The organism is Marinobacter sp. CH_CUG1437-1 (genome assembly GCF_037029655.1).
Taxonomy (GTDB): Bacteria; Pseudomonadota; Gammaproteobacteria; order Pseudomonadales; family Oleiphilaceae; genus Marinobacter; species Marinobacter salsuginis.
In genome coordinates this window covers 1-57,671 of sequence record NZ_JAYMEW010000006.1, presented here as the reverse complement: position 1 = coordinate 57,671, position 57,671 = coordinate 1, and the positions used below count along the sequence as shown (strand labels likewise).

Genomic DNA, 57,671 nt, shown 5'->3' with positions numbered 1-57,671 from the left:
CAGCTTCCATTTGCTCAGCACTCACCGAGCGCCGCATGGTGTCGTAACGGTGTACCAGATCCTGCAGGCCATTGAACTGCTGGTTCTCGCTGATCAATGTGTCCAGTAACGGGTTGTTCACGCCGTAGGCCTGGTTCAACTTGAGCGCATTATCCATGAAATGCAGGGTCGGCTCGGTGACGCTCAGGCGATTGAACGCTTCCTTGAAGTTCTTGTTCACGTTCAGGTCTTTTTCAATCTGGGCACGGGTGTTGTCCGCAATTTTCCCCTCTACCGTAACGCTGCCGTTTTCGTTTTTGCTCACGTTCAATGCAGTTGCGGGGTGTAAATTGTATTCGGCAAGTTTGTGCCGCAGTGTCTCGCGAATGAAGGCAAGATCCTGCCCCACCGTTTGCTTGTAGTCTGCCATTGCCAGCCGCCGCGCTTTCAGGCGTGAGAGATCAGCCTCGCTGCTGTCAGAGGGCGTGAAACGGTCATCGCCAGATGTCGGTTCGGCTTCTACAGCTTTGGGCTGGGCCTTGCCAGTCGCGGCTTCCGGAGCTGTTGAGGGCGTCTGGCGCTTTTCCATGGCCTGCTGGAACTGGGTGCTTGCCCGGATCAGAGAGGTCAGTAGGGACATGGATGGGATTCCTCCTTCGGTGAACCGTAATGCGGTTTCCGAACAGTCTGCGTTGGACATAACGGATACTCGTTATCTAGCTCTGCAGCTTTCAGGCCAACTCCATCAAGTCCCTGCCTAAGGGCTCCCCTCTCTTGTTATGCAAATGACCTTTCCCGGATCTGATCTGGGTCAGGAAATAATTGACGCATATCTATAAAGTTTGGCGACAGTTAGTTGTCGCCATAAAACGTCAAAACAACTCTCAGGCCGCGCGGCCTTGGTGTCGGATTATCATGAAAAAACATTACTCCATCCGCTTCCTGCTACTTGCGGCCCTGGCGGCTGCCTTCTCGCTGATTCTCGTGTTTACCGTGCTCTACAGCGCCGACTCCCAGCGTGATCATCTCGAAGAGTTCAGCCACAAATATGTGGATGGGCTGGCGAAATCATACTTCGATGGGCTGAACACCATGATGGTCACCGGCACCATCGGTAATCGGGATGTACTACGGCAAAAGGTGATGGCATCCGAGGATGTGCTGGATGTGCGGGTGATTCGCAGTGATCATTTGAACCGCACCTTCGGGGCTGGCAATGCATCGGAGCAGATAAGAGAGCCTCTGGATGAGAAAGCGCTGGCAGGCGAGAGGGTGGAAGCCTATTCCAGCAATGAGGAGGGCCGCGTCTACACGCTGATTGAGCCGGTGATCGCTATGGAAAACTACCAGGGTGTGAACTGCCTGGGCTGTCACCAGGCCAAGGAGGGTGATGTTCTCGGTGCCATTCGGGTGGATTATTCCCTGGCTGACAGCGATGCCCGGTTGCAGCAACAGCTCCTGACTAGTGGCGGCATCCAGGTGGCCATTTTTGCTGCAGTGTTTTTCATGACCGCAGCCGCCTTGGGCCGTCTGGTGTTTTCCCGCCTTCGGCGACTCCACGACCGTATGGATGAGATTTCCAGCAATTCGGATCTGACCATTGAGCTTGAGGTTACCCGCAACGACGAAATCGGTTCCGTTTCCCGCGCCTTCAACCGGATGATGGCCAAGATCCGCGAGAGCATGAATACAGTAATGGACAACGCCGAACAGGTTGAGCAGGCGGCCAGAAGTATTGCTGGCAAGGCGGACACCACTGAGCGGGAAGTGCTCGCCCAACGTGACAACACCGATCAGGTGGCCAGCGCCACGACAGAGATGGCCGCGTCAGCGGTTCAGGTCCGGGAAAACGCCATCCACACGACTCGCAAATCCGCAGATACCGCGGAATCCGCCAGCAAGGGGGAAAGCCTTGCCCGCAATGCGGTTGAAGGAATTGAGGCATTGAACAGCGAGGTCCAGAGTGGCGCGCAGCGCATTGAGCAACTGGATCAACGGACAAGCCAGATGTCAGATATGCTGGAGGTGATTTCCAATATTGCCGACCAAACCAACCTGCTGGCGCTCAATGCCGCCATTGAGGCGGCGCGGGCCGGCGAGCAGGGGCGAGGTTTTTCGGTGGTGGCCGATGAGGTACGGGCGCTGGCCTCAAGAACCCAGGATTCAACGGAGGAAATCCGAAACACCATCAATGGACTCAAGGGCGAGGTCGTCGATTGTGTGGCCACCATGCGCCATGCCTCGGAAATGGCAGAGCTGCAGGTTTCAGCGATTCTGACCGTGGAGTCGGAGTTACAGACGATTGCCGCTGCCGTGCGCGAGATTACCGATCTCAATCAGGAAATGGAGAGCGCCGCCAACGAGCAGAGCGATGTCTCCGAGTCCATCAATCACAACGTGATTGAAATCAGCCGCTCAGCAGAGCAGACCTCCGGGGATGCCAAGGAGACGGCGAGGATCGCCGGTGACCTGCTGGCCATGGCGGAGAATTTGAGGAAGACCATCGAACAGTTCCGGCTGAATCAGGAGGGCCGTAAATAAAAAAGCGACCCGGGGCTGAAGAAAGGCTCAGCCCCTATGGTCGGAGACGAAAGGGTTGGTGGCTCGTTCCTGGCCAAATGTGGACATCGGACCGTGTCCGGGAATGAACGCAACCTCATCTCCGAGCGGGAACAGTTGTTCCTTGATCGAGCGGATCAGTGTTGCGTGATCCCCCTTGGGAAAATCCGTGCGCCCGATGGAGCCATTGAACAGCACGTCACCGACCAGCGCCAGACCGGATTCCTTGTGGTAAAAAACCACATGTCCCGGTGTGTGGCCGGGGCAGTGAAGGACTTCCAGGGTCTGGTTACCCACGGTGACCTGCTGCCCATCTTCCAGCCAACGATCCGGGCTGAAAACTTCCGGGGCCGGAAACCCGAACATCTGCGCCTGCTGGGGCAGGCCGACAATCCAGAAATTGTCTTCCTTCTGCGGCCCCTCAATGGGAATACCCAGCTCTTTGGACAGCTCCGCAGTTCCGCCGGCATGGTCAATGTGGGCATGGGTAAGCAGAATCTTTTCGACCGTTACACCTTCCTCGTCCACGGCGGCGCGGATCTTCTCAAGATCGCCGCCTGGGTCCACCACGGCTGCCTTGCGTGTCTTCTCGCACCAGATCAATGAGCAGTTCTGTTGGAAAGGTGTAACCGGGATGATTCTGTACTTCAGTGACATAGGTTTTCTCTAAAACAGGGGGGATAGCTTCTTCGAATAGCTTACCACGCCAGCCAGATAACGTGGCGGGCACCCTTGCCCGGCCGCAGAGCCCTCACTGTGACCGCTTCAACAGAAAATCCGGCCCGGCGTAGCCTCTCGGTGAAGGCATGCTCCTGGCCGGCTGACCAGTAGGCGAGTATGCCGTCAGGACGCAGGGCTTTCTGGGCGGCCGCAATGCCTTCCGGTGAATAGATCCAGTCGTTTTCTTTGCGGGTCAGTCCTTCCGGACCGTTGTCGACATCGAGAAGGATGGCGTCCCACTCGCTGTTTGAATTTCTCAGTAATTCCGCCACATCACCGATCTGTACCCGGGCTCTCGGATCATTCAGCGGGTTGCCCGCTGCAGAGCCTAGCGGCCCTCGATTCCAGGCTTCTACTTCGGGAACCAGCTCGGCAACCGTTACCTGCGCATCCTCTCCAAGGGCGGACAATGCTGCGGCCAGCGTGAACCCCATGCCCAGGCCGCCAATCAGCACTCGCGGAGTGGGTTGATCGGCAATGCGTTCGCACGCCAGGGTAGCCAGGGCATCTTCCGAGCCGTGTATTCGGCTGTTCATCAATTCGCCCGTTGTACCAGCGATCTTGATAGAGAACTCTTCATTACGCTGCAACAGACGCAATTGCGTCCCTTTGCCTGGGATGGTCGCAGTGCCGATTTCGGTGAAGCGTGCCATTTGCGGTACCGGGGTGAAATATTGGCGGGCAGTGTAACCCGCTTCATATCTGGTGAATACAATGGGCTGGGGCCGGAGTCGGAAACAAGCCTTTCGTCTGGCTTGTCTTTACCTCTATATTTGAAAAATTAACAAATGAAAGTCTCTGAGAAGGGCATCACGGGTGGAGTTTTCCAGTCACTACAAAGGCCTCGAACAGGACATCAAGGACCTCGTCATATCAACCTTTACTGACTCGGAAGGCTCTGACGAAGGAGAGCTTATCGGTGAACTCGTCCTTAACCTGCTCAGCGATACAGCACCTGATGACATCCAGGTTTTTCTTGCCAGAGCAGGGGATGAACTGGTTGGGGCGGCTGTTTTCACCCGGCTGACTTATCCAGATGATCCCAGAGTGGTCTTTTTGCTATCGCCGATGGCGGTGGCAACCCGGTGGCAAGGCAAGGGTGTCGGTCAGCGCCTATTGACCCATGCCCTGGATTCACTCCCTGAAGGGGGCGTTGATGTGGCGATCACCTACGGTGATCCGGCGTTTTACGGCAAGGTCGGATTCAAACCCCTCTCCCAATCAATCGCCCGGCCACCTCTGCCATTGAGTCAGCCCGAGGGTTGGATCGGGCAGTCGCTCACAAAAGAGCCCTTGGCGGCACTGAGCGGGACATCAATTTGCGTGGCAGCGTTGAACGATCCGTCTTTCTGGTAGTGAGCTATTCGGTTTTTGATTCAACAGGACGGGATGGCAGGTTCTGATTCAGGTGAGGTGGTACCCCCGGCAGGAGCCGAAACCTTGATTTAAGGCTATGTTTTATATGGCGTGGCTGTTGATTGAGGTTTCCGAGTACCCACAAAAGTACCCGCAAAATCACGCGCTGCATCCAAAAACCATGATGGAGACGTGACCATGAACAAGTTCTCAAACCGCCTTACTGATTGCCGCTCTCGCCTGCTCGATGCTGAAGCAATTCTGAACCACTTGCATCATCCGGAGAATCTACACCATCTTCTGGAGAACTGCTCTCCTGAAGTTACTATCGGCGCCATGATAGACAAAGCATGGGACCTGGTCGCCAATGCCAGCGGCGACTGTGAGGCCATGACAGAGGCCAGCGAGGAGGATCTGAAGGCAGAGCTGCATCAAACAGTGAGACGTTTGCAGGGAGCGGCCCCAGAGTCTCAGGAAACCGACAGCTCCTCTTTCGCCCAGCACATCGACACAATAGACGAGATCCACGAACAGAGCCGCTCTATGCTTTGCATGTTAATGCTGTACCTCAGCCAGGCGCGTGAGGGCGGGGAAACACTCACTGAATCAATGCTTGAAAACTACACCTGGCAGTTGCAGGCCAATATGGAAAGGGCCATAGAGGCCTCATGCGCTTTGAGCGAAAACCTGAGAAAGGGAGCTGCACAATGAGCTTTCTCATTCTACGGCTAGACAATCAACCAGCCATCAGAGGAGAGAGATTAGGGCCGGAGATGGCGCGGATACTTCGGGAGATGGCTGACAGTATGGAAATGGGTGAAATGCCAGACCCTGAAGGCTCGCTGCTTGATGATATTAACGGCAAACCGGTTGGCAAGGCCTTTTTCTACCCTGAGCCGAGAGATAGCATCAGGGCGGTCAAGTAGTAACTAGAGCCCCGGTTCGCCGGGGTTTACTCTCTCTGCTTTACCCTGAATGAGTGAGCTACCGGTGGAGACGCGAGGGAGCGCTTGTTGACGTTTGTTGAGATCCTCTTCGCTGGTCTGCTCAGAAAATAAACACTCGTGGTTGTGCTAGTTTTATGGGCACGGGAAGTCCTATCCCTTGGATATGGAGCAAATAGATTATGGACAATTACGGAACGCCCCTTGGCCCTCTCGGATTGCTTGTGATTCCCCTTTCAATTGGCCTTGTCTTTGCTTTTGATTCGTTTTGGGTAGCGGTATCAGTGGGCGCTGGCATTGGGCTCTTCATCGCCAATATCAGGGCAGTGCTCTTTGTGGGCAGGTTCAGGACTGAGTCCAAAGAGAACCCAATGTTTCAAATGCAAAACACCATTCATGGGGTAGGGGCCTCTACTCAGATTCGATTCATAGCTGTTCAATCGATTATCGGGGCGCTTGTGGTTGGCCTCTGGGTAGCAGTTATTGGCGGTCTGGTGTCTCTACTCTAATTTGCCGCCTTGAAGGCGAACTATGGATAGCCGTGATTTTAGTATCAAATGGGCAGTTGTTGCCTGTGTCATCTTGTCTCTGTGGATCACAGTGGCAAAAGGTGGTGTCGGGATCTTTACCGCAACAATTATCACGGTGGTTCTTCTCGTTGTGGGCTACTTCGCCAGGTTTGAGTGAGAGGCTTAACTGATTCTCACTGTTTGGTTTTGGGCGGCTCGAAATTGGTTTTCGTTACTCTGTCGTAGTTCCGCTTTGCGTTTCCGCGTGCCGCCTCGTTGAGAAAGCCTGCTTCATCTTTACTCAGTTCATCTTGGAACTCTAAAAGCAAAACCATACCGTGAGCCATGCTCAGATAACGCTCAAGCTGAGTCTCATTGTCGGCCGTTTCCATTGACTGGAAAACCCAGCCGAGAGGATGCTTCTGGAAACGCTCACTAAACTCCTCACTAGTCATAACCGGGTACTCCTTTTCGGTTTCAGGTTCTTCCGCTGAGAAACATCGTATCAGGAATTGAGCGGCGTTCTGATTTTGTAACAGCATGGGCGGTTGCCCCTGAATTCCAAAGAACAGCTGGCGTCCTTGTCTGTTCATGGGCTCCGAAAACCCTGGGGCTACTGCAAATTGAACTCATGGTAGGTAAGGTTTTTCTGTGTATTCCGTGATCTCGAGCGCTCTGTAATGTCGAAGTGTTTTAGATCTGGGAAACCCGAAGCGCCAAGGTCGTCAAACGACTCAGATTTCTTGAGGCATTGGAGGAAGTATTCCCTGTCATACAACTGGCAGCATCTTTCGTGTCGCAGGATGGATCTGATTCCGCTCACGCCAAATATCATGGATGCTGCAAAAACGAGTATTGCCCAAAGTTCGTCTGACTCTCCAATCCAAAGCCAGAGCGCCCCAGCCAGGCAGGCTCCCGCGGCAAAGCAATGAAATATTGTCCTGAAGCCGGATTCTCTGCATTCGCGCCCATACTCGCTGGCTGATATCGCCTTCCTGATTGCTTCAAAGTCCACTCTTGAGTCGTAGAGCATTAGCAAATTCTTCCTTAAATACAGAGAGCCTCAACAGCCCAAATATAGATCAATTAAAGGTGCTTGGCTTTCATTGCCGCTGCGTTCGTTCCGGACTAAGGTTTGATGTATTGGAAACGGACATCATTCGGATAACAGGGAGATTTCATTGAGACATGCTTGGTTGTTGGCTATCGCTTTGTTCAGCTTTTCTCTCTCCGCTCAGGAATCAGAGGACGGTGCAAACCTCGCCAAAAGAATGTTGGTGACCGGCAAGATGTCAGGTGGCTGCGGCATCATGCAGCTGCAGATTCAGTATCAGCAGAACACCGGGCTTGAGGGTGGAACCAATTTCATCGTTAGGTTTTGGACGGCAGAGGCTGCTCGCCTTGGGATGACCCTGGATGAGTATGCAGGGCAATGCCGTCGAGTTGTCGAAAATTACCAGGAATTCTACGAAATGTTCGACTCTGGGGAATAGCGGAGAGCTCTTATGTGGCGATCGACGAATGAATGGTGCGTTCTCATTGCCGTTGCATTAGTTTGCGTTCTGGTCTTTGGCCCCTCTGCGATCCCCGAAATTCTGCTAACGATTGGGGCTCTGTTGGTCGTCGAGTCCGTCTTTCGTTTCATCCTGCGATGGTGGATTGGCGTTAGCGATGAGTGAGGCTGCCAGGCCAGCATCTGCGATGACCCGATTCTGCGATTTCAACAGTGGTTTGAAGTCGGCGCCGGATCTCAGCAACAGCCCTGTAAGCTCCTCAACACTCCGCTCTGACTTCGGTACGCTCCGCATATATGCCATCGCAATCTTTCGTCCATCCTTGCCGGCGCGCACTACCAGGTCAGCTAACTGAGCGTTTCTCTGGGTGAGTCGCTGGGCCACATTCTTGGCTGCTTGGCCAATGACTGGAATAGCGACAGCACCAGCAGGCCCGCCAACGGCAGCGCCGCCAGCAACGCCGAGAGAGCCCAACAACATGTTTGTTGCTTGGCCCTCCGTGAATCCAAACTTGCCGATTGCTTTGGCGAGGTTCTCGGCTGAGCCGCCTCGAACTACCAATTTCAGTGCGTCTTTTTCATCTTTGGTGAAACCTCGCATCTTCTTCGGATTGTTTATGAGTGAGCGAAGCTGAACACGGATCCCATTCTCAAAGCCGCTCGCTTGGTTCTTCGCCTTTTCCACGGCCTGTTCGATCAACTCTCCCTTTTTCGCTTGAGACCAATAGGCGCGTGCCTCACGAAATAGGGGGCCAACGCGTTGCTCCTGATTTCCGACGAGGGCGGTTGTCGGTATGTCGTCCAGGAAATCATCAATCTTCTGCATGATGATCCCGCCGAGTCGAGCCTCGTCTGGCTCGATGCTTCTGGCGGCCGATTGAGCTACTCGCCTCATAATGTCCATTTCACTGATGGTCATAGGGCCTTCACCTGATGCGGCTACTTCGTCTAGCACAGCGCTGACCTTCGGATGGATCCTGGCGTTGAAGCCCTGGCGTCTAACTGTTCTGGTAATGTCGTCTGCAAGCTGGCCAACTGCCGGCTGGCTAACTGTAACGCCCATATCATCAAGGCGGTTGTAGATCTGGCGGGCCTCGTCTTTCAGTCGATTAGGTGAGGGGGCTGCTTCCTTCAAAAGCTTTGTTGCTTGGGGTGTTCGGGCTACGGATTTGGCTAATTCTAGTGGACCAGATGCGAAGGCGCCCGCAGTGGCCCCCACAAGTCTTCCAGTGTCTCCGCCGACCTCCTCGCCAATCCTACCGCCAGCGCCCGCACCAGCGCCTGCTATGGCATCCTGAGTGGCTGAACCGCCCCCAAGCTGGCGGACAGTTCCTCTAGCCGCGGATTCGCCTTGAGTGAAGGCGGGCATTCGACCTGCCATCGTTCTTAGCATCTGACCAAACGCAACGGCCATTGGTGCCATTTCACCAGACTCCCTAACTGTGTCACGAGCCAGGCCAGGCTCCATGTATCCGCCCTCCGATGATAAGGTTTCGCTAAGGGTAGGAACACGCTTGTCGCTGCCAGCAATCTCCAGAATTGCATTAACGGTATCTGGCCCTAAGAAGTCGATCATGTCGAATATGCTGCGGTTAGCCGCCGCGGCAAACTCACCAAGGGCGGGAGCTCCCGGGATCCTCAGGAAGGCCTCGTCCAGGTCCCGCAGGATAGCTGTGTCCTCCCGAGGTTCTGGTTTTTTGGGTTCCAAAAAAGATAGATCGAATTTCTGTTCGTCCGGCGCTTTTGCCGCAAGCGGCTCACGCTGTTCTTCTTGGCGCTTTAGAAACGAGAGGTCATATTCTGTCTTTGGCTCTTCAAAAGGGTTTCCCTCTACCGGTGTAAGCGTGACTTTTCGCTTTTCTTGGCCTTTCTCAAAAGGATTGCCCTCAACTGGGGTTAGCGTATATCCGTTGCCTGACTGCGAAATGTCTTCTCGAGTTGCCATCTTTCTGTACTCCGCGAATTGTTGGGGGCCGTGATGGGCGCTCAGGAAGCGCTGGCTTCGCTCTTTGGCGGTTTTGAGCTATCCATGTGGTGGAGTTCAATCAGCTTGCCAGCGGCCATCAGGTCGCCCTGGTCCGCCGCACTACGAAGCATTGCGTAGTAACTCTTTAGGGCTTGCTTAGTGGGCTTCACGTTGGTCGAGCCTTTGGTTCGGGCCATAGTCTTGCCTCCAGGTAGCAGTTAGTCCCGCTTACGGGTTACTGCGGGATTGTCAGACAATGTTTGACATAAAGTCATTGTTCGACTGTCCTACAAATATATCATTTTTGCTTTGAGATATGTATGGATAACCAGTATTTATTCGTGAGGCGTTGGAGGGCGTTTTCGGACCAGTACGCGCGTGAGGTGGTTGGATTTTCGACCCGCGGTGTGCAAATGCCGTTAGAGAGACAGATTGAAAGACAACTACCCTTGGTAATCTATAAAGGTGTACACATAGCGGGTAGTGGAAGCCGAAAAAATAGGCTGACTGGTACACATAGCGGGTAATTCCAGAGCGAAACGTGATGCCTTTTTCATGACTGGCCCACATAGCGGGTAAGTAGTCCCACATAGCGGGCACCGGTTTTAATTTTCAGGCGGTCAACTTGATTGGCTCTTTCCACAAGCCGCTTGGGGACCTTGTTGGCCGGACGTCCAATTTCCCTTTGCACTCGTCTATAGCTCTCCAGGTAACCGCGTAAAGTGAGCATCTGTTTTTGCCCCCTTGCCGGGTCTGCTCGATCAGGCCTGCCTCCAGTAAGTTGTTCAGCGACTTGTGCAGCGTACCCTTTGAGCGCCACCCTTTCTCCCGCATGATGGTCCAGGCGGCGCACAGGTCGCCGTTGTTGCCGCCGTTGAATTGGCCTGCCAGATCCACCAGCAGCTTGGCAGTCCATCCGTCCTGAGAGCGGTAGGCGTCGCTGTTAAGGACTTCGTGCGGTATATGGAGAAAAGAGGCATTTCCCTTTCTCCCTTTGTGTTTCGCTCGTTTGTCCTGCACTGACTCACCCCGCGAAATTGGCCAATAACCTGAAGGCCAGGCGGCGCGATTTCTCGTGTAAGACGTACACACAGAATGTCACCGGCTTTCCATCACGGTCATGGCTTTTGCGCTCGCTTGTGTCGATCTGGAGCCCTTTCTCACGCAGCGTTGAGATGAGCTGTGGGACACCATTGCAACCAACACTGTCAAACAGCTGGCGAACTGAGCGAGGGCCACACATCAGCTCCCGGAGAGCCCTATATTGGCGAGGAGAATGCAGCCGGTTTGTGGTAGGCTGATTTTGTGCTTTGGAAGTCGCCTTGGAGCCCCTTGCCGGATTGCGGCCGGTGGGGGCTTTTCTTTGGTCGCTCATTTTGCATTCTCCCCCCATCCGGTGGCGCGTAACTCCACATAACGAAACACATCGCATAGAGGCACCACCCGGCAACCGGCAATGCGTTCAGTCTCGAAGTGGCCATTTACGATGGCGGCTTCAACCTCGACATTTGTCATCTGTGCTGTTTGAGCAATGTGACTTACGGCGAGAAAAGGCTTGGTGCCTTTGAAGAACCAGCCGGGTTGATAGCGTTCTGTAAATTTCATTGTGCTACCTCCGCTCGCTCGTCCATCCATTGCTGAATGTCACGTTCACGCCAGGCGATAGCGCGGCCAATCTTGAGGGGTTTGGGGAAAAGGCCTTTGCTCATCCAGAAGTAGATGGTTGAACGGCGAAAGCCGGTCACTTCCTCTACTTCGCGATAACGCAAAAGGCGGTCAATATTTGATGCGGGGCGTTTCGTTTCGGTCATTGCTGATTAACCTCATCCAGTGCTGTACACGGGAATCAGTTAACCAAGCACAAGAAAAACCATCACCGACAAAGGGCAATTATATGAAGGCGGTTATTGTCGCCACTTGAGTGAGTATTCAAGTCATATTTTGGGGACAGAAAACCATGGTTGGATACCACGGTTTCTGTCCATGCGCGACCGTTCTCTTTCTTCTTCGCGAACGGCGTAAAGGTGGTAAGACAAATTTTGAGTCTGTTTTTTCACGCGGTCCCAAATTCTCTCAATGGTCTTGGCTTCGATTTCTATATTCTCATCGATAAAGCCCATTCCCATTAGTATCGGTACAAGATCTTTTCGACCGTCTTTAAAGGTGGAGTAGTTTACAAGTAGGAGTTCAGAGGCGACTAACCTCGCTTCAAGTGCGCGGTCTTTTCGGTGTGTAGTTACTGCATCGAGTTCTGGCGCATTAATAGTTTTTTGGAGGAGAGTAAGGCTCTTTTGAGTATCATCAAACAATTGCTTGGCGCCCCAGCCTCCAAACGCCATGTTGCTCTCAATGTAGGCAAACCCGGGCGAGTCAAGAACATTTGAGAGGCGCTCAGCGAGTGAGCGAGCTTCGGCAACCTTCTCTCTAGCCTCGATAGCACCTTTGTAGAGGCTGCCATCCAAGTATTTTTCTGCAAACAATGAGAGGTATAAGGCCCACTTTAGACTGCGTTCCATATATTTGCGCACTGAAGCTATGCGAAACTTTTTTACCCCACCTTTTTTCCAGATATGCAGTATGCGCTCAGCAACCGTTCTAACTAAGAACTCCGTGGAGGCGTCACTCGTGAATTTCGCTTTCTTAAGTGCCAATCTGAAAGCTAGGTCATTATCCCAAAAGTAGGAGACGTTAGGGTGATGCTCATTAATGTCGTCAAGTGTGCTTTGTAGATCGCCTGCGTAGTGTTCAATAGCGCGATCGAACCGTACTCTAAAATCTTCGCTTTCGTCTATGTCAATACCGTCCCCGTTATAGCTTTCATCGAGAAATGCTAAGGATTTGCTAAGGTACTGGGCGTATTGGCGAAACTCGTTTGGAGTCGGTACTTGGAATGAACTGGTCATAATTTGTCCTTACGCCTCCAGCTTCGTTTTGAACGGCACGACTGAGCCGCCTTTTTTCAGGTTGTCCAGGTAATCAGCCCATTGCTGCATCATGGCCGTGCGCTCATCCATTCGGGCAGATCGGTTGTACGCGGCTGCTACTTGGTTGCGTTGTTGGTGTGCCAGTTGGAGTTCAATGATTTCTGGAGGCCAGCCCATCTCATGCAGTAGCGTTGAGGCGGTCGCTCTGAATCCATGCCCGACCATCGTGTCACTATCGTAGCCCATGCTTCTCAGGGCGGTGTTGATGGTGTTGTCTGAGAGGGGGCGGCCTGGCTTGATCGATTCGAAAACATACGGCCTTTTCCCGGTCAGCTGCTTGAGCGGTTTCAGGATCTCGATAGCCTGGCGGGGTAGGGGTATTTTGTGGTCAGGCACACGACCCGCTCGCTTTGCTTTCAACGTCCCTTTCATCCGGTCGCCGGGAACAATCCATATACCTGCCTTGAGATCGATCTCAGCCCAGACGGCCTTTCTCAGTTCGCCAGGACGCACGAAAAGCATCGGGGCCAGTTGCAAGGCGGCACACGTTGCCGGCTGTCCTGAATAGGCTTCAATGGCTCTGAGAAGGCCTCCAAGTTCCTCGGGTTTTGTGATGGCGGCTCTGTTCTTTGCGGGTACCGCTTTCAGGAGTCCCCGCAAATCGGCGGCAGGGTCTCGGCTGGCTCTGCCCTCGGATATGGCGAAGCGGTATATCTGGCTGATTCTCTGGCGCATCCGGTGCGCGGTTTCGTGCTTGCCCTTGGTTTCGATCTTGCGCAGTACCTGCAGCACTAGAGGCGGCTCAATCTCAGTTATTGGCATAGTGCCAAGGTGCGGATAGATCCAATTGGTCAGACGGTTGCGGGTAACGTCTATGGTACTGTCCTGCAACTGGCCCTTCTGGAGCTTGAGCCAGTCCTCGGCAACGGCCTTGAAGGTATTGGAAGCGGCTGAAAGGTTCTTGGCGCCCTCTGAGCGGCGATGCGTAACGGGGTCTTTCTTCTGCTGCAGTAGCTTACGGGCTGCGTCTCGTCCCTCGCGGGCGTCCTTTAGTGAGACCTCTGGATAACTGCCCAGGCTGTAAGTCTTTTCCTTTCCGCCAAACCGATAGCGAAACCACCAGACTTTTGATTCGGGTTTGATGACTAGTGTCAGGCCACCACCGTCCGCCAGCTTTCGCCTTTTCTGGCCTTCGGGTTTGGCAGCCTTGACCATGCTGTCGGTCAGCTTGTTGATTTCTCTCGCCATACGCGCCACCTGTGCATCATTGCGGGTACCAGTGGTCATTCATTGACCAAGTACCCGCAACAGTACCCGCATTTTGTGGGTACGTCTAGTATTGTGCAGAGGTGTACAGTGTGTGCTATGGTTGTTCTTGAAGTCTTGCAGCGCGGGGCTTTCGAGCTAATTTGTGGGGCGGGGTAGACGCTGAACTGGTACCCCCGGCAGGACTCGAACCTGCTACCTTCCCCTTAGGAGGGGGACGCTCTATCCAGATGAGCTACGGGGGCATTATCGCGAGAAGGGCGCTATGATAGCGGGCTAAGCCAAGAGGCTCAAGGTGCGACCCGGTTTCGGTGATTGTCACGGAGTTTGTTTTGCCAGACCCTTTCTCGTTAAGTGTGATTGTTCCTGTATGGATGGAGGCGGCGGGTGTAACGGAAACCCTGCGTGCCCTGCAAACGATTCGTGCACGGGGGCATGAGGTGGTTGTCGTTGATGGTGGTAGCACCGATCGAACCGTTGAGCTGACCCGGCCGCTTTGCGACAGGGTGGTTGTCGCAGAGAAGGGACGGGCGCTTCAGATGAACGCCGGGGCAGCGGCGGCAACAGGCGATCTTCTGTTGTTTTTGCACGCGGATACGCGCCTGCCGGACAACACTCTTGAGCACCTCGCACGTTTCGTCCAGACGCGCCGGGCCTGGGGACGGTTCGATGTGCGGTTGAGCGGTGAGCGACCGCTGTTCCGGGTTATTGCCTGGTTCATGAATCAGCGCTCCCGCCTGACCGGCATCTGCACCGGCGATCAGGGCATGTTTGTACGACGGGATACTTTCGAGGCGCTGGGCGGCTTTCAGCCTATGCCGCTGATGGAAGATGTGGAGTTTTCACGTCGTCTTTGCCTGGTGTCCCGTCCCTTCTGTATAAACGAACCTGTTGTTACCGATAGCCGCCGTTGGCAGAAAAATGGTGCCTGGCGAACAATTCTTCTTATGTGGCAACTGCGCTGGCGTTACTGGCGTGGTGAATCGCCAGAGTCTCTGGCCCAAATCTATCGATCGGATGTGCGCAATGCCCCAAAGTAACTTTCCGTCGGCGGTCTTTCTGCAGTTTGCCAAATGGCCGGAGGCTGGCCGGGTAAAAACCCGTTTGATGCCGGAGTTAGGCGCTGTGGGCGCACTTGATGCCCACATCCGACTTACGCTGGCGGTGCTGGATAACCTGTGTGCGACCGGCTACCCGGTAGAGTTCTGGTGGGACCGACCGGCTGATGATCGGCCCGGCGAGGCCGAATCGATTGTTGAAGAACTGGAAGGTGCAGGTCTGCATCAGGGCGTCCAGCAGGGCAGGACGCTCGGGGAGCGGATGCACCGCGCCCTCAGTCAGTCACTTGGGGATTACGAGCGGGCCCTGATTGTTGGCAGTGATTGCCCGTCGGTGGACCCGGATTATGCCCGCAAGGCGGTTGCCTGTTTGGCGGATTATGACGTCGTGCTCGGCCCGTCAGACGATGGCGGCTATGTGCTGATTGGGGCCTCCAGAGTGGCGGAGGGAATGCTCGACGACATTGCCTGGGGGACGCCCGAAGTTCTGACTCAAACCTGTGATCGACTGGAAGAGTCGGGGCTCAGCTATTGTTTGCTCGAGCCCCGCTGGGATGTTGACGAGCCCGAGGACTGGGCTCGTTTTCTGCGTACCTGCTAATGTTTTCAGCTGGCGGGTACCGGTGGCAGTTCCGTTAGCCTGCCCAAAGCCCGACTCGCCTCAAGGCCGTCTCCGCCGGTCACAACCTGCAGGCTCTGGTCTCGCTCCAGAACCGACTTCCGGAACGTTTCAAGCAGTGCCGCTTTACTCACGCCTCGCACCGCGTCGGCCAGTTGCTCACGGGAATCAAAGCTTTCCATGTCTCGATCAATCTCGCGCCAGTAGCGGCTGGAGATCTCGCTAAGTTGCCGGTCTTTCTCCAGCAGTTTGCTGATGACGGCCTGCTTTTCGCGTTCCAGACGCTCCGCTGTCAATGCTGACAAGGTCTCCTCGAAGCTGTTGGAAAACTCCTGAACGGCCTGGTCGATCTCTGCGCGCGTTGCCGACGGCGATTGCACTACAAACCCGAGGGCAGGCGTCTCCAGCATTTCGAAAGGCGTCGCGTATACGATATAGCCCAACTGGCGGTTGGTTCTTATTTCCTCATAGAACGGGCTGCTGATGATCTGGGCCAGCAGACGGAATCGGGCCCGTTCCTCGAAGCTGGTGTTGTCGCCCTGCATGTAGAGTGTATAGCCGGTGTCCGGATGGTCTGCCTCAATGGAAACCATCGTTTCAGTGTCTGGCAACTGACGTACCTGACTGCGGTCTACCTCGGTCAATTCACTGTTGCCCAGAACAATCGCGTCGATCTGCCGCGCCAGGTTCAGGGCCGAGGCTTCCGTGAGATTTCCATGGGCCAGCATGACCGGGTCCACCTGTGAGAGCAGGGCCTCCGAGAAGGAGTTCAGTTCATCGAAGCTCACCTCCCGGGCAGCCTTGAGCTTGGCGTCAGTCGGCCAGGCACCTTCGATAAGGGACGTCTGTACGAACTCCGAGGTCTGTTCCACCGGGCGGTCCTTGGCCTTGTTCTGAAGGCCGTCAATCAGCTGTTGCCGGGCGATTTCAAAACGCTGCTTCGTTAGCTCTGGTGTAGCCACCTGGACCAGTATCCGGTTCATCAGGGTATGGAGTTTATCGTTGTAACCGCCGACACGAACCGTGATACCCCTCAGATGAGGGTAAACGCTGTAATCCAGGCCCGCGAGGCTGGCGGAGTAAGCCCAGGCATTCAGATTAGTATTGATGGTGTCTACCAGCAGCTGGGTCAGAACGTAGCTGCGGGCCGAAGCCCGGGTGGCTGGCGTTCGCAGCCCCACGAACACATTGGCTTTCGGGGTATCAAACCGGGTGTCCCGGGCAAACCAGACATCCATTCCTTCAAGTGCGCCGAGTCTTGTCGGCTGTTCCATCGTGCTTCCCGATACCATCGCCAGGTCTTCCGGCACGAAGGGGTTTTCAGGGGGTAAACGCAGCTGGGCCGAGAGCTCTGGGAGGCGACGAGCCGTGAGCGTTTCCGGGTTCAGGGCTTCCCGGGTCCAGGCGGCGTTGTACCAGTCGGTGCGATTCGGATTCTCCAGTTCAGGTTCTGGTGCCAGAACGAAGGCAAGCAGGTTATCCGGTGTCAGTCTGTCCAGAATGTCGCGATACTGCTCCGGTGCAAAGCGCTCAACCAGCCAGGGAGCCCGCAGTACGTCTTCCGGCGGATAGTCCTGCAGGTAGCGTGAGAGGCGCATCGCTTCATGCAGGGGATTACCCTGCTCGCGGAACCGAAAATCTATTCGTGCCAGGTTCTGCATCTCGAGGAAGCGCTGCTCGCTGATTCCTTTCTGGCGAACCTTTTCAATGTACTCGAACACCAACGGCAAAATGTCCTCATGGCGAGCTAGCCCCTCTGGTGTCAGGGAAATGCTGATCTCGAGGGTGGCGTTTTCACCGGTATCCATGCCCAGACCTGCGGAGAGGCTCTCGGCCAGACCGGCCTTTTTAAGCACATCGAAAAGACTGCCTGGGCCCTCATGGCCAAGCAGGTTGGCCACGTAGCTGACGGGCTTGGTGCGGTAGTTTTCTTCCTGGGATGGAATCGGGAAGGTAAGCGACAGGCTGCGAACATCCTTGAGCGCTTCTGCTGTTACCTTGGCCGGGAGGTCCTCCGCCCGGTAAAGGCTGGCCACATGGCGTTTGGTTTCGAGGTTTCGGTTTTCGATGGCATCGAACCGGCCTCGCACCATGGATTCCAGTTCGTCCAGGGTTTGCGGCCCGTAAACCGCCAGGCTCATGATGTTCGAGGAGTAGTGCTGCTTCCAGAACTCGATCAGGTCAGGCCGGAGCGGGTTGTCTTCGGTGTTCTCCAGGGTGCTGAGGTTGCCCACCGCAAACTGGCTGAAGGCGTGGTCGGGATTACTGGCGGCTTTTTTTACGGAATAGAATCGGCGCCCATCGTCTTTTTGTTTGGCGCTGAATTCCGAGTGCACGGCGTTGCGTTCACGGTCCACCAGTTCGGCGGTAAACAGGGGTGCGGAAAACTGCTGCGCGAATCGGTCCAGGGCCGGTTCCAGAAATTCGGCCTGAACATCGAAGAAATAATTCGTGTCCTGGAATGCAGTGAAGGCATTGTGCTGGCCGCCATGGCTCTTGATGAACTGCTGGTATTCCCCTGGATCCGGATATTTCTCGGTTCCAAGGAACAGCATGTGCTCCAGGAAGTGGGAGAGTCCTTCCCGATCCGCCGGATCATCGCCACTACCGACGGCAACGTTCATCGAGGCAGCCGCTTTGTCGGCATCCTGATCCGAAACCAGAATCACCTTCAGGGCATTATCCAGTTCGATGAACCGGTACTGGTTATCGTCATTGGGGCTCTTCTCCGGAATCTGGGCTGCAAAAGCAAGGGTGCTGAACAGCACAAGTGTCAGCAGGGAAAACAGGCGTGATATCGGGTTCTGCATTGAGTTCTTCCTGACGGTGCGTGTGTTCATAGGTTCTCTGTGATTCGGAGAAGAGTTTCGTGTATCAGTGCATCGGCGCGCTGCGTGTGCTCTCTGGTTGCTGGTCCAATGTTTTACGAGCGAGATCCGCGGCTTTCTCACCGTCCAGCTGGCCAGAGGCGATACGCTCCAGAACCGTGGCCATGATGGCGACGGACTGTCGGTAATCGGCAAACTCGGCCTGGAAGGCTTGATCAATGGCCTCGTAGACCGCCTGGATTTTCTCCTCGCGGGAACCTGCGTTTTCGGCGGTGTCGTTTATGGCCCTCAAACAGGCTCGGGCAATGGAAATGTATCGTTCTGCGTTGGGATTGTCTTTTTGCATGATTGGTGGTTCCGAAGATCGGTTTTCCTGTGAAAAGAAGAGATGCCAGAAGGCGCGATAAGTTCCCGATTATGTCATTGCTGGCGGGCGCTTTCATTGCTTTGCGGTAATCCGGAAATTGGGCATGCATGGGCCAATTCCTGTGCTAGTCTCAAAAGCATTGTGTCGGCGAACCGGACAGGCCCGTTGAGCGTGCGGGAGAAAATTTTTAGAGTAATAGCTCTATGCAAAACAAAGGCTTACAGAGTAAAAGCTCTAAAAAAGTTCGATACATGAAGGTTGCAATTAAGTACAATGCCGGCGTTTCCGGAAAACTCTAAGACTTTAGTTGTATGAGTGCCGGCATGGATAGACAACAACAGAGCAACAGGCAGGGTGGAAGATCGATGAATTATTTCCTGACGGGTGGCACCGGATTTATTGGCCGTTTCCTCGTGGAGAAGCTTCTGGCACGTGGGGGTACTGTCCACGTTCTGGTGCGTGAACAATCCCAGGACAAGTTGGACAAATTGCGCGAGCGGTGGGGTGCGGATGAAACCCAGGTGAAGGCTGTCATAGGCGACCTGACCAGCAAAAATCTGGGTATTGACGCCAAGACACTGAAAGCCCTGAAAGGGAAAATCGACCACTTCTTTCACCTCGCCGCCGTGTACGACATGGGGGCCGACGAAGAAGCTCAGCAGGCGACCAACATCGAGGGCACTCGGGCTGCGGTGAGTGCTGCCGAGGCAATGGGCGCCAAACACTTCCATCACGTGTCTTCCATCGCGGCTGCCGGGCTGTTCAAGGGGATTTTCCGCGAAGACATGTTCGAGGAAGCCGAGAAGCTGGACCATCCTTACCTGCGCACCAAGCACGAATCTGAAAAGGTGGTTCGGGAGGAATGTAAGGTTCCCTTCCGCATTTACCGCCCGGGCATGGTAATTGGTCATTCTTCCACCGGCGAAATGGACAAGGTGGATGGCCCCTACTACTTCTTCAAGATGATTCAGAAAATTCGCCATGCGCTACCCCAGTGGGTGCCGACCATTGGTGTCGAAGGCGGGCGTCTGAACATTGTGCCGGTGGATTTCGTAGTTAACGCCATGGACCACATTGCCCACCTTGAGGGTGAAGACGGCAAGTGCTTCCACCTGGTGGACAGTGATCCGTACAAGGTTGGCGAAATCCTCAATATCTTTAGTGAGGCGGGGCACGCACCCAAGATGGGGATGCGGATTGATTCCAGAATGTTCGGCTTTATTCCGCCGTTCATTCGCCAGAGTCTGAAGAATCTTCCGCCCGTGAAGCGGCTGACCTCGGCAATCCTCGACGACATGGGCATTCCGCCCTCCGTGATGTCATTCATCAATTACCCGACCCGGTTCGACGCCCGTGAAACCGAGCGCGTTTTGAAAGGCACCGGTATTGAAGTGCCCCGGCTGCCGGACTACGCGCCGGTGATCTGGGACTACTGGGAGCGCAATCTGGACCCGGACCTGTTCAAGGACCGCACGCTCAAGGGCACGGTTGAAGGTCGCGTGTGCGTAGTGACAGGTGCAACGTCCGGTATCGGTCTGGCCACGGCGCAAAAACTGGCAGACGCTGGCGCCATCCTGGTGATCGGCGCCCGGAAACTGGAGCGTCTGAAGGAAGTGACCGCGGAGCTGGAGTCTCGCGGAGCGAGCGTGCACGCCTATCCGTGCGATTTCTCCGACATGGACGCGTGCGATGAGTTTGTGAAGACCGTTCTGGATAACCACGGCCACGTGGATGTGCTGGTCAACAATGCCGGGCGTTCCATTCGCCGGTCACTGGACCTGTCGTTCGATCGATTCCACGATTTCGAGCGCACCATGCAGCTGAACTACTTCGGTTCCGTGCGCCTGATCATGGGCTTTGCGCCGAAGATGCTGGAGAACCGCCGAGGGCACGTAGTGAACATCTCGTCTATCGGGGTGTTGACCAACGCGCCCCGATTCTCGGCCTACGTGGCGTCCAAGTCTGCCCTGGATGCATTCAGCCGTTGCGCTGCTGCGGAGTGGTCAGATCGCAACGTGACCTTCACCACCATCAACATGCCGTTGGTGAAGACCCCGATGATTGCGCCGACCAAGATCTACGATTCTGTGCCTACCCTGACGCCGGACGAGGCCGCAGGCATGGTCGCTGACGCGATTGTTTATCGACCGAAACGCATCGCGACTCGTCTCGGGATTTTTGCCCAGGTGCTGCATGCCCTGGCACCCAAGATGGGCGAGATTGTCATGAACACCGGTTACCGGATGTTCCCGGATTCACCTGCCGCCGCCGGCAGTCGATCCGGCGAGAAGCCGAAGGTGTCCACAGAGCAGGTGGCTTTCGCCGCCATCATGCGGGGCATCTACTGGTAACGTGGTAGCGCCTGAATCGAGTGGGAGGGGAGTTACTTCCCCTCCCATTTCAATTGGTTAAACAAGATTCGCCTCTTTTTTGAGTTGTTCTGGGCTAAAGAAAACCTGCCGATAGCCGATGGTTAACATAAGAACAATATAAAAGAAGGGCTATTGATGACTCTCAAGAAACGTCTTTTGCTGACCTTGCTGCTGGTTGGCCTGCTTCCCGTCATTGCCATCTCGTTTTTTAACGCCGAAATTGCCCGACAGAGCCTGACGGAACAGGCGTTGCAACAACTCTCTATTGCGGCTACCAACAAGCAGCATAGTGTTGAAGATTATCTCAGCACTATTGCCCGGCAGCTGAAAGCCATGGCCAATAATCGCGGGACCCGAACGGCGGCCCAGGGGTTTGGTTTGGCATTTCAGAATTACGAAAAACTGGTACAAGAGGAGCAGTCGACCTTACGAGAAAACGTCGAGGCTTATTATCAGCAGAATTTCTTGCCACCCTTACAGCAAAATGGTGGTGCTAAGGGACGTTCAGCCTCGGATTTCGTTGCATCCCTCAGCAAAAACAGCCTGGCTCTGCAGATGGGTTACATCGTGGACAACCCGAATCCTGTGGGGCAGAAAGACGAATTGGTATCGGCCGACGTCCATATCGCGCAGTTTTATAACACCCTTCACAAACAGTGGCACACCTCGTTCAAGGAGTTTCAGGAGGCGTTCGGCTACTACGATATTTATCTCATTGATGCCGATACAGGCCATGTTATCTATTCCGTAGCCAAAGAGGTTGATTTTGCTACCTCCCTGAAAGACGGTCCCTACGCGGATTCCGGCCTTGCGGCAGCTTATCGTCAGGCGCTGTCTGACGGACAGGATACTGCTCCGACTTTTGTTGATTTTACTCGGTATGTACCGTCCTACGGTGCGCCCGCCGGATTTGTGGCAACCCCCATATATTCCGAAAAGGATGAGCGGCTGGCCGTGCTGGCCTTCCAGTTCCCCATCGACAGCCTGAACGACATCATGATGGAGCGAGATGGCATGGGCGAAACCGGGGATGCCTATCTGGTGGGCCCGGATAACCTGATGCGGTCAGACTCATACCTGGATCCGGAAAACCGCAGCGTTGTCGCTTCCTTTGCCGACCCGGAGAATGGGCGCATAAGTTCGACATCGGTGGATGAAGCTCTGGCTGGGAATTCCGGTGAAGGCGTGGTTACGTCCTACCGGGGCGAACCAGTGTTTTCCGCCCACAGGCCAGTTGCTGTAGGCGGGTTGAACTGGGCGCTGGTGGCGGAGATCAGCGAAGACGAGGCCTTGGCGCCCGTGCGTGAAATGTGGACGCTGGCCGCGATAGCCATTGCTATTGTGATCCTGGCTGTAGTGGCCGTGGCGGTCTGGACCGCAGTGCGGATCATGAAACCCCTCGGCAGAGACCCGGCCGAATTGCAGGCACTGGCGGAGCAGGTGGCTGCGGGTAATCTGGTCATCGATTCGTCCGAAAGTGACAGGGCAACGGGTGTTTACGGCTCCATGCTCAAAATGGTGTCGGACCTGAAAGAAGTGATCTTCAGGGTCGAGGAGGCTTCCCAGCGCCAGGCCAGTGCATCTGAACAATTGTCGGGTACTTCCTCACATACTCTGGAGAGTGTGAATCAGCAGGCAGAGCAGACTGAGCAGGTGGCGTCGGCCATTGAGGAAATGTCCTCCGCCATCAACGAAGTGTCCCAGAACACCGCGGAATCGGCAGCCAGCGCCAAGCGCACTCATGAGGCGGTCAGCCGCAGCGCAGCCGAGGTGGAATCCTCCGCTGAGGACACCCGTGCTATGGCCAGGGAACTGGAGGAAGCTGAGGCCGGCATAGAGGACTTGCGAAAGAATATGGAATCCATCACCAGGGTTCTGGATTCGATAAAGTCCATCGCCGACCAGACCAATTTGCTGGCTCTGAATGCCGCTATTGAAGCGGCCCGGGCCGGTGAACAGGGCCGGGGCTTCGCGGTGGTTGCGGATGAGGTGCGCAGCCTGGCCCAGAATAGCCAGAAGGCGACCGAGGAGATCAGTAGTTCCATCGAAACTCTGGTGAATTCGTCGGAGCGTGCTTCACAGGTGGTTACCCGCTGCAGCGTCCAGGCCAGCGGTATTTCCGAGCGGGCAGGAGCCGTTGTATTACAGCTTCGCGAGGCAGTGGAGGAGGTCACCCGGATGTCCGGTATGGCGGAGCAGATTGCAACTGCATCCGAAGAGCAATCAGCCACAGCCGAAGAAGTAACGCGCAACGTATCTACAATTGCAGAAAAGTCCGTTGAGACCAAACAGGCCATGGCCCAGATATCAGAAGCCAGTGGTGACCTGGCCGAGTTGTCTCATCAGCTCAAGGATTCGCTGTCCCGGTTTAAAGTCAGCTGAGTACCAGAAGGCGTTGAAATCTTAGGCCATGCTCGGCACACAAATAAAAACCCGCTACGGCGGGTTTTTTTAATGGCGGTTACTCGGTCTCTTCGGGGATCACAGGAGGTGGAAAGCCGCCCAGCTCTTTCCATCGATTCACAATGCCGCAGAACAGGTCCGCAGTCTTTTCCGCATCATAGGCTGCGGAGTGGGCTTCCTTATTGCTGAACGGAATGCCCGCGATCTTACAAGCCTGGGCCAGAACCGTATGGCCGTACGCCAGGCCGGCCAGAGTGGCGGTATCGAAAGTGGAAAAGGGATGAAATGGATTGCGCCGGATATCTGCTCGCAGTGCGGCCGCAAAGATGAAATTGTGGTCAAAAGTGGCGTTATGTCCCACCAGAACGGCCCGCTTGCAGTCGTGGTTTTTCACTGCCTTGCGAATCGGGCTGAAGATTTCACTGAGACCTTCCCGCTCGGGAACCGCTTCACGCTCTGGATTCCACGGATCGATGCCGGTGAAATCCAGGGCGGATTGCTCCAGATTGGCGCCTTCAAAGGGATCAATCTGTTGTACGTGGGTCTCCGCTCGCCGCACCCAGCCGTCGTCGTCCATGGTCAGTATTACCGCCGCCACCTCCAGCAGGGCATCCCGCTCGGGATTGAATCCTGCGGTTTCCACGTCGACGACAACGGGTAGAAATCCGCGGAAGCGGCGGGACATGGGATGCGGTGGTTTGTTTTCGTCAGTCACTCAAGCTCCGGTCTTGGCCGTGGGTGAGAAGGAATAGATCAGGTTTACGCCAGTCGCCAGTGAACGGTTTCACCTGCCTTGAGAGGCACGATGGTTCCGTCAGCCAATGGCAGCTCCGCCGGCATGGTCCAGGGTTCGCGAACCAGGGTAATGGTATCGGTGTTGCGCGGCAGGCCGTAGAAGTCAGGGCCGTTGAAGCTGGCGAATGCCTCAAGCTTGTCCAGAATGCCAAGCTCTTCAAAAATATCCGCATACAGGCCGATGGCGCCATAGGCTGAGTAACAGCCAGCACAGCCGCAGGCAGCCTCCTTGCGATCCTTGGCATGGGGAGCAGAATCCGTGCCCAGGAAAAAGCGTTTGTCGCAGCTGACTACTGCGTCCCGCAACGCCTTCTGATGGCGGTTGCGCTTCAGAATTGGCAGGCAATAAAGGTGCGGGCGAATGCCGCCGACCAGCATATGGTTGCGGTTATACATCAAATGCTGGGGCGTCAGCGTCGCGGCAAGGTTGTCGCCGGTGTGCTGCTGGACAAACTCGGCGGAATCGGCTGTCGTAATATGTTCCAGCACAACCTTGAGATTCGGGAAAGCCTCCAGGGTGGGGGCCAGGACCCGCTCGAGAAACACCTTTTCACGGTCAAAGATATCGATATCGGCGTCGGTTACTTCACCATGAACCAGAAGAAGCATGCCGCAGTCTGCCATTGCTTCCAGCACGGGATAGATGTTCCGTATATCCTTCACTCCGGAGTCGGAGTTCGTTGTCGCTCCCGCCGGGTAAAGCTTGGCGGCCACAACACCGGCGGCTTTGGCCTCGCGGATGGTTTCCGGTGTCATGCTCTCGGTCAGGTACAGGGTCATCAACGGCTCGAAGCCGGTGCCTTTGGCAGCCGCGAGAATCCGCTCCCGATAGGCTGTGGCATCAGCGGCGGTTGTGACCGGTGGCACCAGGTTAGGCATGATGATGGCGCGGCCGAAGCAGGCCGCTGTGGCCGGTACCACGTCGCTAAGAATGTCACCATCCCGAACGTGAAGGTGCCAGTCGTCGGGCCGGGTAAGAGTAAGCTTTTCTGTCATGGCAGTTGTCCGCAATACCTTATGCGAGGCGTGCTGTGGGGCCCTGGAGGATAGAGCCCCGAAAAATTTGGCGAATTATACCAGAAGGCGCGGGTGATTGTTTTCCGCCCGGAGCTAAAGAAAGGCAGACGCGGGCCGTTAAGCAATCAGAATCTGTTAACTACCGGACACTGATGGCACGTACTATGGGATTCCGCCTCGGAAAACGTCTCAATACACTGCTGGCTTGCAGTCTTCCTGTGCTGCTTTTGCCGGCTGCCGGGCAGGCTGCCAGCTATGGTGCCGGTATCGAGAATAGCCAGTGGTATCTTGCCGAATCGGTATTCGAGTGTCGCCTGGTGCACGAGGTTCCCGGTTACGGTCGGGCCGTGTTCAATCATCGCGCGGGTGAAAGTCTGAGCTTTTTCCTGGAGTCTGATTCGACACCAATGCGACCAGGGCGGGGGAGTCTCGTGGTGGAGGCACCGGCCTGGCGTCCGGGTGTGGCGCCGAAGCCCCTGGGCACGGTCAATGTGTCGGATGATCGCCGCCAGGTCTCCCTGGATACACGCCAGGCCTTTGTTGTTGCCCACGGCCTGCTGGAGGGTATGCGCCCCACGGTTACCCGGGAATCCTGGTTTGATGGTCGTCCGGTGCGGGTGCAGGTGTCCAATATCAATTTTGCTGGTGAATACCAGCGCTATCAGCGCTGCACGTCGAATCTCTTGCCGGTGAACTTTGATCAGATTCAGCGTTCAAGGGTGCCCTTTGCCAGTGGCAGCACTCAACTGTCTGACGCCGACAGGCAGTTGCTGGACAACATCGTGCGCTACGTGAATGCCGACACCACGGTTGAGAGAATTTTCGTGGATGGCCACAGTGACAGCATTGGCAGTCGTATCGACAACCGCGCGCTTTCCGAAGATCGTGCCAACGTGGTGGCCGACTACCTCAAGGCGAGCGGTATTGATGAAAACATGATTACCGTTCGGGCCCACGGTGACCAATACCCGGTATCCAACCGGCCGGCGGATAACCGCCGCACCAATATCCGCTTGCAGAGGGCAGGTGATCGCCCGGAGCTTCAGCAGGCCAACGGGTATGGCGGCGAGCCCCGGGGATAATCGCTTTCAGTAAACCGAGTTCAATACTTCCAGATGGGCGTTTACGCTTTCTGCCAGGGCCCTCAGGTGGTATCCGCCCTCCAGCGTTGAAATGATGCGGTCGTTGCTGTGCTCGCGTGCAACAGACACGATCATTTCCGTCAACCAGCGGTAGTCGTCGGTATCCAGATTAAGTTCCGCCATCGGGTCAAGTCTATGGGCATCAAAACCCGCGGAAATCAGAATGAGTTGCGGTTTGAAGTCGTTCAGCCGCTTCAGCCAACCTGCCTCCACCTGTTTCCGATACTCTTCAGACGAACAGTTCGCTGCAATCGGAATGTTGACGATGTTGTCGGCCTGGCGGTGCACATGGGAATGCGGGTAGAACGGGTGCTGGAAGCTGGAGCACATCAGGATTCGCTCGTCACCACCGACAATGTCCACGGTTCCGTTGCCCTGGTGCACATCGAAATCAATGATCGCGACCCGTTCAAGGTGATGGAAGGTGAGAGCGCGCATGGCGGCCAGGGCGACGTTATTGTAGAAGCAGAAGCCCATGGATTTCGCTCGCTCGGCATGATGGCCGGGCGGGCGCGCGCAAACGAAGGCGTTGGTTACCTGGCTACTCATAACCATATCCACGGCCTGGATGTTGGCGCCAGCGGCAAGGCGGGCTGCCCGCAAAGTGTCCGGCATCATGGCCGTATCCGGATCGGTAAACACGCGGCCCCTTGTGGGTTGCATCAGATCGAGTTGATGCAGGTACTTTTCGGGATGCACCGTCAATAACTGGTCCCGGGTGATCTCTTCCGGCCTCACCCAGTCGAGCTTCTGATCAAGACCGGTATCAGCCAGGTAGCTGATGATCGCCGCCAGACGCTCAGGGCTTTCCGGATGTTCCGGCCCCATGTTGTGTTTCATGAAGTCATCGTGGGAAAAGAATGCCGTGGTCATACGTCTCGAACTGCCTTCGATGTGCTTATATTTTCTTCAAGCTTATCAGGGAAAACCGCCTGATGCCGTGTTTCTTTGGTCTTATAGGGACGATAGCCATTTCACATCGGGGAATCAGGGCCTAAGATAAGGGTTACACTCATAAGTAACCTGTTTTATTACATTTATTCGCCAACGGCCTGCCGGCCACTCACATAGGAGAGTCAGCTTGAGCACCCGGTATCTGGAGAGCCTTTTCAATCCCGCGTCCATTGCGGTGATCGGTGCGTCGGAGCGGGCAGACAATCTTGGCGGCATGGTATTGCGGAACCTGATGGGTGGCGGTTATCCGGGGCGCCTGCTGGTGGTCAACCAGAACGATTACGACAACGTGCACGGTGTACCCTGCGTCAAGAAAGTCTCCAAAATGGACTTTTCCCCGGATCTGGCCATTATCTGCACGCCGCCGGATACTGTGGCCAAGACCATCAAGCGGCTCGGGGAAGCCGGGGTGCGCACCGCCATTGTCATGACCGGTGGAATGTCTCGTACTCACAGTAAAACCGGTCAGCCTTTGATGTATTCCGTACGCGAGGCCGCCAGGGAAACCGGGATCCGGGTGCTCGGCCCCAACACGATTGGTTTGATGGTTCCGGCACGTAGCCTGAACGCCACCTATGCCCACATGGGCGCGATCCCGGGACGGGTTGCTTTCGTAGGCCAATCCGGCACCATTGCCAGTTCGGTTATAGACTGGGCCTTTGCCCGGGGGGTGGGGTTTTCCTACTTCCTGACCCTCGGCGATGGCATGGATATCGATCACGACGATCTGATCGACTATCTGGCGCAGGACACCCAGACCCGCGCGATTCTTCTGCACATCGAGAACATTCCGAATGCCCGGCGGTTTATGTCGGCGGTGCGGGTAGCCTCCCGCACCAAGCCAGTGATCGCAGTAAAATCCGGGCGGGTACCGGAATCGGAGTGGTTTCCCCACGATCTGCCGGCCGGTTTGAAGCGCAGCGATCCGATATACGATGCCATGCTCCAGCGGGCCGGTGTGCTTCGGGTGGACGGTCTTGGCCAGATGTTCGATGCGCTCGAGACGTTAACCCGGATGCGGCCATTGCGCCGGGAAAGCCTGGCGATCATGGCCAACGGGGTTGGCCCGGGGGTGTTGGCCGTGGACCGCCTGGCGGACCTGGGCGGCGAGCTGGCGGAGTTGTCGGATGCCAGTATCGAGGCCCTGGCCGAGCTGCTGCCACCTTACTGGACCCGCAAGAACCCGATCGATCTCAACTACGATGCTTCCCCGGAGTTGTATGGGAAGGCGATCAAGATTCTTGCCAAGGATCCGGAAGTGGCAAACGTTCTGGTGATGTATGCGCCAAGTCTGACAGAGGACAGCCTCCAGATTGCTGACGCTGTGGTACAGGCTTCCAAGGGCACCCGTCTGAACGTGTTCACCTGCTGGCTGGGCCAGAGTACGGTCATGGATGCGCGGGAAGAGTTTTACCGGGCCGGGCTGCCGTCGTTCTTCAATCCCGAAAAAGCCGTCATGGCGTTCATGCAGCATGTGCGTCATCAGCGTGTTCAGCGGCTGCTCACGGAAACACCCGAGTCCTTTACCGATCACTTTGCAGACCGAACCCACACCCGTCATGTGGTCAGCCGGGCATTGCGCTCTGGCCGGTATCATCTGTCGAACCGGGAAGCCCGGGATCTGGTGAGTGACTATGGCATTAGCACCATCGACACCATGTACTGCGACGATATGGAAGAGGTCCTCGAGGTTTTCGCAGTTGAGCGGCGTCCCATCGATATCACCATCATCCATGAGCAGGCCTGCCACCCTTTCCTCGACCTGAGTCCTACCCAGCGCCGATACAAGGGCACGGTTCAGAAGCTCAACAGCGAAGCGGCCATCATGGACTCCTGCCGCTACCTGATGGAGGAATACCAGAGCCACTTTCCGGGCAGTGGCTTCCTCGGCTTCGCTGTTCAGCGTTCCTATCAGCACGTGGGCGGGATTGAGTTCAGTGTTGGTATTACCCGGGATCCGTTATTTGGCCCCCTGGTGGTATGTGGCGCAGCGGGCGCCCAGATTAACGTGATGACCGACCGGCAGATTGCACTGCCGCCATTGAACATGGTGCTGGCCCGGGAGCTTCTGCGCCGGACTTATATGTACAAGCTGTTGAAAGAACACAGCCTGAAGCCGGAAGAGGATATCCGGGCGGTGTCCGAGACGCTGGTCACCCTCTCCCAGATCGTCATCGACATTCCCGAAATACAGGGTCTGGAGATTTCGCCGCTGCTGTTCAACGAGCAGGGGGCCGTGGCTGTGAATATCGCCATCAATCTGGCCGACAAGCCAGGCCGGCCGATTATCCAGCCATACCCGCGCGAACTCGAGGAGTGGATTGTACTGCCGAAGTCCGGGCGGCGGGTCATCATCCGGCCGGTACTGGCCGAAGATGAGCCCGCGCACCGGGCGTTTCATGAGCTACAGTCGCCAGAATCCATCCGCTACCGGTTCTTCCAGTACCGGAAGCATTTCTCCCGGGAGGACGTTGCCCAGATGGTGCAAATCGACTACGACCGGGAAATGGTCTTTATTGCCAACGCGCCGAGGGAAGACGGAGAAGGTGAGGAAACCCTGGGCACCGTGCGCACCTGGACTGACGCAGACAACCTGCAATGCGAGTTCGCGGTCATGGTGCACGATAAAATGAAGGGAGAGGGCCTGGGCGTCGCCCTGATGCAGAAGATGATCGATTACTGCCGTTCCCGGGGCACCATGGAAATGGTTGGCAACGTGTTGCCGGACAATCGCCCCATGTTGCAGCTTGCGGAACACCTGGGCTTCGAGATCAAGTTCAATATCGAAGAGGAGGTGATGGACCTGCGGCTGGTTCTGAACGAACCGGAAAAGGACTGGCAGAGAGAACGCCTGGGCAAGAGCGCCCATTGAGCGGTAAGGGGAAAGACGGGGTCAGATTGATTATGCACCTGACCCCGGTGTATCAGCTTTATTCTTCGACAATCGCTGAACGGTCTTCACCACCCAAGGCTTCGAGAAGCCCCGGGATCAAGCGGGACAGCTCCAGGGTCATCAGCGTGAAGGCTGCATCAAACTTGGCAACGGCATCATCCACATCGACGTCGTCCAGTTGATCCTGGAGAGTTTCGCCGAATTTCAGGCGACGAATGCCCAGCTCCTCATCGAGTACGAATGAGACGTTGTCGTCCCAGGTCAGTGACAGCTTGGTTACCTGCATGCCCGCGTCGAGATGATTGCGGATTTCATCGGCTTTCAGGTCCAGGCCTTTGCAGCGCACCACTCCACCATCTTCAGACGGATCTTTCAGCTCGCATTCACTGCCCAGAACCACCTTGCCAGGCAGATCGACGGATTCGTTCAGCCAGCCGGTGAAGGTAAAGGCAGGCGCCTGCTCCACGGCGGGCGGACGAACTGGTAGTGAGCCAAGGCTCTTGCGCAAGGTGGAGGCCAGATCTTCCGCCTGTTTGGCGGAGCCGGCATCCACGACCAGGACACCGTCCTGGGGCGCGAGGTAGGCGAAGCAGCGGCGATTTTTGGAGAAAGCCTGGGGCAGCATCTCCAGCATCACCTGTTCCTTGATTTCATCCTTTTCTTTGCGGCGGACCTTGCGGCCCTGCTCGAACTCGATAGCCTCCGCTTTCTCTTCCACGGCTTCCTTCACCACCGGGCCAGGAAGGATTTTCTCTTCTTTGCGCAGGGCAATCAGGTGATAGCCGTTAGCACTGTGAACCAGCTGTTCGCCATGCTTGCCCAGGGGTGGAACCCAGCCCTGGCGGCTGGTTTCCTGGGGGCCGCAGGGTTTGAAGGCGTCGGCCTGCAGTTTTTCTTCCAGCTCTTCGGCGGAGATATCAAACGGTTTGGTAAAACGGAATACGCGGGCGTTGCGAAACCACATCAGGGCTGGTCCTTGTCGTTCATATTTGCATGATCTCTACGAGTACGGTCTTGATAATAAAGCCCACAACGCCGGCGCCCAGCACCGTAAACAGGGCGATGGTGCCGAATCTTCCGGCCTGGGATTTCTTGGCCAGGTCCCAGACGATGATACCCATCCAGACAATCAGGCCGGTCAGAAACACCAGCATGGCGATCTGGGAAAACACTGCTTCGTTCATTGCTTACTCCGATGTCAACGTGGATTACTGTTCATCCCGCAGGAAAACCCAGTTGTTCTTATCGGATTGGTCTTCGCTGAAGTAATAGCCTTCGAGGTTAAAACCTTTGAGGTCGTCGGCCTGGGTAATGCGGTTCTGGATGGCAAATCGGCACATCAGGCCGCGGGCTTTCTTGGCGTAGAAGCTGATCATCTTGTACTGACCATTCTTCCAATCCTTGAATTGGGGGGTAATCAGCCTACCTTCAAGGTCTTTCTTCTTTACACTTTTGAAATACTCATTGGAGGCCAGGTTTACCAGCACGCCGTCGTCGTCTGCCAGCAGCCGGTTGATCTCGTCAGTAATCTTGCTCCCCCAGAAGGCATACAGGTCCTTGCCACGGTTATTCTCGAACCGGGTACCCATCTCCAGGCGATAGGGTTGCATCAGGTCCAGCGGTTTCAGGACCCCATACAGGCCGGAGAGCATGCGCAGATGCTGTTGGGCAAACTCGAAGTCCTCCTCGCTGTAGCTCTCTGCGTCCAGGCCGGTATAAACATCACCCTTGAAGGCCAGTACCGCCTGGCGGGCATTCTCGGGGGTGAACGGCGTGTGCCAGTTCTGGAAGCGCTCCGCGTTCAGCTGGCCCAGCTTGTCGCTGATGCTCATCAGGTTGCTTATCTGATGCGGCTCCAGTTCCTTCAGTTGGTCAACCAGCTCACAGGCGTCGTCGAGAAATTCCGGCTGGGTATAGGTGTCAGTTGCCAGCGGGCTTTCGTAGTCCAGCGTTTTTGCAGGGGAAATAACCATCAACATGTCAGGCAATCCTCATTGCAGGAATGTGAGTAATTCATCCCTGGTAAACGGCCAGTCCAGTTCCGCACCGGTGTCGTTGCGTCGCAGCACTGGAATCCGGGTGCCGTACCGCTCCACCAGCTTTTCGGACTGGGCAATATCCACCACGTCTACCGGTATGGGTTCCGGCATGGGCGTACTGACAAGCAGGGCTTCAGCCAGCTCGCACAAATGGCACTGGGATGTCGTGTAGAAAAGCAGTTCCATTATTTCGGCTGTGCGTCCAGTTTCTGGCCGTTGACGCCTTGGCTGTCCTTGCCCATGAGATACAGGTAAATCGGCATCAGGTCTTCCGGTGCCGGATTTTGCTGTGGGTTCTCCGCCGGGTAGGCGTGGGCTCTCATATTGGTACGGGTCGCGCCCGGGTTCAGACTGTTCACCCGGACATTGTGGCGTTCGTCATCCAGTTCTTCGGACAGAAGTTGACTGAGGCCTTCAACCGCAAACTTGGAGACTGCGTAAGCGCCCCAGTAGGCTTTGGCTTTGCGACCGACACCGGAAGACGTGAAAATCACCGAAGCATCGTCGGATTTGCGCAGCAGGGGGATCATGGCCCGGCTGAGCAGAAACGGGGCTGTTGCATTGACGTGCATGACCTTGTTCCAGGTTTCCGGGTCATACAGTTCAACCGGGCTGCGATCGCCCAGGATGGCCGCGTTGTGCAGTAAACCGTCCAGTTGGCCGAAGTTGTCTTCCAGCGTCATGGCCAGTTCTTCATAGTCCTTCACCGCAGCGCCCTCAAAGTTCATGGGCACGATGGCGGGCTTGGGGTGCCCGGCGGCCTCGATTTCGTCGTAGACCGTTTCCAGCTTTCCTACAGTTCGGCCAACAAGTACGACGGTCGCACCATGGGCGGCAAAGGCCTTTGCCGCAGCCCGGCCAATGCCGCTGCCGGCACCCGTCACCATAACGATACGGTCTTTCAGAAGATCGGCGGGTGCTTGGTAATCATGCATAACCTGTCTCCGTGTCAGGCTGTTACCGGTTAAACACCGGATCCTAAAATTGATCGACTATTGTAACAGCTTTGCCAGGTCAGTGACGGTGTCGGCAATAAGATCCGCTTGCCACAGGTCAATGGTTTCCGGCTCTTCGATATAACCGTAGCGGACCGCGATAGTCTTCATTCCGGCATTGCGACCTGCTTCGATGTCCCGTTCGTGATCGCCTACATAAATCCCTGAACCAGGCTCGGTTCCCATTTGCTGGCAGGCGAGAAACAGGGCCTCCGGATGAGGTTTGCGCTGGGCAACATGATCGGGGCACACCAGGACTGCGCATCGGTTCGCAAGATTTAAGGCTTCGATTAGCGGAACCGCAAAACGGGCAGGCTTGTTGGTGACAATGCCCCAGGGGATCCCCTGTTCCTCAAGAGCCTGGAGTAATTCATCCATGCCTTCGAACAGGCGGGTTTCTACAGCGACTCCGGCCTCGTAGAGGTCGAGGAAGGCTGTGTGTTTTTCCAGGTACTCCGGGTGCTCCGGTTCCAGGCCGAAGCCGACCCGGATCATGGCCCGAGCGCCGTTTGAGACGGAGCGTCGAATATGCTCCGGGGGCAGGGCGGGCATGCCGTATTGTTCCCGCAACTGATTGAGGCAGCGTATGAAATCCGGTGCCGTGTCAATCAGAGTACCATCCAGGTCGAACAGGACTGCCGAGGCTTGATGCGTGTTTTCAGGCTTCACGGATATCCCTGGCGTGCATCAGGTAGTTAACGTCCACGTCCCTACCGAGTTTGTAGATCTTGGTAATCGGGTTATAGGTCATACCCGTCAGTTCCCGGACATCCAGGCCTGCGTTGCGCAGATGATCGGACATTTCAGAGGGCCGGATAAACTTCTTCCATTCGTGAGTGCCCTTTGGCAGCAAACGAAGCACGTATTCGGCGCCGACAATGGCAAACAGGAACGACTTGGGGTTCCGGTTGATGGTTGAGACAAACAGGTGTCCGCCGGGTTTGAGCATGGCGGCACACGCCTTGATGACCGATGCCGGATCCGGGACATGCTCCAGCATTTCCAGACAGGTCACGACATCGTACTGGCCAGCATGTTCGCTGTCCTGCGCCAGTTCTTCGACGGTGATTTGCTGGTAATCCACGTTCACACCGCTCTCCATGCCATGGAGTCGAGCGACCGCAAGGGGCGCCTCGCCCATATCGATACCGGTAACATGGGCGCCGCGCTGGGCCATGCCCTCAGACAAAAGGCCGCCACCGCAGCCGACATCCAGGGCGCGCTTGCCAGCCAGGGATACGCGCTCATCAATGTAATTCAGGCGTAGCGGATTGATGTCGTGTAGCGGTTTGAATTCGCTCGTGGGGTCCCACCAGCGACTGGCCAGGGCCTCGAACTTGGCGATTTCGTTCCGGTCTACATTCTGGTTTGTCATGGTTGGTTCTGCCTGATGGATCAATAAGAAATCGGTTAGTTTGCCTTTGTACGGATACGCCCGGCCCAATCTTCAACCCGGAGCATGAGATCGGCGACGTCAATGCGGGTTAGCCGGCCGTCCTGTAATTGTGGTACGCCGTTAATCCAGCTGTGGCTTACTGATCGACCATGGTTGCTGTAGACGAGGTGCGAAGCCGGATCGTAAACCGGCTGCAAAAACGGGTCACTCAGGTCAATGGCAATGATGTCTGCCAGCTTGCCCTCAACCAGTGATCCGAGTTCGTGGTCCCGCCCCAGGGCCCGGGCTCCGTTGATGGTTGCCATTTCCAGAGCCTTGTGGGCAGACAACGCCGAGGCATCACCGGCTACTACTTTGGCCACCATGGCAGCGGTGCGAAGTTCTCCGAACAGATCCAGGTCGTTGTTGCTGGCGGCGCCGTCAGTGCCAATCGCAACATTAATCCCGTTGTCCAGAAGGTCCTGCACCGGGCAAAGGCCGCTGGCCAATTTCAGGTTCGATTCCGGACAGTGAATGACATGGGCTCCCGATTGTTTCAGCAGGTTCACATCGCTTTCATCGATCTGCGTCATGTGCACGCACTGGGTCTCCGGGCGAAGTACGCCGAGGTCTGCCAGTCTGGCCGTCGGGCGCTGGCCACCTTTTTCAATGGCCTCGGTTACTTCAAAGGCAGTTTCGTGCAGATGTACCTGGATGACGGCACCGGTTTTTTCCGATAGCCGTACCGCTTCAGCCATCGGGCCGTCGGAAACCGTGTAGGGGGCATGGGGGCCAATGGCCGGCATGATGTAGCCGTCGGTCTTCCAGGTGTCTATAAAGTCGGCACCTTTGCTCAGATACTCGTCCGGACCGGCACCCCAGGGTGTCGGGAAATCCAGCAGCGGAAAACAGATCTGGGCGCGCATGCCCGCATCATGGGCGACCTGTGCAGCGATCTCCGGAAAGAAATACATGTCCGAGAACGTGGTGGTTCCGGTGCGCAGCATTTCTGCCATGGCCAGTTGCGTGCCATCGGCAATGAACTGTTCGCTGATAAAGCGACCTTCGGCCGGCCAGATGTGATCATTCAACCAGGTCATGAGCGGCAGATCATCCGCCATCCCCCGAAACAGTGTCATGGCCGCGTGGCCGTGCATATTGATCAAGCCGGGCATGACAACATGGTGGGGAAGATCGACAGTTTCGCGGGTTCGGAACGTCTGGTCCGCCTGCTCCTGAGGGATAACGGCGACCAGGCTGCTCCCCTGAATTATGACGGCGTGATTCTCAAGCACTGTGCCTGCTGGTTCAATTGGAATCAGCCAGCGCGCGTTGATGCGGATATCGGCTGCGGTGATGGTATCTGCCGTCATTCATTCCTGCCTTACAGCGCTTGGTGCGACCCTGCCGCACCTTGAAAATGTAGCCCGGAAGTATAACCGTTATACTGGCAGTTTTCAGCGCTGAAAAACCGGAGCAGTTTTCTATGGCAACCACCCCGAAACCCTCTTCTGAACGCGGCTTTGGTACCGTTGCAATACGCTGGCATGGCAGCAGTCTCGAATTGCTGGACCAACGTCTGCTGCCCGGGGAGGAACACTGGATCACCCTGGAGGGCGCTGCGGGTGTGGCGCAAAGCATCCGGGACATGGTGGTTCGTGGCGCTCCGGCGATCGGCATCAGCGCAGCCTACGGGGTGGCCCTGGCAGCCAGGCATGCCGGCGGTGGCGACTGGAAAGCTGAAATCAAACAATCCATTCGTGAGCTGGCGGCATCACGGCCCACGGCGGTGAACCTGTTCTGGGCGTTGCAACGGATGGAACGGGTCTTCCACGACTGTCACTCTCTCGACGAAGCGGAGAAACGTTTGGCCAATGAGGCCGAGGCAATCCATGAAGAAGATCTGGCTGCCAATTTTGCCATGGCGGACCATGCCCTGGAATTCATCGGTGCAGAGAAACCGCTTTCGGTGTTGACCCACTGCAACACCGGTGCACTTGCCACCGGTGGCTACGGCACGGCTCTGGGCGTTGTTCGACGGCTGCACGAGGAAAAACTGTTGAAAGACGTCTATGCCGATGAAACCCGACCCTGGCTTCAGGGTGGCCGGCTAACGGCCTGGGAACTCTCTCGGGACGGCATTCCTGTCACTTTGAACGCGGATGGCGCTGCGGCAGCAATATTGGCTCGTAACGATGTCCGTTGGGTCATTGTCGGCGCCGACCGCATCACCGCCAATGGCGATGTGGTTAACAAGATTGGCACCTACAGTCTTGCGGTGCTGGCCAGGCATCATAAAGTGGGCTTCATGGTGGTGGCACCGTCGAGCACCGTGGATATGGCTCTGGAGTCAGGCGCGGATGTTCCCATAGAAGAACGGGACGGGATTGAGGTGCGGGAAATCCGGGGTATTCCTCTGGCGCCGGAAGGCGTCAATGTGTTCAACCCGGTTTTTGATGTGACACCGGCCAACCTTATCGACGCCATCGTTACTGAAAAGGGCGTCGTGCATAACCCGAATATTACCGGTATGAGAGCACTATTTGGTTGAAGACGGGCCGCCCGCCTGCCGCTTCTTTCGGACGGGGGATTTCTCGGGTCTGGATGGCCCTTCGGGGTGTTTGTCCTCGTAGACAGCCTGAAGTTCGGCCACCTCCCGTTCCTGTTCTTCGATAAAGTGCAGGGACATCTCAAAGCTCTGGCGGGTGAACTCCAGCACTTTCTGGAAGCCCTCATCCGAGAGCGTCCGTGCGTCGTCATGCCGGCGGAAGATGTTGATGAATTCGCGTTCCCGCTCGAACTGCAGGGGGAGTTTCGCCACACCCCAGTCATTCAGAATCTGCCAGACTTCCGGGTTGTAGTTGCGCGTGGTGCGCATGATAAAAGGGATTGGATCATTCCGGGCAATGAGAGCCGCGAGACGCAGAATCAGCTCGAAGGAGAGAGTGGAGGTGCCATTCTCAATGGCCTCGAGAACCGACTTGTCCCGCAGGTTCAGGGCCTCGCTCATTTCCGACAAGGTTAGACCGGCCACTTCCCGGATGTCCTTCAGGGACTGACCCGCCGTGAGCATCGCCCGCAACTGATCCTGGGAATTCATCAGGGCCCGACCAACCCGAAGTGACGTATCTGTGGCCTTCACCCCGAACCGGAGCGCTGACCCGGTGAGGCTGGCCAGGCGGTCGATAAGACCTTCCGGCGTCCGTTCCTGGGTTACCGGTTTTTCCAGCCCTTCCACCTGCTCCAGCGAGCGCATGGCATGCAGCGCATCCAGAAGCATGTCCTGGAGCATTCGCGCTTTCTGGCGGCTATCCTGCCCGCTGGTGTCCTTTTCAGTCATGGGCCTGAAGGCATCCGCTTACCGGGTTACCGCGGAGGCCGGAGCCTGTGCGGCGAACTGTTGCGGGTCCAGGATGGACGCCATGCGGTTATCCAGGTCCAGCATGTCAGCCATGATATGGCCACCTTCACGAATCACGAAATCCAGTTCTTCGTCGGTGGAATCCAGGTCAGCTGCCTGTTGGTCCTGCCAGTCTTCGAGGGCTTCAAGGGAATCGAATGGTGGCTGCCCTTTCAGTTCCCGCCTGGCATTCGCAATTGTCAGACGCGTGCGCTCAATTTGTTCGTGTTCGGCACGACGCTCTTCCAGATTAAGGCTGACGCTGTCCGTGGCGCGCTGCTTGGTGAGGAAGTCGATTTCCTGCTGCAACAGACTGAATTCAGGGTTGGTTGAGAATCGCTCTTCGTGTCGCTTGCGAAGCTCATCAATAATACCGCTGAAATCAAAGTAACGCGTGTGCGGCACGGCTTCGATCTGGTCCCAGGGCAGGGCATGGTCGAGGGCGTCCTCACCGATGCGGGTCTTGTCGATGCGGGATGGAATCTCGATATCCGGAATCACCCCTTTGTGCTGGGTGGAGCCGCCTGATACCCGATAGAACTTCGACTGGGTGATCTTGAGTTGGCCATGGTTCAGCGGACGCACCGCCTGAACGGTACCTTTGCCGAAGGTCTGGGAACCAACGACCAGCCCCCTGCCATAGTCCTGGACGGCGCCGGCGAAAATTTCGGACGCTGACGCGCTCATACGGTTGGTGAGTACCACCAGCGGGCCATCATAGGCGACCGAAGGGTCCTCATCGTTCAGTACCTGCACATCGTTATTGGCATTGCGGATCTGAACAGTGGGGCCTTTATCGATAAACAGCCCTACCAGATCGTTGGCCTCGTGCAGGGCGCCACCACCATTGTTGCGCAAATCCATGACCAGTCCATCAACGCCCTCGGCTTCGAGTTCCGCGATGAGGTTACGAACGTCCCGGGTTGTACTCTTGTAGTTTGGGTCTCCGGCCTGCATGGCCTGGAAATCGGCATAGAACGTGGGGATGGTGATTACGCCAATCGTGTATTCCTTGCCGCCGCGCTCAATCCGGATGGTGTCCTTGCTGGCGCTCTGTTCTTCCAGTTTCACCTCATCCCGCTTGATGGCAATAGTTTCGGTGATGGTCTCGTCAGACGCGTTAGCCGGAATGACTTCCAGGGTGACAGTCGAGTTCCTCGGCCCGCGAATCAGATCCACAACTTCGTCCAGCCGCCAACCGATCACGTTCACCGGTTTTTCACCTTCCTGTGCCACCGAGACTATGCGGTCTGCGGGCTCAAGCTGACCTTGCTTGGACGCCGGTCCGCCGGGCACCAGTCTCACTACCTTGGTGTATTCGTTATCTGACTGAAGGACCGCTCCAATGCCTTCCAGGGAAAGGCTCATGTTGATGTTGAAGTTCTCGGAGGTGCGCGGTGAAAAGTAGGATGTGTGCGGATCCCACATTCCGGTAAACGCATTCATGTAGGCCTGGAAAGCATCTTCGCTTCTGGCCTGGTACGCGCGCTTGAGCTGACCTTCGTAGCGCCGGCGCAGAGTTTCAACGATGGCCTCATCGTCGGCGCCGTTCAGTCGCTGTGCCAATACTGCGTTTTTGATGCGTTTTACCCACAGTTCGTCCAGCGCCTTGGCATCCGCCTCCCAGTCCGCTTCTGAGCGGTCCACCAGAATGCTCTCGTTGGCCGAGAAGTCCAGCGAGTCTATGCCGTTGTCGATGATTGCCAGTGCAAACTGCAGACGCTCGATAATCCGTTGCTGAACAAGGTTGTAGATATCAAAGCCCGGCTGGAGCTGGCCGGTTTTCAGGGCAGAGCCCAACTGGGTCCGGATTTTGTCGAATTTCGCAATGTCGTCTTGTGACAGGTAGATTCGCTGGCCGTCCAGATAGTCCAGGTAGGCATCAAACACGTCGCCAGACAATTCGTCGCTGATTCCAAGGTCGCGGAAATGCGTAAACTGCAGCTGACGGGCAATCAGAATGTTAGCGCGCGCCTGATCGATCGTCGGCGCAACCGGCTCGTAGACAGCTGGGGTTTCAACCTTGGCATGCAGTCCCAGTGGCGTCGACAGTAGCAAGGCTACAGCCATTGCCTTGCACACCCCGGATCGACCAGTTCCGGCCAGGGTGCGACGAGCCATAATTCTTTCCGCGATGGTCATAAATGCGTACCTGACGGTGTGGGGAGCCCCTCGGCTTTCGGAGGGAGTGTCTACCCGTGACTTATAAATTTATTGTAGGCAAGCACTACACCCGATGCCATAGGCAGGGCGTATCGGTTCGTGACAATCTGTCCATGAAGGCGCCAGGTTGGTAACCGGATGATGGTCGATTGCGTAGGTCTTTGATTGGTAGGGGTGCCGGGCGGAAGCGCATCCCGCCCGGCAATGAGTCAGCAGGGTTTGATCAGGCGAACGTTGTGTTGGTTTCCGCCTTTTCCTGCAGCAGTCTGGGCGGTGCAAAGCGCTCACCATAGGTTTTGGCGAGCTCTGATGCCCGTTCCGTGAACGCTCTCACTCCGTATTGATTGATGAACTGGATGGCGCCACCGGTCCAGGGCGCATAGCCAATGCCGAAGATGCTGCCGATGTTGGCGTCTTCCACCGTGCGCAATACGCCTTCCTCGAGGCAGCGCACCGTTTCAATGGCCTGAATGAACAGTATCCGGTCCTTCAGCTCCTGCAGTTCGACTGCCCGAGCCTTGCCGCTATCCACGAACAGGTTTTCCAGTTCCGGCCAAAGGTGTTTTTTGCCACTGGCGGGGTAGTCGTAGAACCCGGCGCCCGAGGCTTTGCCTTTGCGCCCGTGCTCGTTGACCATGGCATCAATCACCGCCTCAGCCGGGTGGGGGTTCCAGGTGCCGCCTGCCGCCTCGGTGTCTTTCTTGCTCTGGTCCCGGATGTGCTGCATAAGGGTCATGCTGACTTCGTCCGAGATCGCCAGAGGTCCCACCGGCATGCCGGCCAGTAGTCCTGCATTCTCAATGCTGGATGGGTGGATGCCTTCGCCCAGCATGCAGATGCCTTCATTGACAAAGGTGCCAAAAACCCGGGAAGTGAAGAATCCCCGGCTGTCATTCACCACCACCGGGATCTTGCCGATCTGCTGAACGTAGTCGAACGAGCGTGCCAGCGTTTCATCAGAGGTTTTCTCGCCGACGATGATTTCCACCAGTTGCATCTTGTCTACCGGTGAGAAGAAATGCAGGCCAATAAAGTTCTCGGCGTTCGCGGAGGCCTCGGCGAGTTGGGTGATGGGGATAGTGGACGTGTTGGAGGCGAAGATTCCGTTGTTTACCAGCTTCGGTTCAGCTTCCTGGGTTACCCTGGCTTTCAGTTCGCTGTCTTCAAAGACGGCTTCGATTACCAGATCGCAGCCTTCCAGATCATCCGCAGAATCCGTGGCTTTGATGCGCCCGAGGATCTCTGCCTTCTGCGTTTCGCTCATCCGGCCACGGCTGACTTTCTTGGCCAGCAATTTCTCGGAGTAGCTCTTGCCTTTTTCGGCGTTCTCCACGGAGACATCTTTCAACACCACGTCGATTCCCCGCGTGGCTGTGGAATAGGCAATACCTGCGCCCATCATGCCGGCGCCAAGCACGCCAACCTTGCGGAAGGTTTCTTTCTCGACGCCATCGGGCCGGCTGCCGCCCGCCTTGATGGCGTTCAGCTGGAACCAGAAGGTGCCGGTCATGTTCTTGGCGACCTGGCCGATCACCAGCTCGGCAAAATACCGGGTCTCGATCAGGCTACCGTTGTCGAAATCCACCTGGGCTCCCTCGACGGCCGCGGAGAGAATGCGTTCAGGCGCCGGGTAGCAGCCTTTGGTTTTCTGCTTCAGCATGGCCGGTGCGATGGCCAGTTTCTGGGCCATGGCGGGATGGTGAGGCGCCCCGCCAGGAAACTTGAAGCCTTTCTGGTCCCACGGCTGATGACACTTGGGATTGGCATCGATGAATGCCCGGGCCTTGGTGATCATGTCGTCGGCAGAATCGGCCAGTTCGTCGACAATGCCAGCCTTAAGTGCGGCTTCGGGGTTCACCTTTTTGCCTTCCATCAGAAACGGGAAGGCTGCCTCCAGGCCAATCATCCGGGGCAGTCGCTGGGTTCCGCCACCGCCGGGAAGCAGGCCCAGCGTCACCTCCGGCAAGCCCAGTTGAATGCTGACGTCGTCAATCGCCACGCGATGGTGGCAGGCCAGGGCGATCTCCAGACCACCGCCCAGGGCAGAGCCGTTGATAGCGGCCACCACGGGTTTGCCGGTGGTTTCGAGGAAGCGCATGTGGGCTTTCAGGCCGTTGACCATGTCCTCAAAGGTTTTGGCGTCGGCCTGTGTGACCTTGTGCAGCTCTGTCAGATCGCCGCCGGCAAAGAAGGTTTTTTTGGCTGAGGTAATGATCACGCCGCGGATGTTGTCCAGGTCATCTTTTACTTTCGCTGCCGTCTCCGAGAGGGCGTCCCGGAAAGTGGCATTCATGGTGTTGGCGGACTGGCCCGGCATGTCGATGGTGAGGGTCAGGATCTGATCTGAACCCAGTTCGTAACGGATGGCACTCATAATCGGTTCTCCTGGAAAAGTGGACGGGTTCAGACGCGCTCAATGATGGTGGCAATGCCCATGCCGCCACCAACGCAGAGGGTAGCCAGGCCGTAGCGCAGTTCACGCCGCTCCAGCTCATCCAGCAAGGTGCCAAGAATCATGGCGCCGGTGGCACCCAGCGGATGGCCCATGGCGATGGCGCCGCCGTTCACGTTCACTTTTTCGTCGGGAACCGAGAGTTCCCGCTGGAAGCGCATCACCACGGACGCGAAGGCCTCGTTCACTTCAAACAGGTCAATCTGGTCGGCGGTCATGCCCGCTTTTTCCAGCGCTTTGCGCGCCGCCGGCGCCGGACCGGTGAGCATGATGGTTGGATCGGTGCTGGTGACGGCTGTGGCAACGATGCGGGCGCGAGGTGTCAGGCCCATGGCCTTGCCCTTGGCTTCGCTGCCGATCAGCATGGCGGTGGCGCCGTCGACAATGCCGGAGGAGTTACCGGCGTGATGCACGTGGTTGATCTTCTCAACGTAGTGGTACTTCTCCCGGGCGACACCGTCGAAGCCCATTTCGCCCATCATCTGAAAGGAGGGTTTGAGGCCACCCAGGCTCTCCAGCGTCGTGTTGCCGCGCACATGCTCGTCACGGTCGAGGATCACGACACCGTTCTGATCCGTGACGGGAACAATGGATTTTGCAAAGTAGCCGTTCTGCCATGCATTGGCGGCCTTCTGCTGGGATTTCACCGCAAAGCCATCGACATCTTCACGGCTGAAGCCCTCGAGTGTGGCAATAAGGTCCGCGCCGATACCCTGGGGCATGAAACCGGTATGCAGGTTGGTTTCCGGGTCCGTGGCCCAGGCTCCCCCGTCAGAGCCCATGGGTACCCGCGACATGGCCTCCACGCCACCAGCAACCACCATGTCCTCCCAACCGGAGCGTACTTTCATGGCGGCCAGGTTAACGGCTTCAAGCCCGGACGCGCAGAAACGATTTAGCGTAACGCCGGCCACTTTTTCATCCCAGTCGGCCGCCAGAGCGGCTGTCTTGGCGATGTCCGCACCCTGGTCGCCAACGGCGGTCACGCAGCCCATTACGATGTCATCCACCTGGGCGGTGTCCAGGCTGTTCCTCTCCTGCAGCGCGTGGAGCACTGTGGTCAACAGCGTGATGGGTTTGACGCTGTGAAGTGATCCGTCTTTTTTTCCACGCCCTCTGGGGGTGCGGACTGCATCGAAGATATACGCCTCGGTGGTCATTGCTTGTCCTCTGGTCATATTGTTTTCGGAATTGATTTACCGATGACACAACCATAGCCCGTTGCGACCAGGGGGCGTAATGACGCGGGCTGCCAATCGCATTGGCGAAATTGCTCAGGAACCATGACAAGGCGGGAGGTGGCTTCTATGGTGTTAGAAACCGCAGACGAATTCAGGAGGCGAAAGCCATGTCGCTGCGAGATGCGATCGACAACTTTTACGAACGACTGGTGGTGGATGCCATTGAGGCAACGCGGGAGGAGTCCGACACGGCGGATTATCTTACCGATGTGATGTGCGTGGCCCTGAACCGCCTTCCAACGCGGTATTATCGGCATTCAATCGATATGATGTTCTACCTGGCCGACGAAGAACTCAAGGGGATGAAACAGAAATCCCTGGCCGCCGTTAAGGAGGCCAGGGACTTTGTCAGAGAGCACCAGCGGGAATAAACCGCCGGGTGCTTCAGGCCTGGTTCAGGTTGGCAAGGGCCTTGTTCAGGCGCTCGGCCAGCTCTGTGTTTGCGTCTTTGCCGATTCCGGCCAGGCACCAGCTCGCGAGCAGCTTTTCCACGTCCTGCATTTGATCATTGCCGTTGTCGGCGGATCCCATGCCATCAGCGAGGCGCCGTACCTGTATTTCCATGCGGCGCTGCTGGTCGGTTTCGGGTGAGGGGACGCCGCACAGAATTTCCGCCCGTATCACCAGCTCGGCCGGATCACTGGCGTCTGAGGCATCCGCCAGCGCGGCCCAGTGTTTGGGCACGGAATCATTGGCGGTTTCACCCGTTGTGGCAGCCATTACAAGAGACTGCCACGATGCCATTTTTGCCCGAAGCTTCAGCTCGGAAAGCGCCTTGTTCAGCCGCTGCTTTTTCTGCTGAACCTGCTCTCTGACGCCCTTGGACAGGTTTGACTCGTCGATTCCACGAAGCGTCGCCAGGGCCGCCGTTACTGACTCCTCATGACTGTCTGAGGATGCCTCGGCAACCTGCTCCAGAGCCGCCTGCGCTGACTCGTCGGCGGCCCGCGATGCCTGCTGCTGTTCTGTGCGCTCGGCATCGCGGCGGGCAAAAATCTGGTCGCAGGCCTTGCGGAAAGCCTGCCATAGTTTGCGGTCTTCCCTGTGACGGGTAATGCCGATCGCCTGCCAGTCCCCCTGCAGGGCCTTGGCCTGATTCATGGCCTCCTGGAGCGGTTCGTGGTCAACCAGTGCCTCGGCCTTTTCGACAATCGCCTGTTTCAGTGCTTCGTTTTTCCGGCGCTCCTCATCGAGTGGCGCCTCAAGCTTCTTGAGCAGTTCATCGAAGCGTTTCTGGACGGCACGATTGTCCCGGAATTCCACGGGCCACGCTTCCTTCCACTCTTGGCGCGCTGTCTGGTGGATTCGCTCTGCGGCTTTCCAGTCGATCGATGACCAGTCAGCATTGTTGAGGAAACTCTCAAGTTGCTCGCAAATGGCGGATCGCTTCTCCAGATTGGCCTGTTTAAGGCCGGACTTCGCAGAAAAGTAGGCTTTGCAAGGCTCATAGGCCTTGTCGGAGGCAGCTTTGAACCGGGACCAGAGGTTGCGGTCTGAAGAGCCGCCCAGATCGCGCCACTCATTCTGCAGTTCCTTGATTCGCTCCGCCTTGGCTTCTGGATCCATGGGTTGTTCTGCCAGGTATTCCATTTGCTCGCATAGGGCAATCTGCTTTGGCTGGGTGGCAAAGCCCTGCCAGTCCGAGAGTTCTCTCAATTGTCCGTTAAGGAGTTGCACCCGGGCCTGATAGGGTTTGGCGTGGCGCTGGTCCAAATCACGTAAATGTTGCTGGGCGGTTTTGAACAGCTGCTTCGATTCCTTGAGTTGCTTGGCCTCAAGTGCCGCTTCGAGCTTTTCGAGATCGTTCTCAAGGCGCTTCGCCAGGGCCCTCTGCTGCTCCTGGTCAACACGGGGCTGGGGCTTTGACCTGGGCTTACCGGCCAGCTTTCGCAAGGGCTCAAGCAGCGTGGGAGTGGGGTAGCCTTCCGGCCAGTTGATTTCCGCGATCAGGGTTTTTGCCTGCGCGCGCTGTTCTTCAGTAGCGTCGTCTTCCCCCTCTACCAAAGTGCCGAGTTCGACAATGGCGTCCCGGTCCTGAGTGATCCGACGGATCGAACCGAGGTAATTGCGCAGTGCCAGCATGGCTGTTTCGTAGGACTTCTGTTCCTGCTTGTCCACGGCAGTATCCCGGGTCGCTTCCAGCCAGCGGTTTTCCTGGGTTTTCTGCAATGCATCCAGAGAGGCGAGTGAGGGCAGGGTCTCTGGCGGTTGGGCCTTGAGCTCATCCATTGTGCGGGTAAGCAGGTCGAGCGTTTCCTGGCGCTGTTGCTGCTGATCTCGCTGGCGCTTTTCCTCCTCCGCTGCAGATTGCAGGGTCGCAATGCGTTCTTTGCACTGGTGCACCGCTTCCAGGAATGCTTGCGCCTGTTCCGGGGTTGCGTGTTCTTCCACCTCTGTCCATTGTTTCAGCAGGGCATCAAGCCGGGCCTCGTAAAGTTTGGTGTCGTCGCTTTTTGCCTGGTCCCGCGCGTGACGTATCAAGGTGGCAATGGTCTGGCTGATGCTGTCCAGTCGAGCCTGTTCTTCACGGCGTTGCTGAAGGGCCGATTTAACGGTTTGGTAGACCCCTTTGTCCCGGCCTTTGGCCTGTTTCTGTACTGCCTGGAGACTGGCTTCGTCGGTCAGTCTGCCGGCTGCGGTCTGTCGGATATCCGCTGTGACACCTTCCATCGCGAGTTTGGCCAGGAGACTTTGCGACGGAGAGCCCTCAAGGGCTTTAAGCTGTTCTTCTCTCTGGCTGGCCCGGGTATCCTCCTGTTCGACAGGCTCGGGCTGTACAGCTTTTCGTTGCTTAGGCGCTGCCTCGGGTGTCTTGCGGGATCTGAACAGTTTCTGGATGAACGCAGCCATAAAAGTATCCTTGGGTGTTGAAACCAGTTCACGGTGTCGGGCAAAGTTGGACCGCCACCGGCCATCGGCCTCCGGTTCGGAAGGCCGGGTAGTTTGACTGGCCAGCCTGGGAGGCTGATCAGTCGGAAAATTTCGCGGCTAGTCTAGCGTTTTGTGTGCGTATGCGGAAAGGGTCTGTATGGCAAAACAGGAAAATCAGGGCGATCAGGAATATAAGGCCCGGGCAACAGCGCTAAGATTGCTTGCCAGAAGGGAGCATAGCCGCTTTGAGCTGAGTCTGAAACTGCGTCAGAGAAAGGTGTCGGGAGACATTATTGACGCTGTTCTGGATGACTATGAGAAAGAAGGCTGGCTCGATGATGACCGGTTTGCCGACGTTTATGCCCGCCAGAGAATGGATCTTGGTTATGGACCGCTCAGGATTCTGGGGGAACTTCAGCAACGAGGGGTGAATCGGACTCCGGAGTGCGTTGATGAAATGACTGAGGAAGATTGGTGTGAACGGGCTGTTGCCATCCGGGACAAACGGTTTGGGCTGGCGGATCTCAGTGAAGACTGGGATGAAAAAGTGCGTCAGGCGCGTTTTCTGAATCGTCGGGGTTATTCCGCTAGCCAGGTTGAAAGGGCACTGGAAGCCCGTGCCGACTAAACCACTTCGGGGAAACGCTTCAAAGGGTCGGGGGGATCATTCCCAGCTCTGCCGGCAAGCCAGCCCGGAGTTTTTCGTCCGGCTGCAGTCTGTCTGAAAGAACTCCGGCTTTTTGGCTTTCCTCCATCTGTACGATTTGCGCTTCCTGGTCTGGCGCAGGCGTCGCGGGTTCGTTGAGTCGGGCCAGGACATCGTAATAACGCCGGATATTCTGAACGTAGATGACTGGCTCGTGGCCGCGGGCATAGCCAAAGCGGGTCTTGGTATACCACTCCTTCTCAGCCAGCAGCGGCAGGAATTCCTTCACATCCATCCACCGGTCCGGGTCTTTTCCTGCACCTTCCGTCAGGCGACGGGCGTCCTCAAGGTGGCCAAATCCCACGTTGTAAGAGGCGAGGGCGAACCAGGTACGGTCTGGTTCGGGGATACGTTCGGGAATCTTCTCATGCACGATCCGGAAATACTTGGCACCGCCCTGGATGCTTTCCTCTGCATCCAACCGGTTGTTGATCCCGATGTGGCTGGCTGTGTTCCGCGTCAGCATCATCAGACCGCGGACGCCGGTGGGGGATACCGCGTTGGGACGCCAGTGGGATTCCTGGTAACCGATGGCCGCAAGAAGCCGCCAGTCCATTTCGAATTCCCTGGCATAGTCCCGAAACAGCGATTCGTACTTGGGCAAGCGGTTTTCGACGTGGTGCATGAAGGTGCGGGCGCCGACATAATTGAGTCGGTCCAGGTGCCCATAGAAGCGTTCGGCAATCTGGGCCAGGGTGCCGTCGGCCTCCAGGGTTTCGATGAATTGCCGGGCGGCTTTTGCCAGGGAGTCATCTTGCGCCGACGGGAAAAACCAGGCCAGTTCGCCAGGTTCGCCCACCGCAAATGCCTCCTTGACCATTGGATAAAACACGTGGTTCAGATCAAGTTCGTTGGAGGAAACCATCGCATATGGAAATTCGCCGCTCTCGACCCGGGACAGAATCCCAGCAGCGTCCAGCCCGGGGTGCACTTGCCACTGAAGCTCCGAGATTTCTTCCCGGGCCTGATTCAGGCGATGTTCATGATTGCTGTCAGCCACCACGTGGAGGGGTTTTCCGGCCAGGTCTGCCAGTGATTCAGGGCGCTCCATTTCCCGGTTATAAACCAGTATCGATTGTGCGTTGATGCCGGTAGCCACGGTATGGTGCTGGCCGACCGCTTCCGGCTGGCTGGAGAGTCCCAGCATGCCCAGGTGGGCGTAGTTCTTCTCCAGCACTGACAGAATTTCGGTATTGTCCTCGGCGACCCGGATCCGGAGTTTCACGCCCAGCTCGTTGGCGAACAGTTTGGCCAGTTCATAGTCGTAACCGGTTGGGCCGTCCTCACTTTCCACATAGATAGAAGGTGCCGTACGGGTAATGACATGCAGCACACCCTCCTCCCGAATTTCCTGGAGAGTGCTGGGCTGTGAACATCCGGTCAATGTCAGGGCCGCGCCAAGGAGGCAAGCTATCTTGGCGGATGCGCCTGTAAATGCAGCAAAAATTCTGGGCAAGTCCCGAGTCTCCGTCACGGCTGGATCATCTGGTTGCTTTACCGATGGCGGCTTGGCAACCCTCGCTATCCTGAGTGTGGAAATCCGTTCCACATTGCCAATGATCCTTGGTGGTGGATGTCCGGTCAATAAATCTGGTTAATTAATATGCAAAACAATGTCAATTGTGCGGTCGGGGATTAACGCTTCAAGCGCTGTATCCCGAACCCGCTTTCGAGTATCATGGCGGCCTTTCAAATTGCACCCAGACTTCCCCGTTTCGCGCGATACAGGTTGATATCATGCTTGAACTTCGCGGCGCACCCGCGCTCTCGCCATTCCGTTCCCGCAAACTGCATTCCCGGATTCAGGATATCGTGCCTGAAGTCGAACACGTTTATGCAGAGTTCATGCACTTTGTCGATCTGGAGGCGGACCTCTCCGACGCAGAGCAGGCTATTCTGGACCGGCTACTGACCTATGGCCCGAGTGTGCCGGTGGAAGAGCCGGACGGGGTGCTCTTTCTGGTGGTTCCGCGCCCGGGAACCCTGTCACCCTGGTCAAGCAAGGCAACGGACATTGCCCGAAATTGCGGCCTTCGTCAGATACACCGAATCGAGCGGGGCACGGCTTATTACATTCGTTCCGGTCGGAAGCTGGGGCTTGAACAGCGCGAGAAGATCGCAGCACTGCTGCATGACCGCATGACCCAGAAGGTCTTCCATGAAATGGGCGGTGCGGAGTTGTTGTTCAGTCATGAAGAACCGCGCCTCCTTGGTCGGGTTCCCGTTCTGGCGGGTGGCCGCGATGCGCTGGTTGAGGCGAACTCACGCCTGGGGTTGGCGCTCGCCGAAGATGAAATCGACTACCTGGTGAAGTCTTTCACGGATCTTGAAAGGGATCCGACCGATGTTGAGCTCATGATGTTTGCACAGGCGAACTCCGAGCACTGTCGACACAAGATATTCAATGCGTCCTGGGATATTGACGGCGAAGGTCAGGAAAAATCTTTGTTCGCCATGATCCGCAATACCTTCGAAATGAACAGCGAGGGCGTTCTCTCGGCGTACAAGGATAACGCCTCTGTTATCCGGGGCAGCCGGGGTGGCCGCTTCTTCCCGGATCCGGAGACTGGGGTCTACGGGTACAACGAGGAAGATATCCATATCCTCATGAAGGTAGAGACCCACAATCACCCCACGGCGATTGCCCCGGCGGCCGGCGCGGCGACAGGTTCCGGCGGCGAGATTCGCGATGAGGGCGCAACCGGGCGGGGCTCCAAGCCCAAGGCCGGTCTGACCGGTTTTACAGTCTCCAACCTGAACCTGCCGGACGACCCCCAGCCCTGGGAAATCAATTATGGCAAACCGGAGCGGATTGCTTCAGCTCTGGATATCATGATCGAGGGCCCGATTGGCGGTGCGGCGTTCAACAACGAATTCGGCCGTCCCAATCTGGCCGGCTATTTCCGGACCTTTGAAGAGAAAGTGCCGGGTGCCGCTGGCGAGGAAGTACGCGGTTACCACAAGCCGATCATGATTGCCGGCGGTCTCGGCAACATTCGTGAAGAGCACGTGGAGAAGGGCAATATCCCGGTGGGTGCCAAACTCATCGTGCTGGGTGGGCCCTCGATGCTGATTGGCCTCGGTGGCGGGGCGGCCTCGTCCATGGATTCGGGTTCCAGTAATGAAAACCTGGACTTCGCGTCGGTGCAGCGGGATAACCCGGAGATGGAGCGTCGCTGCCAGGAAGTGATCGACCGTTGCTGGCAGATGGGGGACCAGAACCCGATCGCGTTTATCCACGATGTGGGTGCCGGCGGTCTTTCCAACGCCATGCCGGAGCTCGTGAAGGATGGCGGCCGCGGCGGCAAATTCGAGCTTCGCGACATTCCCAGTGACGAACCAGGCATGTCACCGCTGGAGATCTGGTGTAACGAATCCCAGGAACGGTATGTCATGGCTGTGGCTCCGGAAAATCTGGAGGGGTTCGATGCCCTTTGCCGCCGTGAGCGTTGCCCTTATGCGGTGATTGGTGAAGCGACAGAGGCTCATCATCTTGAGCTGGGTGATTCCTATTTTGATGACAAGCCGGTGGACCTGCCGATGGAAGTGCTGTTTGGCAAGCCGCCTCGCATGCACCGGAGTGTCAGTCGCGCGTCCTTTACCAAGCCCATATTCGACTCCACCAAAATCGACCTGGACGATGCCATTCGCCGTGTTCTGCGTCTACCATCGGTTGGTTCCAAGAGCTTTTTGATCACCATCGGTGACCGGACCATTACCGGCCTGGTAGCACGGGACCAGATGGTTGGGCCCTGGCAGGTCCCGGTTGCCGATGTCGCCGTTACCGCTACGTCCTTCGATGTCCGGACGGGAGAGGCTATGGCCATGGGCGAGCGAACGCCGGTTGCAACGATTGATGCCCCGGCGTCCGGCCGCATGGCTGTTGGTGAAGTCATTACCAATATGGCCGCCGCGCCGATCGGTAAATTGTCGGATATACGGTTGTCGGCGAACTGGATGGCAGCTGCCGGACACCCGGGCGAAGATGAAAATCTCTATGAGACGGTTCGCGCGGTAGGCATGGAGCTGTGCCCGGAACTTGGAATCACGATTCCGGTGGGCAAGGACTCCATGTCCATGAAGACCATGTGGGAAGAAGACAACGGCGAGCAGAAGAGCGTAACCGCACCGCTTTCACTGATCGTTAGTGGCTTTGCCCCGGTAACCGATGTTGCCAGAACGCTGACACCCCAATTGGTTCAGGATGCTGGTGAGACCGATTTGATCCTGGTGGATCTTGCCGCGGGCCAGAACCGCCTGGGTGGTTCGGCTCTGGCTCAGGTTTACCGTCAGGTCGGCGCCGTGGCACCGGACCTGGATGATCCAGAGGACATCAAGGCTTTCTTTGCGGTGATCCAGGGTCTTAACTCTGACGATAAGCTGTTGGCTTATCATGACCGTTCCGATGGTGGCCTGTTCGTCACATTGGCCGAAATGTGCTTTGCCGGCCACTGTGGCGTTGATATCAAGCTGGACGGCTTGGCTGAGGATCGCAGTCAGTTTGCCAGGGAACTGTTTAACGAAGAGCTGGGTGCGGTCATCCAGGTGCGCAGGGAAGACACGGGCTTTGTTCTGCAGCAGTTCTCTGCCGCGGGTCTGGGTGATTACATCAGCGTGATTGGCAGCCCGAACGACACCGACAGTCTTCGCCTCACTTTCGAGGGTGGCATCGTTGTGGATGAACCTCGTGTAGAGCTTCAGCGTCTTTGGGCAGAAACCAGTTACCGAGTTCAGTCTCTGCGGGATAACGCCGATTGTGCCCGTGAAGAATTCGATAATCTGTTGGATGTGGAAGATCCGGGCCTTCATGCCGAGCTTACCTACGACATCAACGAAGATGTGGCGGCCCCCTATATCAACAAAGGCATCCGACCGAAGGTTGCGGTTCTGCGAGAGCAGGGCGTGAATGGCCAGGTCGAAATGGCTGCTGCCTTTGATCGCGCCGGTTTCGATTCTGTCGACGTGCATATGAGCGATTTGCTCTCCGGTCGGGTTACGCTGGATGGTTTCAATAGCCTGGTTGCCTGTGGCGGCTTCTCATACGGCGACGTTTTGGGCGCTGGTGAAGGTTGGGCCAAATCGATTCTCTTCAGTGATCGCGTCAGGGACCAGTTCGCGGCATTCTTCAATCGCCAGGACACTTTGGCGCTGGGCGTGTGCAATGGCTGTCAGATGCTGTCTAATCTGCACGAACTGATTCCCGGCAGCGAGGGCTGGCCTCGTTTTGTCCGCAACCAATCGGAACAGTTTGAAGCAAGGCTGGTCATGGCTGAGGTGATGCCGTCGCCTTCTGCGTTCATGGATGGCATGGCCGGGTCCCGTATGCCGATTGCGGTAGCTCATGGCGAAGGCAGGGTTGAATTTGCCAGCGGCACTTCCGCAGAGGCGCTCTCCGAGAACGAGCTCGTGGCTCTGCGCTACGTGGATAACCGGGGGCAGGCAACGGTTCGTTACCCCTATAACCCGAACGGATCGGAAGCCGGAATTACCGGTGTTACCACTCGCGATGGCAGGGTTACCATCATGATGCCGCATCCCGAGCGGGTGTTCCGAGCTGTTCAGCATTCCTGGCGGCCGTCAGAATGGCAGGAGGACGGTTCCTGGATTCGCATGTTCCGAAATGCGAGACGCTGGTTCGGTTAATCCTCAGCGTCAGGAAGAGCCGGTTTTGGATGCGTTCAACATGAGCGTTCACTCCAAAGCCGGCTTTTTTATTGGCTGCCCCGTTTCCGGGCGTTTTTCAAGGGAAAAAATTGGCGAAATTGGCAAAAATCCCCTTGACTCAGTATTTTTATGCACATTGCTGGTGCCTTCTTGTTTGTTCTGTGCACAAAGACCGGGAAATCGGTTCAACTTTTGCGCAAAATTCATAACCTATTGAAAAGTAAAGATTAAATGAATCGGGTGATTTTGTCGCCAATTTAACGAAAGTGCAGTGATTACGGGGTTTGGGGCCGTGTTCCCAAAAACTTTCCCCAGAGTTATCCACAGAATCTGTGGGTAAGTGTCTAAGCTATTAATCTGTACAAAAAATATCCGATCCGGAGGAGGGTTTGCTATGTACAAGCTGTGTTATTTCGTTCCGGAAACCCACGTAGAGCAAACCAAGCAGGCCTTGTTTGATGCCGGAGCTGGCCGTATCGGCGATTACGATTGCTGTGCCTGGCAATGTCTAGGACAGGGCCAGTTTCGTCCGCTTGAGGGAAGCGACCCGTTTCTTGGCAAAGCCGGTGCGATTGAAGCGGTAGACGAGTACAAGGTTGAGCTGGTCTGTGCCGATGAGCTGATTCGGGAGGCCCTCGCAGCGCTCAAACGGGCTCATCCCTACGAGGAGCCCGCTTACGAGGTTTATCGGATGGCGGAGTTATAGTTTGCGGCGTTATTTGCGGTCTTTTGCCATGGGGTGGCGTATGTCGCTCACATGGACGTCGAAAGATTCGCGCCTGTAGTCGGCCAGGAACAGCTCGAGGGTTCGCTTCACGGTTGGAAATGAGATCTCCTCCCAGGGAATCTCGTCGAGGCCGAAAAGCCTGGATTCCAGGGACTCTTCACCGGCGCCGAATTGCCCGTTCTTCAGGGTGGCTCGGTAGAACATATGAACCTGATTGATGTGTGGCACATCGATAATCGAATAGAGCCCCTCAATGTTTACTTCAGCGAGAGCCTCCTCCATGGTTTCACGCTCGGCGGCTTCAATGGTGGTTTCTGCGTTCTCCATGAATCCAGCGGGCAGCGTCCAGTAGCCATAGCGCGGTTCGATCGCTCTTCGGCACAGCAGTATCTGCCCCTCCCATACGGGAACGGTTCCGGCGACAATGCGCGGGTTCTGGTAATGTATGGTATCGCAGCTTACACAGACATAGCGGTGCCGGTTATCGCCATCGGGGATGCGTTGTTCAACCGGCTCACCGCATGTGCTGCAGTACTTCATGATTTTCCCCGTATACTGAATTGGTTTGGTAGTCAGTTTAACGATCCCGGCTGCCTCTGTCTCATCCAACCTCCGGATGTAACGTGGAGACGAACATTGCGTGATTTACTTGCCGAGCGACTCGCCGGCTATGCGCCACGGCAGCTGGCGCTGGATTATCCCGAGGCCGGGATACTGGTTCCGGTGACCGATGATCACCGAAACCCTGAAATGATCTTTACGCTCAGGTCTGAAAATCTGTCCACCCATCGCGGACAGGTAGCTTACCCTGGCGGTAAGCGGGATCCCGGGGACCCATCTCTTGCAGCAACTGCGTTGCGTGAAACCCACGAGGAAATTGGGCTGCCGCCGGAGCAGGTCCAGATTATTGCGCCGCTCAGCCAGGTGATGTCCCGCTATGGAATTCTGGTTACTCCTTACGTCGGTGTCATTCCCGGGGATCATCCTCTGGAGCCGAATCCTAACGAGATCGAAAGTGTATTTCGAGTGCCTCTCTCCTTTTTTCTGGAGGACCAGCGAGAGCGCACGGATGCTCTGAACTTTCTCAACCATACCTTTTACGTTCCGTGTTATCGGTGGGAACATTACGAAATCTGGGGGCTGTCGGCCGTGGTTCTGGTTGATTTCCTGAACGCTGTGTACGATGCCGGAATTGACTTGCTTGAACCGCCTGAAGGAGGCTGACATGTTTTACCAGTTGAATGACCGAACGCCGGAATTGTCGGGTGAGGGGCACTTCGTAGCTGACAATGCGTCGGTGATAGGCAATGTGAGGCTCATGGATAATGCCAGCGTCTGGTTTAACGCCGTTATCCGCGGGGACAATGAGTTGATTACCATTGGGCCGGAAACGAATATCCAGGATGGCTCAGTTCTGCACACCGACCCGGGTATGCCGCTTACGCTTGGAAGGGGCGTAACGGTCGGCCACAAGGTCATGCTTCACGGCTGTGAGATCGGAGACTATTCGTTGATTGGCATCAACGCGGTTGTACTTAATGGAGCGAAGATCGGCAAGCATTGCCTGATTGGTGCCAACGCCCTCATTCCAGAGGGAATGGAGGTACCGGATGGTTCCATGGTTGTTGGCTCTCCCGGCAAGATCAAGCGGGAGCTGAACGACAACCAGAAAAAGATGCTCGAAATGAGCGCGCAACACTACGTGCGGAACGCGGCCCGCTATGTCGATGAACTCAAGCCCTGCGAGCCGAAGAAATGAGTGTCGCTGATAAAGTGCGTTCACCCTGCGTGAGCATCTGTGCACTGGATGAGAATGATGTCTGTGTCGGGTGTCATCGGAGCGGGGACGAAATCACCCGCTGGACCCGAATGGATAACGAAGAACGTCGCGAGGTGCTACGAAAGGTGTCGGAGCGAGAAAAGAGATCCCTGATTCACGGCTAATAGAGGTGCTGGCAGATCATGACTGACTCAGTTCGAATTGGTACTCCCCTCAAAGGTAATGCTTTCAGGGTTCTGTTTTGTGGATCCGGTGAGCTCGGAAAAGAAGTTGTTCTCGAGTTGCAGCGCTATGGCGTTGAAGTGATCGCGGTCGACCGTTATGCCGATGCGCCTGCCATGCAGGTGGCCCATCGAAGTCACGTCATCGATATGTTGGATGGCGCCAGCCTGCGCCGCGTCATCGAGCAGGAAAAGCCAAATCTGATTGTTCCTGAGATTGAAGCCATAGCAACGCCGGAACTGGTTAAGTTGGAAGAGGAGGGGTACCACGTTATCCCAACCGCCAGAGCGGTGAACCTCACAATGAATCGTGAGGGAATTCGTCGCCTTGCGGCCGAAGAGCTCGGATTGCCAACCTCACCATACCGCTTTGCAGGTTCCCGGGAGGAGTATCTTGCTGCCGTTCAGGAAATCGGCCTGCCACTGGTCGTTAAGCCGGTGATGAGCTCCTCGGGAAAAGGGCAAAGTACGGTCAAGATCGAAGATGATATTGAGGCCGCGTGGGAATATGCGCAATCTGGCGGGCGAGCCGGCAAGGGAAGGGTGATCGTTGAGGGTTTCGTGGACTTTGATTATGAGATAACTCTTCTGACCGTAAAGCACCGGGATGGAGTTTCGTTTTGTGAGCCCATAGGGCATCGTCAGGAAGACGGAGACTACCGTGAGTCGTGGCAACCGCAGCCGATGGCGCCGCTGGCCTATGAGCGCTCGGCTGAAGTTGCCCGTGCTGTGGTGGAAAATCTCGGCGGATATGGCATCTATGGCGTCGAGCTATTCGTTAAAGAGGATAACGTCTGGTTCTCTGAGGTATCGCCACGCCCTCATGATACCGGGTTGGTAACCCTTGTTTCCCAGGACCTTTCCGAGTTTGCACTACACGCGCGGGCGATCCTGGGTCTGCCGATCCCCTCGATACGTCAGACCGGCCCGTCAGCTTCGGCGGTGATTCTCCCCGAGGGGGATTCAGCAGAAGTCTCTTATACAGGGTTGGAGTCCGCGCTATCGGAGCCGGATACCCAGTTGCGCCTGTTCGGAAAGCCAGAGCTAAAAGGGCGTCGTCGAATGGGGGTTGCGCTTGCGAAGGGTGCCTCAATAGAAGAGGCGCGGAAAAAGGCGCGCGATGCTGCGCAATCGGTTATCGTTGAATTATGAATCTTTCTTGGAATTGGGTGTCAAAAATCGGCTTGGTGAGGTTTTTCGAAAAAAATTCGAAGCAAGCGTTGACACCTCCTGAGAGGTCTGTAGAATGCGCACCACTTCTGAGGGACAAGCCACTCACGGCGGTCTTCCGAAGCGATGCAACTGTTTGAAAGTATTGAAGAAAACGAGTTTTAAAATTCTTCAAATAAACGGTTGACAAGGTGGCGGAACGATGTAGAATACGCGGCCTTGATTGAGCAACAGCTCAAACGCTCTTTAAAAAGTTGACCAAGTAATTCGTGTGGGCGCTGGCCGAGGTATTTCGGATATGAAATATCAGGACAGTGACTCGTCGAAATTGAGTTTTGTCTTGAGCATGATTTTGAAACCTTCGGGTTTCAGTATGATTTAAACTGAAGAGTTTGATCATGGCTCAGATTGAACGCTGGCGGCAGGCTTAACACATGCAAGTCGAGCGGTAACAGGGGTAGCTTGCTACCCGCTGACGAGCGGCGGACGGGTGAGTAATGCATAGGAAACTGCCCAGTAGTGGGGGATAGCCCGGGGAAACCCGGATTAATACCGCGTACGCCCTTCGGGGGAAAGCAGGGGATCTTCGGACCTTGCGCTATTGGATGTGCCTATGTCGGATTAGCTAGTTGGTGGGGTAAAGGCCTACCAAGGCGACGATCCGTAGCTGGTCTGAGAGGATG

Annotated in this window: 51 protein-coding genes, 1 tRNA gene and 1 rRNA gene (1 of these 53 running past the window's edge); 22 read left to right on the top strand and 31 right to left on the bottom strand. The window is 56.4% G+C overall.

The genetic code is table 11. The features are described from left to right. On the bottom strand, positions 1–619 hold the 5' portion of the coding sequence (locus WA411_RS15425) for a hypothetical protein (protein ID WP_209398231.1). It extends 47 nt beyond the left edge of the window; only the first 619 of its 666 coding nucleotides appear in the window; its start codon is at positions 617–619; its stop codon lies off the left edge, out of view. Between the two features lie 275 nt (positions 620–894). Between WA411_RS15425 and WA411_RS15420 the strand changes: the two genes are divergently transcribed. After that, positions 895–2,520, top strand: a complete 1,626-nt coding sequence (locus tag WA411_RS15420; protein ID WP_291908002.1) for a methyl-accepting chemotaxis protein — start codon at positions 895–897, stop codon at positions 2,518–2,520. Positions 2,521–2,547: 27 nt separating this feature from the next. On the opposite strand, the gene WA411_RS15415 is transcribed toward WA411_RS15420, so the two are convergent. Together WA411_RS15415 and WA411_RS15410 are read right to left on the bottom strand one after the other, a co-directional pair. Beyond that, positions 2,548–3,195 carry an MBL fold metallo-hydrolase gene (locus WA411_RS15415; RefSeq protein WP_291908000.1) on the bottom strand — a complete coding sequence of 216 codons (648 nt, stop codon included), beginning with the start codon at positions 3,193–3,195 and terminating at the stop codon, positions 2,548–2,550. A gap of 41 nt (positions 3,196–3,236) precedes the next feature. Further along, on the bottom strand, positions 3,237–3,911 hold the full coding sequence (locus WA411_RS15410; RefSeq protein ID WP_069184870.1) for a spermidine synthase: 675 nt from the start codon (positions 3,909–3,911) through the stop codon (positions 3,237–3,239). A gap of 163 nt (positions 3,912–4,074) precedes the next feature. Between WA411_RS15410 and WA411_RS15405 the strand changes: the two genes are divergently transcribed. From WA411_RS15405 to WA411_RS15390, 4 genes are all read left to right on the top strand, one after another. Further along, positions 4,075–4,614 (top strand): GNAT family N-acetyltransferase, encoded by a 540-nt coding sequence (locus WA411_RS15405; RefSeq protein WP_291907997.1) that lies wholly within the window; start codon positions 4,075–4,077, stop codon positions 4,612–4,614. A gap of 198 nt (positions 4,615–4,812) precedes the next feature. Next, positions 4,813–5,325, top strand: coding sequence for a hypothetical protein (locus WA411_RS15400; protein WP_291907995.1), 513 nt, complete (start codon positions 4,813–4,815; stop codon positions 5,323–5,325). Further along, on the top strand, positions 5,322–5,540 hold the full coding sequence (locus WA411_RS15395) for a hypothetical protein (RefSeq protein ID WP_291907993.1): 219 nt from the start codon (positions 5,322–5,324) through the stop codon (positions 5,538–5,540). The genes WA411_RS15400 and WA411_RS15395 overlap by 4 nt, the downstream gene beginning before the upstream one ends. 200 nt (positions 5,541–5,740) lie before the next feature. Continuing rightward, positions 5,741–6,067: a hypothetical protein gene (locus WA411_RS15390; protein ID WP_291907990.1), complete on the top strand. Its 327-nt coding sequence runs from the start codon at positions 5,741–5,743 to the stop codon at positions 6,065–6,067. 194 nt (positions 6,068–6,261) lie between these two features. Here the strand turns inward: WA411_RS15390 and WA411_RS15385 are convergent, their stop codons facing one another. Further along, entirely contained in the window at positions 6,262–6,660 is a 399-nt protein-coding gene (locus tag WA411_RS15385) for a hypothetical protein (protein WP_291907988.1), read from the bottom strand. A 588-nt stretch (positions 6,661–7,248) separates the two neighbouring features. On the opposite strand from WA411_RS15385, the gene WA411_RS15380 reads away from it, so the two are divergent. Beyond that, a complete protein-coding gene (locus tag WA411_RS15380) occupies positions 7,249–7,560 on the top strand; it encodes a hypothetical protein (protein ID WP_291907986.1) in 312 nt (103 codons plus the stop codon). Between the two features lie 105 nt (positions 7,561–7,665). Here WA411_RS15380 and WA411_RS15375 read toward each other — a convergent pair whose 3' ends face one another. The 7 genes from WA411_RS15375 to WA411_RS15345 form a co-directional block, all read right to left on the bottom strand. Continuing rightward, complete coding sequence (locus tag WA411_RS15375) at positions 7,666–9,525, bottom strand: hypothetical protein (protein WP_291907984.1); 1,860 nt, start codon at positions 9,523–9,525, stop codon at positions 7,666–7,668. Between the two features lie 633 nt (positions 9,526–10,158). Then, positions 10,159–10,566, bottom strand: coding sequence for a hypothetical protein (locus WA411_RS15370; protein ID WP_291907980.1), 408 nt, complete (start codon positions 10,564–10,566; stop codon positions 10,159–10,161). A gap of 351 nt (positions 10,567–10,917) precedes the next feature. Further along, positions 10,918–11,151 carry a hypothetical protein gene (locus tag WA411_RS15365; protein WP_291907978.1) on the bottom strand — a complete coding sequence of 78 codons (234 nt, stop codon included), beginning with the start codon at positions 11,149–11,151 and terminating at the stop codon, positions 10,918–10,920. After that, entirely contained in the window at positions 11,148–11,357 is a 210-nt protein-coding gene (locus WA411_RS15360) for a helix-turn-helix transcriptional regulator (protein ID WP_291907976.1), read from the bottom strand. Before WA411_RS15360 ends, WA411_RS15365 begins: the two co-directional genes overlap by 4 nt. A gap of 123 nt (positions 11,358–11,480) precedes the next feature. Then, complete coding sequence (locus WA411_RS15355) at positions 11,481–12,449, bottom strand: hypothetical protein (RefSeq protein ID WP_291907975.1); 969 nt, start codon at positions 12,447–12,449, stop codon at positions 11,481–11,483. A 9-nt stretch (positions 12,450–12,458) separates the two neighbouring features. Next, complete coding sequence (locus WA411_RS15350; RefSeq protein WP_291907974.1) at positions 12,459–13,757, bottom strand: tyrosine-type recombinase/integrase; 1,299 nt, start codon at positions 13,755–13,757, stop codon at positions 12,459–12,461. A 147-nt stretch (positions 13,758–13,904) separates the two neighbouring features. Continuing rightward, positions 13,905–13,981, bottom strand: a tRNA-Arg gene (locus tag WA411_RS15345). Between the two features lie 87 nt (positions 13,982–14,068). On the opposite strand from WA411_RS15345, the gene WA411_RS15340 reads away from it, so the two are divergent. After that, positions 14,069–14,776, top strand: a complete 708-nt coding sequence (locus tag WA411_RS15340) for a TIGR04283 family arsenosugar biosynthesis glycosyltransferase (RefSeq protein ID WP_291907973.1) — start codon at positions 14,069–14,071, stop codon at positions 14,774–14,776. Beyond that, complete coding sequence (locus WA411_RS15335; protein WP_069184868.1) at positions 14,763–15,395, top strand: TIGR04282 family arsenosugar biosynthesis glycosyltransferase; 633 nt, start codon at positions 14,763–14,765, stop codon at positions 15,393–15,395. The genes WA411_RS15340 and WA411_RS15335 overlap by 14 nt, the downstream gene beginning before the upstream one ends. A 5-nt stretch (positions 15,396–15,400) precedes the next feature. Here WA411_RS15335 and WA411_RS15330 read toward each other — a convergent pair whose 3' ends face one another. Both WA411_RS15330 and WA411_RS15325 read right to left on the bottom strand, forming a co-directional pair. Continuing rightward, positions 15,401–18,223, bottom strand: a complete 2,823-nt coding sequence (locus WA411_RS15330; RefSeq protein ID WP_291907972.1) for an insulinase family protein — start codon at positions 18,221–18,223, stop codon at positions 15,401–15,403. A 64-nt stretch (positions 18,224–18,287) separates the two neighbouring features. Then, entirely contained in the window at positions 18,288–18,587 is a 300-nt protein-coding gene (locus WA411_RS15325) for a hypothetical protein (protein WP_069184866.1), read from the bottom strand. Between the two features lie 386 nt (positions 18,588–18,973). Between WA411_RS15325 and WA411_RS15320 the strand changes: the two genes are divergently transcribed. Together WA411_RS15320 and WA411_RS15315 are read left to right on the top strand one after the other, a co-directional pair. Beyond that, positions 18,974–20,959 (top strand): SDR family oxidoreductase, encoded by a 1,986-nt coding sequence (locus tag WA411_RS15320; RefSeq protein ID WP_291907971.1) that lies wholly within the window; start codon positions 18,974–18,976, stop codon positions 20,957–20,959. Between the two features lie 156 nt (positions 20,960–21,115). Further along, positions 21,116–23,362: a methyl-accepting chemotaxis protein gene (locus tag WA411_RS15315; RefSeq protein WP_291907970.1), complete on the top strand. Its 2,247-nt coding sequence runs from the start codon at positions 21,116–21,118 to the stop codon at positions 23,360–23,362. Positions 23,363–23,441: 79 nt separating this feature from the next. Here WA411_RS15315 and rnt read toward each other — a convergent pair whose 3' ends face one another. Together rnt and pyrC are read right to left on the bottom strand one after the other, a co-directional pair. After that, a complete protein-coding gene (rnt, locus tag WA411_RS15310) occupies positions 23,442–24,098 on the bottom strand; it encodes a ribonuclease T (RefSeq protein ID WP_083231870.1) in 657 nt (218 codons plus the stop codon). Between the two features lie 44 nt (positions 24,099–24,142). After that, positions 24,143–25,174 (bottom strand): dihydroorotase, encoded by a 1,032-nt coding sequence (gene pyrC, locus WA411_RS15305; RefSeq protein WP_291907969.1) that lies wholly within the window; start codon positions 25,172–25,174, stop codon positions 24,143–24,145. A 185-nt stretch (positions 25,175–25,359) separates the two neighbouring features. On the opposite strand from pyrC, the gene WA411_RS15300 reads away from it, so the two are divergent. Beyond that, on the top strand, positions 25,360–26,277 hold the full coding sequence (locus WA411_RS15300; RefSeq protein WP_069184862.1) for a flagellar protein MotY: 918 nt from the start codon (positions 25,360–25,362) through the stop codon (positions 26,275–26,277). A gap of 6 nt (positions 26,278–26,283) precedes the next feature. Here WA411_RS15300 and WA411_RS15295 read toward each other — a convergent pair whose 3' ends face one another. After that, a complete protein-coding gene (locus WA411_RS15295) occupies positions 26,284–27,210 on the bottom strand; it encodes a histone deacetylase family protein (protein ID WP_069184861.1) in 927 nt (308 codons plus the stop codon). A 208-nt stretch (positions 27,211–27,418) separates the two neighbouring features. Here WA411_RS15295 and WA411_RS15290 point away from each other — a divergent pair, with 208 nt between their 5' ends. After that, positions 27,419–30,163 carry a bifunctional acetate--CoA ligase family protein/GNAT family N-acetyltransferase gene (locus WA411_RS15290; RefSeq protein ID WP_291907968.1) on the top strand — a complete coding sequence of 915 codons (2,745 nt, stop codon included), beginning with the start codon at positions 27,419–27,421 and terminating at the stop codon, positions 30,161–30,163. A 58-nt stretch (positions 30,164–30,221) separates the two neighbouring features. Here WA411_RS15290 and rdgC read toward each other — a convergent pair whose 3' ends face one another. Genes rdgC through WA411_RS15250 form a run of 8 tightly spaced genes read right to left on the bottom strand, consistent with a single transcriptional unit; the run spans position 30,222 to position 35,966 of the window. Next, the gene (gene rdgC, locus WA411_RS15285; RefSeq protein WP_069184859.1) at positions 30,222–31,148 is read right to left on the bottom strand and encodes a recombination-associated protein RdgC; all 927 of its coding nucleotides are present in this window, start codon (positions 31,146–31,148) and stop codon (positions 30,222–30,224) included. A gap of 19 nt (positions 31,149–31,167) precedes the next feature. After that, positions 31,168–31,368, bottom strand: a complete 201-nt coding sequence (locus tag WA411_RS15280) for a DUF2788 domain-containing protein (protein ID WP_069184858.1) — start codon at positions 31,366–31,368, stop codon at positions 31,168–31,170. Between the two features lie 24 nt (positions 31,369–31,392). Continuing rightward, positions 31,393–32,163 (bottom strand): peroxide stress protein YaaA, encoded by a 771-nt coding sequence (gene yaaA, locus WA411_RS15275; RefSeq protein WP_291907967.1) that lies wholly within the window; start codon positions 32,161–32,163, stop codon positions 31,393–31,395. Positions 32,164–32,175: 12 nt separating this feature from the next. After that, positions 32,176–32,409 carry a glutaredoxin family protein gene (locus tag WA411_RS15270; protein ID WP_069184856.1) on the bottom strand — a complete coding sequence of 78 codons (234 nt, stop codon included), beginning with the start codon at positions 32,407–32,409 and terminating at the stop codon, positions 32,176–32,178. Then, positions 32,409–33,158 (bottom strand): YciK family oxidoreductase, encoded by a 750-nt coding sequence (locus WA411_RS15265; protein ID WP_069184855.1) that lies wholly within the window; start codon positions 33,156–33,158, stop codon positions 32,409–32,411. Before WA411_RS15265 ends, WA411_RS15270 begins: the two co-directional genes overlap by 1 nt. Before the next feature lie 57 nt (positions 33,159–33,215). After that, positions 33,216–33,887 carry a phosphoglycolate phosphatase gene (gph, locus tag WA411_RS15260; protein WP_291907966.1) on the bottom strand — a complete coding sequence of 224 codons (672 nt, stop codon included), beginning with the start codon at positions 33,885–33,887 and terminating at the stop codon, positions 33,216–33,218. Then, positions 33,877–34,593 carry a bifunctional 2-polyprenyl-6-hydroxyphenol methylase/3-demethylubiquinol 3-O-methyltransferase UbiG gene (ubiG, locus tag WA411_RS15255; protein ID WP_291907965.1) on the bottom strand — a complete coding sequence of 239 codons (717 nt, stop codon included), beginning with the start codon at positions 34,591–34,593 and terminating at the stop codon, positions 33,877–33,879. The genes gph and ubiG overlap by 11 nt, the downstream gene beginning before the upstream one ends. Positions 34,594–34,628: 35 nt before the next feature. Further along, positions 34,629–35,966 (bottom strand): TRZ/ATZ family hydrolase, encoded by a 1,338-nt coding sequence (locus tag WA411_RS15250; RefSeq protein WP_291907964.1) that lies wholly within the window; start codon positions 35,964–35,966, stop codon positions 34,629–34,631. Positions 35,967–36,079: 113 nt separating this feature from the next. Between WA411_RS15250 and mtnA the strand changes: the two genes are divergently transcribed. Then, positions 36,080–37,144: an S-methyl-5-thioribose-1-phosphate isomerase gene (gene mtnA / locus WA411_RS15245; protein WP_291907963.1), complete on the top strand. Its 1,065-nt coding sequence runs from the start codon at positions 36,080–36,082 to the stop codon at positions 37,142–37,144. Here the strand turns inward: mtnA and WA411_RS15240 are convergent. The 4 genes from WA411_RS15240 to WA411_RS15225 form a co-directional block, all read right to left on the bottom strand. Then, on the bottom strand, positions 37,133–37,933 hold the full coding sequence (locus tag WA411_RS15240) for a helix-turn-helix domain-containing protein (RefSeq protein ID WP_291907962.1): 801 nt from the start codon (positions 37,931–37,933) through the stop codon (positions 37,133–37,135). The two genes, mtnA and WA411_RS15240, sit on opposite strands and share 12 nt — an antisense overlap. A gap of 18 nt (positions 37,934–37,951) precedes the next feature. After that, positions 37,952–40,135, bottom strand: coding sequence for a carboxy terminal-processing peptidase (locus WA411_RS15235; protein ID WP_291907961.1), 2,184 nt, complete (start codon positions 40,133–40,135; stop codon positions 37,952–37,954). Between the two features lie 244 nt (positions 40,136–40,379). After that, the gene (locus WA411_RS15230) at positions 40,380–42,530 is read right to left on the bottom strand and encodes a 3-hydroxyacyl-CoA dehydrogenase NAD-binding domain-containing protein (protein WP_291907960.1); all 2,151 of its coding nucleotides are present in this window, start codon (positions 42,528–42,530) and stop codon (positions 40,380–40,382) included. A 29-nt stretch (positions 42,531–42,559) separates the two neighbouring features. After that, positions 42,560–43,768, bottom strand: a complete 1,209-nt coding sequence (locus WA411_RS15225; RefSeq protein WP_136631861.1) for an acetyl-CoA C-acetyltransferase — start codon at positions 43,766–43,768, stop codon at positions 42,560–42,562. Between the two features lie 188 nt (positions 43,769–43,956). On the opposite strand from WA411_RS15225, the gene WA411_RS15220 reads away from it, so the two are divergent. Next, a complete protein-coding gene (locus WA411_RS15220; RefSeq protein WP_291907958.1) occupies positions 43,957–44,220 on the top strand; it encodes a late competence development ComFB family protein in 264 nt (87 codons plus the stop codon). Positions 44,221–44,233: 13 nt separating this feature from the next. Here WA411_RS15220 and WA411_RS15215 read toward each other — a convergent pair whose 3' ends face one another. Further along, entirely contained in the window at positions 44,234–46,699 is a 2,466-nt protein-coding gene (locus WA411_RS15215; protein ID WP_291907956.1) for a DUF349 domain-containing protein, read from the bottom strand. A gap of 178 nt (positions 46,700–46,877) precedes the next feature. On the opposite strand from WA411_RS15215, the gene WA411_RS15210 reads away from it, so the two are divergent. Beyond that, positions 46,878–47,348 (top strand): regulatory protein RecX, encoded by a 471-nt coding sequence (locus WA411_RS15210; RefSeq protein WP_291907954.1) that lies wholly within the window; start codon positions 46,878–46,880, stop codon positions 47,346–47,348. Between the two features lie 19 nt (positions 47,349–47,367). On the opposite strand, the gene mltF is transcribed toward WA411_RS15210, so the two are convergent. Next, the gene (gene mltF / locus WA411_RS15205) at positions 47,368–48,882 is read right to left on the bottom strand and encodes a membrane-bound lytic murein transglycosylase MltF (RefSeq protein ID WP_291907952.1); all 1,515 of its coding nucleotides are present in this window, start codon (positions 48,880–48,882) and stop codon (positions 47,368–47,370) included. A gap of 281 nt (positions 48,883–49,163) precedes the next feature. Between mltF and purL the strand changes: the two genes are divergently transcribed. Continuing rightward, positions 49,164–53,069 (top strand): phosphoribosylformylglycinamidine synthase, encoded by a 3,906-nt coding sequence (gene purL, locus WA411_RS15200; protein WP_291907950.1) that lies wholly within the window; start codon positions 49,164–49,166, stop codon positions 53,067–53,069. A 415-nt stretch (positions 53,070–53,484) separates the two neighbouring features. Next, complete coding sequence (locus tag WA411_RS15195) at positions 53,485–53,796, top strand: Nif3-like dinuclear metal center hexameric protein (RefSeq protein ID WP_222466487.1); 312 nt, start codon at positions 53,485–53,487, stop codon at positions 53,794–53,796. Positions 53,797–53,805: 9 nt separating this feature from the next. Here the strand turns inward: WA411_RS15195 and WA411_RS15190 are convergent, their stop codons facing one another. After that, on the bottom strand, positions 53,806–54,357 hold the full coding sequence (locus WA411_RS15190) for an NUDIX hydrolase (RefSeq protein WP_291907946.1): 552 nt from the start codon (positions 54,355–54,357) through the stop codon (positions 53,806–53,808). Positions 54,358–54,453: 96 nt separating this feature from the next. Here WA411_RS15190 and WA411_RS15185 point away from each other — a divergent pair, with 96 nt between their 5' ends. The 5 genes from WA411_RS15185 to WA411_RS15165 all read left to right on the top strand — a co-directional run. After that, positions 54,454–55,041 carry an NUDIX hydrolase gene (locus WA411_RS15185; RefSeq protein WP_291907945.1) on the top strand — a complete coding sequence of 196 codons (588 nt, stop codon included), beginning with the start codon at positions 54,454–54,456 and terminating at the stop codon, positions 55,039–55,041. Position 55,042: 1 nt separating this feature from the next. Continuing rightward, positions 55,043–55,576, top strand: a complete 534-nt coding sequence (locus WA411_RS15180; protein ID WP_291907943.1) for a gamma carbonic anhydrase family protein — start codon at positions 55,043–55,045, stop codon at positions 55,574–55,576. Further along, entirely contained in the window at positions 55,573–55,761 is a 189-nt protein-coding gene (locus WA411_RS15175; protein WP_083231869.1) for a DUF1289 domain-containing protein, read from the top strand. Before WA411_RS15180 ends, WA411_RS15175 begins: the two co-directional genes overlap by 4 nt. A gap of 18 nt (positions 55,762–55,779) precedes the next feature. Further along, entirely contained in the window at positions 55,780–56,970 is a 1,191-nt protein-coding gene (gene purT, locus WA411_RS15170; RefSeq protein WP_291907941.1) for a formate-dependent phosphoribosylglycinamide formyltransferase, read from the top strand. A gap of 398 nt (positions 56,971–57,368) precedes the next feature. Beyond that, positions 57,369–57,671 (top strand): 16S ribosomal RNA (locus WA411_RS15165); the annotation flags it as partial.

Coding starts and splice junctions, on each gene's coding strand:
- WA411_RS15420 (WP_291908002.1), top strand. CDS start 895: ATGAAAAAACATTACTCCATCCGCTTCCTGCTACTTGCGGCCCTGGCG.
- WA411_RS15415 (WP_291908000.1), bottom strand. CDS start 3,195: ATGTCACTGAAGTACAGAATCATCCCGGTTACACCTTTCCAACAGAAC.
- WA411_RS15410 (WP_069184870.1), bottom strand. CDS start 3,911: ATGGCACGCTTCACCGAAATCGGCACTGCGACCATCCCAGGCAAAGGG.
- WA411_RS15400 (WP_291907995.1), top strand. CDS start 4,813: ATGAACAAGTTCTCAAACCGCCTTACTGATTGCCGCTCTCGCCTGCTC.
- WA411_RS15395 (WP_291907993.1), top strand. CDS start 5,322: ATGAGCTTTCTCATTCTACGGCTAGACAATCAACCAGCCATCAGAGGA.
- WA411_RS15390 (WP_291907990.1), top strand. CDS start 5,741: ATGGACAATTACGGAACGCCCCTTGGCCCTCTCGGATTGCTTGTGATT.
- WA411_RS15385 (WP_291907988.1), bottom strand. CDS start 6,660: ATGAACAGACAAGGACGCCAGCTGTTCTTTGGAATTCAGGGGCAACCG.
- WA411_RS15375 (WP_291907984.1), bottom strand. CDS start 9,525: ATGGCAACTCGAGAAGACATTTCGCAGTCAGGCAACGGATATACGCTA.
- WA411_RS15365 (WP_291907978.1), bottom strand. CDS start 11,151: ATGAAATTTACAGAACGCTATCAACCCGGCTGGTTCTTCAAAGGCACC.
- WA411_RS15360 (WP_291907976.1), bottom strand. CDS start 11,357: ATGACCGAAACGAAACGCCCCGCATCAAATATTGACCGCCTTTTGCGT.
- WA411_RS15355 (WP_291907975.1), bottom strand. CDS start 12,449: ATGACCAGTTCATTCCAAGTACCGACTCCAAACGAGTTTCGCCAATAC.
- WA411_RS15350 (WP_291907974.1), bottom strand. CDS start 13,757: ATGACCACTGGTACCCGCAATGATGCACAGGTGGCGCGTATGGCGAGA.
- WA411_RS15335 (WP_069184868.1), top strand. CDS start 14,763: ATGCCCCAAAGTAACTTTCCGTCGGCGGTCTTTCTGCAGTTTGCCAAA.
- WA411_RS15330 (WP_291907972.1), bottom strand. CDS start 18,223: ATGCAGAACCCGATATCACGCCTGTTTTCCCTGCTGACACTTGTGCTG.
- WA411_RS15325 (WP_069184866.1), bottom strand. CDS start 18,587: ATGCAAAAAGACAATCCCAACGCAGAACGATACATTTCCATTGCCCGA.
- WA411_RS15320 (WP_291907971.1), top strand. CDS start 18,974: ATGAATTATTTCCTGACGGGTGGCACCGGATTTATTGGCCGTTTCCTC.
- WA411_RS15315 (WP_291907970.1), top strand. CDS start 21,116: ATGACTCTCAAGAAACGTCTTTTGCTGACCTTGCTGCTGGTTGGCCTG.
- pyrC (WP_291907969.1), bottom strand. CDS start 25,174: ATGACAGAAAAGCTTACTCTTACCCGGCCCGACGACTGGCACCTTCAC.
- WA411_RS15300 (WP_069184862.1), top strand. CDS start 25,360: ATGGGATTCCGCCTCGGAAAACGTCTCAATACACTGCTGGCTTGCAGT.
- WA411_RS15295 (WP_069184861.1), bottom strand. CDS start 27,210: ATGACCACGGCATTCTTTTCCCACGATGACTTCATGAAACACAACATG.
- rdgC (WP_069184859.1), bottom strand. CDS start 31,148: ATGTGGTTTCGCAACGCCCGCGTATTCCGTTTTACCAAACCGTTTGAT.
- WA411_RS15280 (WP_069184858.1), bottom strand. CDS start 31,368: ATGAACGAAGCAGTGTTTTCCCAGATCGCCATGCTGGTGTTTCTGACC.
- yaaA (WP_291907967.1), bottom strand. CDS start 32,163: ATGTTGATGGTTATTTCCCCTGCAAAAACGCTGGACTACGAAAGCCCG.
- WA411_RS15270 (WP_069184856.1), bottom strand. CDS start 32,409: ATGGAACTGCTTTTCTACACGACATCCCAGTGCCATTTGTGCGAGCTG.
- WA411_RS15265 (WP_069184855.1), bottom strand. CDS start 33,158: ATGCATGATTACCAAGCACCCGCCGATCTTCTGAAAGACCGTATCGTT.
- ubiG (WP_291907965.1), bottom strand. CDS start 34,593: ATGACAAACCAGAATGTAGACCGGAACGAAATCGCCAAGTTCGAGGCC.
- WA411_RS15250 (WP_291907964.1), bottom strand. CDS start 35,966: ATGACGGCAGATACCATCACCGCAGCCGATATCCGCATCAACGCGCGC.
- mtnA (WP_291907963.1), top strand. CDS start 36,080: ATGGCAACCACCCCGAAACCCTCTTCTGAACGCGGCTTTGGTACCGTT.
- WA411_RS15240 (WP_291907962.1), bottom strand. CDS start 37,933: ATGACTGAAAAGGACACCAGCGGGCAGGATAGCCGCCAGAAAGCGCGA.
- WA411_RS15235 (WP_291907961.1), bottom strand. CDS start 40,135: ATGACCATCGCGGAAAGAATTATGGCTCGTCGCACCCTGGCCGGAACT.
- WA411_RS15230 (WP_291907960.1), bottom strand. CDS start 42,530: ATGAGTGCCATCCGTTACGAACTGGGTTCAGATCAGATCCTGACCCTC.
- WA411_RS15225 (WP_136631861.1), bottom strand. CDS start 43,768: ATGACCACCGAGGCGTATATCTTCGATGCAGTCCGCACCCCCAGAGGG.
- WA411_RS15220 (WP_291907958.1), top strand. CDS start 43,957: ATGTCGCTGCGAGATGCGATCGACAACTTTTACGAACGACTGGTGGTG.
- WA411_RS15215 (WP_291907956.1), bottom strand. CDS start 46,699: ATGGCTGCGTTCATCCAGAAACTGTTCAGATCCCGCAAGACACCCGAG.
- WA411_RS15210 (WP_291907954.1), top strand. CDS start 46,878: ATGGCAAAACAGGAAAATCAGGGCGATCAGGAATATAAGGCCCGGGCA.
- purL (WP_291907950.1), top strand. CDS start 49,164: ATGCTTGAACTTCGCGGCGCACCCGCGCTCTCGCCATTCCGTTCCCGC.
- WA411_RS15195 (WP_222466487.1), top strand. CDS start 53,485: ATGTACAAGCTGTGTTATTTCGTTCCGGAAACCCACGTAGAGCAAACC.
- WA411_RS15190 (WP_291907946.1), bottom strand. CDS start 54,357: ATGAAGTACTGCAGCACATGCGGTGAGCCGGTTGAACAACGCATCCCC.
- WA411_RS15180 (WP_291907943.1), top strand. CDS start 55,043: ATGTTTTACCAGTTGAATGACCGAACGCCGGAATTGTCGGGTGAGGGG.
- WA411_RS15175 (WP_083231869.1), top strand. CDS start 55,573: ATGAGTGTCGCTGATAAAGTGCGTTCACCCTGCGTGAGCATCTGTGCA.
- purT (WP_291907941.1), top strand. CDS start 55,780: ATGACTGACTCAGTTCGAATTGGTACTCCCCTCAAAGGTAATGCTTTC.